The 54,940-nt window shown below is 64.8% G+C and carries 55 protein-coding genes, 1 pseudogene and 1 riboswitch (1 of these 57 only partly in view); of the genes and pseudogenes, 34 read left to right on the top strand and 22 right to left on the bottom strand.

Features of this window, described 5'->3' with window-relative positions:
• The 4 genes from ychF to P6U24_RS09955 all read right to left on the bottom strand — a co-directional run.
• On the bottom strand, positions 1–23 hold the beginning of the coding sequence (gene ychF, locus P6U24_RS09970; RefSeq protein ID WP_407158954.1) for a redox-regulated ATPase YchF. 1,075 nt of this gene lie to the left of the window's left edge; the window shows 23 of its 1,098 coding nt (coding positions 1–23); the start codon lies at positions 21–23; its stop codon lies beyond the left edge, outside the window.
• 33 nt (positions 24–56) lie between these two features.
• The gene (gene pth / locus P6U24_RS09965; RefSeq protein ID WP_407158953.1) at positions 57–668 is read right to left on the bottom strand and encodes an aminoacyl-tRNA hydrolase; all 612 of its coding nucleotides are present in this window, start codon (positions 666–668) and stop codon (positions 57–59) included.
• 84 nt (positions 669–752) lie between these two features.
• Positions 753–1,439, bottom strand: coding sequence for a 50S ribosomal protein L25/general stress protein Ctc (locus P6U24_RS09960; RefSeq protein ID WP_407158952.1), 687 nt, complete (start codon positions 1,437–1,439; stop codon positions 753–755).
• A gap of 191 nt (positions 1,440–1,630) precedes the next feature.
• A complete protein-coding gene (locus P6U24_RS09955) occupies positions 1,631–1,915 on the bottom strand; it encodes an accessory factor UbiK family protein (RefSeq protein ID WP_407158951.1) in 285 nt (94 codons plus the stop codon).
• 154 nt (positions 1,916–2,069) lie between these two features.
• On the opposite strand from P6U24_RS09955, the gene P6U24_RS09950 reads away from it, so the two are divergent.
• The 10 genes from P6U24_RS09950 (at position 2,070) to P6U24_RS09905 (ending at position 11,229) form a co-directional block, all read left to right on the top strand.
• Positions 2,070–2,801 (top strand): dienelactone hydrolase family protein, encoded by a 732-nt coding sequence (locus P6U24_RS09950; RefSeq protein ID WP_407158950.1) that lies wholly within the window; start codon positions 2,070–2,072, stop codon positions 2,799–2,801.
• A 12-nt stretch (positions 2,802–2,813) separates the two neighbouring features.
• The gene (gene lgt, locus P6U24_RS09945) at positions 2,814–3,671 is read left to right on the top strand and encodes a prolipoprotein diacylglyceryl transferase (protein ID WP_407158949.1); all 858 of its coding nucleotides are present in this window, start codon (positions 2,814–2,816) and stop codon (positions 3,669–3,671) included.
• The gene (locus P6U24_RS09940; RefSeq protein ID WP_407158948.1) at positions 3,668–4,777 is read left to right on the top strand and encodes a class I SAM-dependent methyltransferase; all 1,110 of its coding nucleotides are present in this window, start codon (positions 3,668–3,670) and stop codon (positions 4,775–4,777) included. Before lgt ends, P6U24_RS09940 begins: the two co-directional genes overlap by 4 nt.
• 13 nt (positions 4,778–4,790) lie before the next feature.
• Positions 4,791–5,558: a peptidoglycan editing factor PgeF gene (pgeF, locus tag P6U24_RS09935; protein WP_407158947.1), complete on the top strand. Its 768-nt coding sequence runs from the start codon at positions 4,791–4,793 to the stop codon at positions 5,556–5,558.
• A gap of 126 nt (positions 5,559–5,684) precedes the next feature.
• On the top strand, positions 5,685–6,329 hold the full coding sequence (locus P6U24_RS09930) for a hypothetical protein (RefSeq protein WP_407158946.1): 645 nt from the start codon (positions 5,685–5,687) through the stop codon (positions 6,327–6,329).
• 164 nt (positions 6,330–6,493) lie between these two features.
• Complete coding sequence (locus P6U24_RS09925; protein WP_407158945.1) at positions 6,494–7,447, top strand: ribose-phosphate pyrophosphokinase; 954 nt, start codon at positions 6,494–6,496, stop codon at positions 7,445–7,447.
• Positions 7,448–7,541: 94 nt separating this feature from the next.
• On the top strand, positions 7,542–8,057 hold the full coding sequence (locus P6U24_RS09920; RefSeq protein WP_407158944.1) for a hypothetical protein: 516 nt from the start codon (positions 7,542–7,544) through the stop codon (positions 8,055–8,057).
• 102 nt (positions 8,058–8,159) lie between these two features.
• Positions 8,160–9,479, top strand: a complete 1,320-nt coding sequence (locus tag P6U24_RS09915; RefSeq protein WP_407158943.1) for an ABC transporter substrate-binding protein — start codon at positions 8,160–8,162, stop codon at positions 9,477–9,479.
• A complete protein-coding gene (locus P6U24_RS09910) occupies positions 9,476–10,408 on the top strand; it encodes a carbohydrate ABC transporter permease (RefSeq protein ID WP_407158942.1) in 933 nt (310 codons plus the stop codon). The genes P6U24_RS09915 and P6U24_RS09910 overlap by 4 nt, the downstream gene beginning before the upstream one ends.
• Positions 10,405–11,229 carry a carbohydrate ABC transporter permease gene (locus P6U24_RS09905; RefSeq protein ID WP_407158941.1) on the top strand — a complete coding sequence of 275 codons (825 nt, stop codon included), beginning with the start codon at positions 10,405–10,407 and terminating at the stop codon, positions 11,227–11,229. Before P6U24_RS09910 ends, P6U24_RS09905 begins: the two co-directional genes overlap by 4 nt.
• A 19-nt stretch (positions 11,230–11,248) precedes the next feature.
• Here P6U24_RS09905 and P6U24_RS09900 read toward each other — a convergent pair whose 3' ends face one another.
• Positions 11,249–12,607 (bottom strand): MFS transporter, encoded by a 1,359-nt coding sequence (locus P6U24_RS09900; protein ID WP_407158940.1) that lies wholly within the window; start codon positions 12,605–12,607, stop codon positions 11,249–11,251.
• Between the two features lie 199 nt (positions 12,608–12,806).
• Between P6U24_RS09900 and P6U24_RS09895 the strand changes: the two genes are divergently transcribed.
• Positions 12,807–14,402 (top strand): FAD-dependent monooxygenase, encoded by a 1,596-nt coding sequence (locus P6U24_RS09895; RefSeq protein ID WP_407158939.1) that lies wholly within the window; start codon positions 12,807–12,809, stop codon positions 14,400–14,402.
• A 241-nt stretch (positions 14,403–14,643) separates the two neighbouring features.
• Here the strand turns inward: P6U24_RS09895 and P6U24_RS09890 are convergent.
• The 4 genes and pseudogenes from P6U24_RS09890 to P6U24_RS09875 all read right to left on the bottom strand — a co-directional run.
• Positions 14,644–14,760, bottom strand: a pseudogene (locus P6U24_RS09890) (cytochrome c); the annotation flags it as partial.
• Between the two features lie 226 nt (positions 14,761–14,986).
• On the bottom strand, positions 14,987–16,597 hold the full coding sequence (locus P6U24_RS09885) for an FAD-dependent oxidoreductase (protein ID WP_407158938.1): 1,611 nt from the start codon (positions 16,595–16,597) through the stop codon (positions 14,987–14,989).
• Positions 16,598–16,831: 234 nt separating this feature from the next.
• Positions 16,832–17,926, bottom strand: a complete 1,095-nt coding sequence (locus P6U24_RS09880) for a serine hydrolase domain-containing protein (protein ID WP_407158937.1) — start codon at positions 17,924–17,926, stop codon at positions 16,832–16,834.
• 378 nt (positions 17,927–18,304) lie between these two features.
• Entirely contained in the window at positions 18,305–18,904 is a 600-nt protein-coding gene (locus P6U24_RS09875) for a 6,7-dimethyl-8-ribityllumazine synthase (RefSeq protein ID WP_407158936.1), read from the bottom strand.
• Positions 18,905–18,979: 75 nt separating this feature from the next.
• A riboswitch (FMN riboswitch) is annotated at positions 18,980–19,141 on the bottom strand.
• Between the two features lie 456 nt (positions 19,142–19,597).
• Here P6U24_RS09875 and P6U24_RS09870 point away from each other — a divergent pair.
• Together P6U24_RS09870 and proC are read left to right on the top strand one after the other, a co-directional pair.
• Positions 19,598–20,098, top strand: coding sequence for a YbjN domain-containing protein (locus P6U24_RS09870; RefSeq protein WP_407158935.1), 501 nt, complete (start codon positions 19,598–19,600; stop codon positions 20,096–20,098).
• Between the two features lie 124 nt (positions 20,099–20,222).
• Positions 20,223–21,089, top strand: a complete 867-nt coding sequence (proC, locus tag P6U24_RS09865) for a pyrroline-5-carboxylate reductase (RefSeq protein ID WP_407160411.1) — start codon at positions 20,223–20,225, stop codon at positions 21,087–21,089.
• 96 nt (positions 21,090–21,185) lie between these two features.
• On the opposite strand, the gene P6U24_RS09860 is transcribed toward proC, so the two are convergent.
• From P6U24_RS09860 to P6U24_RS09845, 4 genes are all read right to left on the bottom strand, one after another.
• Complete coding sequence (locus tag P6U24_RS09860; protein WP_407158934.1) at positions 21,186–21,581, bottom strand: thioesterase family protein; 396 nt, start codon at positions 21,579–21,581, stop codon at positions 21,186–21,188.
• Positions 21,582–21,740: 159 nt separating this feature from the next.
• The gene (locus P6U24_RS09855) at positions 21,741–21,944 is read right to left on the bottom strand and encodes a 4-oxalocrotonate tautomerase family protein (protein ID WP_407158933.1); all 204 of its coding nucleotides are present in this window, start codon (positions 21,942–21,944) and stop codon (positions 21,741–21,743) included.
• 156 nt (positions 21,945–22,100) lie between these two features.
• Positions 22,101–23,693 (bottom strand): histidine--tRNA ligase, encoded by a 1,593-nt coding sequence (hisS, locus tag P6U24_RS09850; protein WP_407158932.1) that lies wholly within the window; start codon positions 23,691–23,693, stop codon positions 22,101–22,103.
• Between the two features lie 243 nt (positions 23,694–23,936).
• The gene (locus P6U24_RS09845) at positions 23,937–25,019 is read right to left on the bottom strand and encodes a branched-chain amino acid aminotransferase (protein WP_407158931.1); all 1,083 of its coding nucleotides are present in this window, start codon (positions 25,017–25,019) and stop codon (positions 23,937–23,939) included.
• A gap of 386 nt (positions 25,020–25,405) precedes the next feature.
• On the opposite strand from P6U24_RS09845, the gene P6U24_RS09840 reads away from it, so the two are divergent.
• The 3 genes from P6U24_RS09840 (at position 25,406) to P6U24_RS09830 (ending at position 28,293) form a co-directional block, all read left to right on the top strand.
• Positions 25,406–25,966: a MarR family winged helix-turn-helix transcriptional regulator gene (locus P6U24_RS09840; protein ID WP_407158930.1), complete on the top strand. Its 561-nt coding sequence runs from the start codon at positions 25,406–25,408 to the stop codon at positions 25,964–25,966.
• Positions 25,963–26,694 carry a response regulator gene (locus tag P6U24_RS09835; RefSeq protein WP_407158929.1) on the top strand — a complete coding sequence of 244 codons (732 nt, stop codon included), beginning with the start codon at positions 25,963–25,965 and terminating at the stop codon, positions 26,692–26,694. Before P6U24_RS09840 ends, P6U24_RS09835 begins: the two co-directional genes overlap by 4 nt.
• 210 nt (positions 26,695–26,904) lie before the next feature.
• Positions 26,905–28,293: an ATP-binding protein gene (locus P6U24_RS09830; RefSeq protein ID WP_407158928.1), complete on the top strand. Its 1,389-nt coding sequence runs from the start codon at positions 26,905–26,907 to the stop codon at positions 28,291–28,293.
• A 312-nt stretch (positions 28,294–28,605) separates the two neighbouring features.
• On the opposite strand, the gene P6U24_RS09825 is transcribed toward P6U24_RS09830, so the two are convergent.
• Together P6U24_RS09825 and P6U24_RS09820 are read right to left on the bottom strand one after the other, a co-directional pair.
• Positions 28,606–29,148, bottom strand: coding sequence for a DUF3617 domain-containing protein (locus P6U24_RS09825; RefSeq protein ID WP_407158927.1), 543 nt, complete (start codon positions 29,146–29,148; stop codon positions 28,606–28,608).
• Positions 29,149–29,190: 42 nt separating this feature from the next.
• Positions 29,191–29,487: a hypothetical protein gene (locus P6U24_RS09820; protein ID WP_407158926.1), complete on the bottom strand. Its 297-nt coding sequence runs from the start codon at positions 29,485–29,487 to the stop codon at positions 29,191–29,193.
• Positions 29,488–29,653: 166 nt separating this feature from the next.
• Here P6U24_RS09820 and P6U24_RS09815 point away from each other — a divergent pair, with 166 nt between their 5' ends.
• From P6U24_RS09815 to P6U24_RS09800, 4 genes are all read left to right on the top strand, one after another.
• Positions 29,654–30,118, top strand: a complete 465-nt coding sequence (locus tag P6U24_RS09815) for a hypothetical protein (protein ID WP_407158925.1) — start codon at positions 29,654–29,656, stop codon at positions 30,116–30,118.
• A 156-nt stretch (positions 30,119–30,274) separates the two neighbouring features.
• Entirely contained in the window at positions 30,275–30,985 is a 711-nt protein-coding gene (locus tag P6U24_RS09810; RefSeq protein WP_407158924.1) for a ribonuclease T2 family protein, read from the top strand.
• A 255-nt stretch (positions 30,986–31,240) separates the two neighbouring features.
• A complete protein-coding gene (locus P6U24_RS09805; protein ID WP_407160410.1) occupies positions 31,241–32,101 on the top strand; it encodes a 23S rRNA (adenine(2030)-N(6))-methyltransferase RlmJ in 861 nt (286 codons plus the stop codon).
• 253 nt (positions 32,102–32,354) lie between these two features.
• A complete protein-coding gene (locus P6U24_RS09800; protein WP_006612991.1) occupies positions 32,355–32,570 on the top strand; it encodes a cold-shock protein in 216 nt (71 codons plus the stop codon).
• 262 nt (positions 32,571–32,832) lie between these two features.
• Here the strand turns inward: P6U24_RS09800 and P6U24_RS09795 are convergent, their stop codons facing one another.
• Entirely contained in the window at positions 32,833–33,462 is a 630-nt protein-coding gene (locus P6U24_RS09795; protein ID WP_407158923.1) for an outer membrane protein, read from the bottom strand.
• 296 nt (positions 33,463–33,758) lie between these two features.
• Here P6U24_RS09795 and uvrC point away from each other — a divergent pair, with 296 nt between their 5' ends.
• Positions 33,759–35,837, top strand: coding sequence for an excinuclease ABC subunit UvrC (gene uvrC / locus P6U24_RS09790; protein ID WP_407158922.1), 2,079 nt, complete (start codon positions 33,759–33,761; stop codon positions 35,835–35,837).
• A gap of 22 nt (positions 35,838–35,859) precedes the next feature.
• Here uvrC and P6U24_RS09785 read toward each other — a convergent pair whose 3' ends face one another.
• The 4 genes from P6U24_RS09785 to P6U24_RS09770 all read right to left on the bottom strand — a co-directional run bounded on the left by P6U24_RS09785 (position 35,860) and on the right by P6U24_RS09770 (position 37,579).
• Complete coding sequence (locus tag P6U24_RS09785) at positions 35,860–36,270, bottom strand: CopD family protein (protein WP_407158921.1); 411 nt, start codon at positions 36,268–36,270, stop codon at positions 35,860–35,862.
• Between the two features lie 126 nt (positions 36,271–36,396).
• A complete protein-coding gene (locus P6U24_RS09780; protein ID WP_407158920.1) occupies positions 36,397–36,660 on the bottom strand; it encodes a hypothetical protein in 264 nt (87 codons plus the stop codon).
• Complete coding sequence (locus P6U24_RS09775; RefSeq protein WP_407158919.1) at positions 36,653–36,997, bottom strand: ArsR/SmtB family transcription factor; 345 nt, start codon at positions 36,995–36,997, stop codon at positions 36,653–36,655. Before P6U24_RS09775 ends, P6U24_RS09780 begins: the two co-directional genes overlap by 8 nt.
• A 93-nt stretch (positions 36,998–37,090) precedes the next feature.
• Complete coding sequence (locus P6U24_RS09770; protein ID WP_407158918.1) at positions 37,091–37,579, bottom strand: MarR family winged helix-turn-helix transcriptional regulator; 489 nt, start codon at positions 37,577–37,579, stop codon at positions 37,091–37,093.
• Positions 37,580–37,630: 51 nt separating this feature from the next.
• Between P6U24_RS09770 and P6U24_RS09765 the strand changes: the two genes are divergently transcribed.
• The 7 genes from P6U24_RS09765 (at position 37,631) to P6U24_RS09735 (ending at position 43,386) form a co-directional block, all read left to right on the top strand.
• Entirely contained in the window at positions 37,631–38,584 is a 954-nt protein-coding gene (locus tag P6U24_RS09765) for a zinc-binding alcohol dehydrogenase family protein (RefSeq protein ID WP_407158917.1), read from the top strand.
• Positions 38,585–38,647: 63 nt separating this feature from the next.
• Positions 38,648–38,983 carry a GIY-YIG nuclease family protein gene (locus P6U24_RS09760; protein WP_407158916.1) on the top strand — a complete coding sequence of 112 codons (336 nt, stop codon included), beginning with the start codon at positions 38,648–38,650 and terminating at the stop codon, positions 38,981–38,983.
• Between the two features lie 205 nt (positions 38,984–39,188).
• On the top strand, positions 39,189–39,806 hold the full coding sequence (gene pgsA / locus P6U24_RS09755) for a CDP-diacylglycerol--glycerol-3-phosphate 3-phosphatidyltransferase (protein ID WP_407158915.1): 618 nt from the start codon (positions 39,189–39,191) through the stop codon (positions 39,804–39,806).
• Positions 39,803–40,054, top strand: coding sequence for a molybdopterin converting factor subunit 1 (gene moaD / locus P6U24_RS09750; protein ID WP_407158914.1), 252 nt, complete (start codon positions 39,803–39,805; stop codon positions 40,052–40,054). The genes pgsA and moaD overlap by 4 nt, the downstream gene beginning before the upstream one ends.
• Positions 40,055–40,338: 284 nt before the next feature.
• On the top strand, positions 40,339–40,797 hold the full coding sequence (locus P6U24_RS09745; RefSeq protein ID WP_407158913.1) for a molybdenum cofactor biosynthesis protein MoaE: 459 nt from the start codon (positions 40,339–40,341) through the stop codon (positions 40,795–40,797).
• On the top strand, positions 40,797–41,762 hold the full coding sequence (gene prmB, locus P6U24_RS09740) for a 50S ribosomal protein L3 N(5)-glutamine methyltransferase (RefSeq protein ID WP_407158912.1): 966 nt from the start codon (positions 40,797–40,799) through the stop codon (positions 41,760–41,762). Before P6U24_RS09745 ends, prmB begins: the two co-directional genes overlap by 1 nt.
• Before the next feature lie 280 nt (positions 41,763–42,042).
• A complete protein-coding gene (locus tag P6U24_RS09735; RefSeq protein WP_407158911.1) occupies positions 42,043–43,386 on the top strand; it encodes an aspartate aminotransferase family protein in 1,344 nt (447 codons plus the stop codon).
• Between the two features lie 162 nt (positions 43,387–43,548).
• On the opposite strand, the gene P6U24_RS09730 is transcribed toward P6U24_RS09735, so the two are convergent.
• Positions 43,549–45,126 (bottom strand): winged helix-turn-helix domain-containing tetratricopeptide repeat protein, encoded by a 1,578-nt coding sequence (locus P6U24_RS09730; RefSeq protein WP_407158910.1) that lies wholly within the window; start codon positions 45,124–45,126, stop codon positions 43,549–43,551.
• Between the two features lie 390 nt (positions 45,127–45,516).
• Here P6U24_RS09730 and P6U24_RS09725 point away from each other — a divergent pair, with 390 nt between their 5' ends.
• From P6U24_RS09725 to P6U24_RS09710, 4 genes are all read left to right on the top strand, one after another.
• Complete coding sequence (locus tag P6U24_RS09725) at positions 45,517–46,272, top strand: SDR family oxidoreductase (protein ID WP_407158909.1); 756 nt, start codon at positions 45,517–45,519, stop codon at positions 46,270–46,272.
• A 110-nt stretch (positions 46,273–46,382) separates the two neighbouring features.
• The gene (locus P6U24_RS09720) at positions 46,383–46,976 is read left to right on the top strand and encodes a phage holin family protein (RefSeq protein ID WP_407158908.1); all 594 of its coding nucleotides are present in this window, start codon (positions 46,383–46,385) and stop codon (positions 46,974–46,976) included.
• Positions 46,977–47,290: 314 nt separating this feature from the next.
• Entirely contained in the window at positions 47,291–48,877 is a 1,587-nt protein-coding gene (locus P6U24_RS09715; RefSeq protein WP_407158907.1) for an EAL domain-containing protein, read from the top strand.
• A 42-nt stretch (positions 48,878–48,919) separates the two neighbouring features.
• Complete coding sequence (locus P6U24_RS09710; RefSeq protein ID WP_407158906.1) at positions 48,920–49,774, top strand: TIGR01459 family HAD-type hydrolase; 855 nt, start codon at positions 48,920–48,922, stop codon at positions 49,772–49,774.
• A 69-nt stretch (positions 49,775–49,843) separates the two neighbouring features.
• Here P6U24_RS09710 and P6U24_RS09705 read toward each other — a convergent pair whose 3' ends face one another.
• Positions 49,844–50,239 carry a response regulator gene (locus tag P6U24_RS09705; RefSeq protein ID WP_407158905.1) on the bottom strand — a complete coding sequence of 132 codons (396 nt, stop codon included), beginning with the start codon at positions 50,237–50,239 and terminating at the stop codon, positions 49,844–49,846.
• A 275-nt stretch (positions 50,240–50,514) separates the two neighbouring features.
• Here P6U24_RS09705 and P6U24_RS09700 point away from each other — a divergent pair, with 275 nt between their 5' ends.
• Together P6U24_RS09700 and ileS are read left to right on the top strand one after the other, a co-directional pair.
• Positions 50,515–51,495, top strand: coding sequence for a bifunctional riboflavin kinase/FAD synthetase (locus P6U24_RS09700; protein ID WP_407158904.1), 981 nt, complete (start codon positions 50,515–50,517; stop codon positions 51,493–51,495).
• 206 nt (positions 51,496–51,701) lie between these two features.
• The gene (gene ileS / locus P6U24_RS09695) at positions 51,702–54,701 is read left to right on the top strand and encodes an isoleucine--tRNA ligase (protein ID WP_407158903.1); all 3,000 of its coding nucleotides are present in this window, start codon (positions 51,702–51,704) and stop codon (positions 54,699–54,701) included.
• The last annotated feature ends 239 nt before the right edge of the window (positions 54,702–54,940 follow it).

Here is a 54,940-nt window from a genome sequence, read left to right as displayed (position 1 = left end):
ACGATCCCGCATTTGAATCCCATGATCCGTCCTGACTATTGGTTTGCGCCGCTCAGCTAGCTCGAAGTTGCGCCGGCATCGCCCTTGTCGAGAAAACCCTTGGCGGCAAGCACCAGGTGCACCTTATTGGCGAAGGTGGAGTCGCGCTTGCCGGTCAACAGCCCTGCATTGTCGGCCACCGCCTCGCACAGCGCCTCGACCCAGGACATGTCCGCCTTGGCGAAATCCGACAGCACATGGCCGTGCACCAGTTCCTTGACGCCGGGATGACCGATGCCGAGCCGCACGCGACGATAGTCGTTGCCGATATGCGCCGAGATCGAGCGCAGCCCGTTATGCCCCGCGATGCCGCCACCGACCTTGACCCGCAGCTTGGCTGGCGGCAGCTCCAGCTCATCCTGGAATACCGTGATATCGCCGGCGCCGATCTTGAAGAAGTTCGCCGCTTCCTGCACCGCGCGGCCGGACTCGTTCATGTAGGTCATGGGCTTGAGCAGGATCACACGCTCGGAATCGAGCGTGCCCTCTGAGGTCTCACCCTGAAACCGACGGCGCCAGGGCGAGAAGCCATGACGCCGCGCGATCTCATCGACGGCCATGAAGCCGATATTGTGCCGGTTGCGCGCATATTTCGCGCCGGGATTGCCGAGGCCGACAAAAAGCAGCATGACGCGGCATCCGCGCTCGTTCGATGCGCCGCATCAGCGGGACAGGCCTATAGGCCTGCCCGCCGAGGACGGCCGGATACCGGCTTACTTCTTCTTGTCGCCGCCCGCAGCCGGCGCCTTGGCAGCAGCAGCGGCCGGAGCGGCAGCGGCCGGTGCAGCAGCGCCAGCAGCCGGCGCGGCGGCAGCGGCCTTCTGCTCTTCGGCGTAGCCCGACGGCGGCACGATGGTGACCAGCGTCGCGTCGTCACGCGACAGCGTCTTCACGCCGGCCGGCAGCTTGACGTCGGAAATGTGCAGCGAATAGTTGATCTCGAGCGCACCGACATCGACCTCGATGTACTGCGGGATGTTTTCCGCAAGGCACTCGAGCTCCAGCGTGTGGGTGACGATGTTGACCGTGCCGCCACGCTTCACGCCCGGCGAGGTTTCGGCGTTGACCACGTGCAGCGGCACGCTGACGCGGATGGTCGCGCCTTCGCCGAGCCTCATGAAATCGACATGGATCGGGAAGTCACGCACCGGATCGAGGTGGAAGTCGCGCGGGATCACGCGGTGCTTCTTGCCGTCGAGGCTGATGTCGACAATCGTGGTCAGGAACCGGCCGGCCAGGATGCGCTGGCGCAGTTCGCGGTCCTCGACCGAGATCGGCAGGGGGGCCTGGTTGTTACCATAGATCACTCCGGGCACTCTCCCGGCGCGACGCTCTGCCCGTGCGGCCCCCTTGCCGACTGACGGACGGGCGGTCGCCTTCAATTCCTTGACGGTCGCCATAGTCATAAGTCCTTGTTTCTAAAAAGCTAAAGGCCGCAGCGCGGCCCCGGATTGACGTCCACGGCAAGCCTCCAGGGGTGCGGGGGCCGCGGACGTGGCGGCGTTCTAGCCGCAAAGTCCCAAAATGACAAGGAAATGAAGGGAAATTTGTCTCCCGGCGTTTTCCGAGAGACCCGTTTCCCTGTCGGGCGTCAGGCTGCGGGCGTCCCCTCCGGTCCGGCCGGGGTGCTGCCGAGCTTGCCCTCGAGCACCGCGATGCGGGCCCTCAGGACCTCGTTCTCCTCGCGCGCCAGCCGCGCCATCTCCTTGACCGCCTCGAACTCCTCGCGCTTGACGATCTCGAGGTCGTTCAGAATCTTCTCGGCCTGCGCGCGGATCACCGCATCGACCTCGCGCTTCATGCCCTGCGCCGCACCCGCGGCATCGTTCATCAGGCGACCAATTTCGTCGAAAAAGCGATTGGTGGTCTGGGTCATGCTAGTACTCCGCGTGGCGATGCTGTCGATCACAGAATGGCGATCAGGCGGTGCGCATTCAAGTCCGGCCTTGCCTTGTCACGCTGCAGTTTCCTTGTCATCGTATTCCTCATGCAACGGATTCCATGACCACCGGCAAGCCGCTGAGACCAGCATGATCGACCAGCAAATCGACATCCCGACCAAGGACGGCGCCACAACGACCTTCATCACACACCCGGAGCGCGGCGGGCCCTTCCCGGTCATCCTGTTCTACATGGATGCACCTGCCATCCGCGAGGAGCTGCGCGACATGGCGCGCCGGCTCGCGACATCGGGCTACTATGTGATGCTGCCGAACCTCTATTACCGCTCCGGCGTGATGGAGCTCGGCCCTCTGCCGGCCGATCCGGAATCGCCCGAGCGCAAGCGGATGTTCGAGCTGATGGCCTCGATCAACATTCCGATGGTGATGGAGGATACGAAAGCCCTCCTCGCCTACGCCGAAGGCCAGCCCGCCGCCAACACCAGGCTCGTCGGTACTGTCGGCTATTGTATGAGCGGCCGCTATGCGATCAACGCCGCGACGCATTTCCCGGATCAGGTCAAGGCCGCCGCCTCGATCTACGGCACGCATCTGGCCACCGACCAGCCGGACAGCCCGCATCTGGCAGCCTCGAAGACCAAGGCCGAGCTCTATTTCGCCTGCGCCGAGACCGACATCTACGCACCGCAGGAGGTCATCGACAAGGTTGCGCAAGCCATGCGCGGCGCCAATGCCGAGGTCGAGATCTATCCCCGGACGCATCATGGCTTTGCCTTCCCCAAGCGCCCGGTCTATGACCGCGACGCCGCCGAGCGGCATTGGGAGCGCCTGCTGGCGCTCTACCGCCGCAATCTCGCTTAGATCGCGACTTGGATGCCCTTTCTCCTGATCGACTTTCCCGTCTTCGACCCGGTTGCCATCTGGCTCGGGCCATTCGCAATCCGCTGGTATGCGCTCGCCTACATCACCGGCATCGTGCTCGGCTGGCTCTATGGGCGCGCGCTATTGAAGAACGAGCGGCTGTGGGGCGGCCCTGCGCCGATCTCGCTGCCTCAGCTCGACGACTTCATCCTCTGGGTCACGATCGGCATCATCCTGGGCGGGCGCACCGGCTACGTGCTGTTCTACAACCTGCCGCACTTCATTCAGTATCCGATCGAGATCTTCGAATTGTGGAACGGCGGCATGTCATTCCATGGCGGCTTCATCGGCTGCGTCGTCGCCGTGATCTGGTTTGCCCGCGTCAACGACCTGCCGATCCTGTCGCTCGGCGATATCACCACTGCGGTCGGCCCGTCCGGGCTGTTCCTGGGGCGCGTTGCCAATTTCATCAATGGCGAGCTGTGGGGCCGCGCCGCGGAGGCGAGCCTGCCCTGGGCGATGATCTTCCCGAGAGATCCCTTGCATCTGCCGCGCCATCCAAGTCAGCTCTATGAGGCCGGCCTCGAAGGCATCCTGTTGCTGGTCGTGCTCGCGGTGATGATCCGGTTCGGCGCGTTGAAACGGCCGGGTCTCATCCTCGGCAGCTTCATCACGCTCTACGGACTGGCCCGCATCATCAGCGAACATTTCCGCGAGCCCGATCCGCAGCTCGGCTTCCTGTGGGGCGGCCTCACCATGGGCATGCTGCTGTCGCTGCCGATGCTGATCGTGGGCGTCATCCTCATCGTGCGGGCCTGGCGCAAACCTCATGTCCACGAGGCCGTTCCAACCGCACAGGCGCAATCGTGATCGACCTGTCGCCGCTGCACACCGAGATCAAGCGGCTGATCAGGGCCTCAGGCCCGATGCCGGTCCGGCGCTACATGGAGCTGTGCCTGTGGCATCCGCAGCACGGCTACTACATCTCGCGAGATCCGCTAGGCCGGGAGGGCGACTTCACCACCGCCCCTGAAGTCAGCCAGATGTTCGGCGAGCTGCTTGGGCTCTGGGCTGCCTCGGTGTGGAAGGCGATCGGCTCGCCGCAATCGTTCCACCTGATCGAGCTCGGCCCCGGCCGCGGCACCATGATGTCGGACGCGCTGCGCGCCCTGCGGGTGCTGCCGCCGCTCTACCAGACACTGTCCGTGCACATGGTCGAGATCAATCCGGTGCTGCGGGAGAAGCAGAAGGCGACCCTGACCGGCCTGCGCAACATCACCTGGCACGAGCGTTTCGACGAGGTGCCCGATGGTCCATGCGTGATCCTCGCCAATGAGTATTTCGACGTGCTGCCGATCCATCAGATGGTGCGGCAGGAGACCGGCTGGCACGAGCGCGTGATCACGCTCGATGATGAGGAGAACTTCATCTACGACGCCGCCGCCGATCCGACTCCCGGTTTCGAGGCCCTGCTGCCTCCGCTGATCAAGGCCGCGCCGGTCGGCGCCATCTTCGAATGGCGGCCCGACACCGAGATCATGACGCTAGCCCGGCGCGTGCGCGATCAGCGCGGCGCCGCCCTGATCGTCGATTACGGCCATGTCCGCAGCGATGTCGGCGACACGTTCCAGGCCATCGCCCGGCACAGCTTCGCTGATCCTTTGAAGACGCCTGGCCTTGCCGATATCACCGCGCATGTCGATTTCGACGCGCTGTCGCGCGCTGCGGAGGCCGTCGGCGCCCGCGCCCATGGCCCGGTGACGCAGGGCGAATTCCTGCAGCGGCTCGGCATCGAGACACGCGCGCTGACTTTGATGCAGAAGGCCTCGCATGAGGTGTCCGAGGACATTGCGAGCGGGCTGAAGCGGTTGATCGGCGGCGGTCGCGGCGGCATGGGTGAGCTGTTCAAGGTGCTCGGCATCTCCGATCCCGGCATTCCCATGCTGGCCGGGCTCTCCGACGACAAGACTGAATAGAGGGACCACCGTGATGCTGCTGTCATCGGATCTGCTGTCCGGCATTCCGGGCCTGCGCCACGCCTTCTTCACCCGCGAGGGCGGCGTCTCCGACGGCATCTATGCCGGCCTCAATGGCGGGCTCGGCTCTAGCGACGTGCCGGCCAACGTCCAGGAAAACCGCCGCCGCATGGCCGAACAGATGGGCGTCACGGCGGACCGTTTGCTCAGTCTGCACCAGATCCATTCGCCCGACGTGGTGATCGCGACCGGCCCTTGGGACGGCCCAGTGCGACCGAAGGCCGATGCCATCGTGACGCGCACCGCGCAGCTAGCGATCGGCGTCACCACGGCCGATTGCGGACCGGTGCTGTTCGTCGATCCCGCGCGGCGCGTGATCGGGGCGGCGCACGCCGGCTGGAAGGGGGCGCTGACTGGCGTGCTGGAATCGACGCTTGCCGCGATGGAAGAGCTCGGCTCCGACCGCTCGGAAGTCATCGCCGCGATCGGCCCGATGATCCGGCAGCCGAGCTACGAGGTCGGCGCTGAATTCGTTCAGCGCTTCCTCGATGCCGATGCGGAGCACGCGATGTTCTTCCTGCCCTCGCAGCGCCAAGGCCGCGCGATGTTCGATCTCGCCGGCTTTATCCGCATGCGGCTGGAGAAGGCCGGCGTGCTCATGATCGACGACATCGGTGCCGATACCTATGCCGATGAGCGCTTCTTCAGTTACCGCCGCTCCGTTCACCGGAAGGAGCCGGATTATGGCCGCCATGTGCATGCGATCGTACTGGAAGGCTGAAGCTGGACCGAACTGCGGCGCGATCTTGATTGCTTAACGTTTTCTCTACAACTAACTGCATTCTGTCCCGTTCTGTGTCAGCGGCGATCTAGACGTTAATCGATTTTAACGATATCGCTGCCGACGATGAATGGCGCGTCGGTACTACTTGAACGAATCTGCCGGACACAGCTGCACGCTTGCGTTGCCGCGGCGCTGATGCTGTCCGCTGCGACGCTCGGCGGCTGCGCTGCTAACAGCGCAGGCCCGAGCAACGCCATGGCGATGGCGCCTGCATCCGATGGTGCGACGGTCGCCTTCGACCAGATCGATGGTCCGCCGCCGCAGGTGTTCGATCGCATGGTGAATGTGCTCGACAGCGAGTCGAAGCTGCGCAGTCTTGCCGTCGTGTCGCGCGAGGGACCGGCGGCTTATCGCGTGCGCAGCTACCTCTCGGCACAGGTCGTCGCCGGCAAGACCGTGATCGCATGGGTCTGGGACGTCTACGATCGTAACCAGGAACGCGCACTGAGGCTGTCCGGCACCGAGCAGATCGCCGGCAAAGCGTCCCGCGACCCATGGTCTGCCGCTGATGATCTCGTGCTCCGCAAGATCGCGCAGTCGGGCTTCAGCGGCCTCTCGGCCATGCTCAATGGAACTGCACCTGCCGACGGCGCGCCGCAGCCGGGCCCGGCGCCGTCGGCCACCGGGCCTGCCGTTGCGAGCGCCACGCGCGCACCGACGGACTCCGGGAACAACAGCGTCGTCGCGCTGGGCTATACCGACCGTTAGCCACGCCGTTGCTATTCGCGCCCATTTTTGCCAGGGAAAACACCGCTAGCGGGTTGCCAGCCATACATTCTCCCTGATATCTGCACGCCCGTGTAACATTGCCGGTCCCACGGGTACCCGATATGCTGAATATAGTCTCCAGCAAGGCGCGGGGAGAGATCTCGATGTCGGCCAAGAACGGCTCCATCAAACTCGTCGCCGGCAACTCCAATCCAGCGCTGGCGACCGCGATCGCAGCAGAGCTCGGATTGGCATTGACGAAGACGGTGGTCCGGCGTTTCGCCGACATGGAAATCTTCGTCGAGATCCAGGAGAACGTACGCGGCTCCGACGTCTTCATCCTGCAGTCGACGTCGTATCCGGCCAACGACCACCTGATGGAACTATTGATCATCACCGATGCGCTGCGCCGCGCCTCTGCGCGCCGCATCACCGCGGTGGTCCCCTACTTCGGCTATGCAAGGCAGGACCGCAAATCCGGTTCGCGTACGCCGATCTCGGCCAAGCTGGTCGCCAACCTGATCACCCATGCCGGCGTCGACCGCGTGATGACGCTCGACCTGCATGCCGGCCAGATCCAGGGCTTTTTCGATATCCCGACCGACAATCTCTATGCCGCACCGCTGATGGTCCGCGACATCAAGGACCGGTTCGACCTCAGCAAGATGATGGTGGTGTCGCCCGACGTCGGCGGCGTGGCGCGTGCCCGCGCTCTCGCCAAGCGGATCAATACCCCGCTGTCGATCATCGACAAGCGCCGCGAGCGTCCGGGCGAGTCCGAGGTCATGAACGTGATCGGCGATGTCTCCGGCCACACCTGCATCCTGATCGACGATATCGTCGATTCCGGCGGCACCCTGGTCAATGCGGCTGACGCGCTGCTCGCCCACGGTGCCAAGGAGGTCTACGCCTACATCACGCATGGCGTGCTGTCCGGCGGAGCTGCCGCCCGCATCACCTCGTCTCGGCTCAAGGAGCTCGTTATCACCGACTCGATCCTGGCGACGGACGCCGTGCGCAATGCGCCGAACATCCGCTCACTGCCGATCGCCCCCCTGATCGCGGAAGCGATTGGCCGCACCGCAGCGGAAGAGTCGGTGTCGAGCCTGTTCGACTGAGGCAGCGGCAGTCTCGTCCGCCGTTTGCACTGGCTTCTCCTCGCGTCCGCCTGTTTAATCGCAGCGACTGAACCCCGCCCGCGATGCGATCAAGATGAGAAGTAGACAGATCAACTTCTTCCTGACCGCCGAGGATCAGGCGACGCTGCTCGCGCGCCTTATGGATCGCCTGGGACCGTTTTTGTTCATCTCGCGCAGGTCCGAGAACGACGCACCGCAACAATTGGACACTGCTGCGGTTAAGAAGATGGGCTCCGAGCCGCTCACAATCTATCTTCTCCGTCAGAAAGACCTCGGGCAGGTCAGGTTTGAGCCGTTTACTGAGCAACAATGTTATGTCGTTGACAGCCTGCTGTCGCCGGTCATTGAATTCTCACGTTGCTACCATTCCGATGGCCTGCTCAGGCGCGGACGAATGTATGTGGTTTCGTCGTACTATGATCGGGACGGCGTACCGGTCAGCAAAGATCGCGATTTTCTGGACTGGGCAGCCGCGATGATCGCTGCGGCACGCAAGATCGTTCAAAGGCGGGTGCCACCATCCATGTTCTATTGCGGCCAGAACGCCTTCGAGCTGAGCCAGCAGGGCGAACGATTCGTGACCGACTAGCCATCTCCGCCGGCGCTTCGCCGCTCTGCACTCATCGTCCTGTTGCGGTGGCCGCGGATCAGGCTAGACTTCCTCCCAATAAAAAACATTCGGGAGGACCCCATGTCAGCAATCACCCGCCGCACTCTGCTCGCAGGCTCCGCGGCCGCCGGTGCCTATGCGCTCGCGGGCAGCCCGGCGCGCGCCGAGCCGCAGTGGAAGAAGTACGCCGGTACCAAGCTCGAGGTGATCCTCGCCAAGGGGCCGCGTGGCGACAATCTGCAGAAGTATATCAAGGAATTCACCGCGCTGACCGGCATCGAGGTCGAGTCCGAGCAGATCCCCGAGCAGCAGCAGCGCCAGAAGGTGGTGATCGAGTTCTCCTCCGGCAAGCCGAGCTTCGATGTCGTGCACCTCAGCTACCACGTGCAGAAGCGGCAGTTCGAGAAGGCCGGCTGGCTCGCCGACATCACCGATTACATGAAGGACCCGAACCTCACCGCGCCGGACCTCACGGAAGCCGATTTCTCCGCCGCCGGGCTCACTTACGCCAAGAATGACAAAGGGCGGATGCTGTCGCTGCCGTGGTCGGTCGACTACTTCATCCTCTACTATAACAAGGAGATGTTCGAGAAGAAGGGCATTGCGGTCCCCAAGACGTTGGAGGAGATGGCCGACGCCGCGGAGAAGCTGACCGATTCCAAGTCCGGCACCTACGGCTTCGTCGGTCGTGGCCTGCGCAACGCCAATGTCGCGTTGTGGACCAACTTCTATCTCAACTATGGCGGCGAATTCCTCGACGGCAAGGGCAATATCCTGAGCGACGGGCCGGAAGCCATCGAAGCGACCAAGCTGTACCAGCGCCTGCTGACCAAATGCGCGCCGCCCGGCGTCGCCGGCTTCAATTGGATGGAGTCGATGGCCTCCTTCACGCAAGGCCGCTCGGCGATGTGGATCGACGGCGTCGGCTGGGCGCCGCCGCTCGAGGACCCCAGCGCCTCTCGGATCGTCGGCAAGGTCGGCTATACCGTGGTGCCCGCGGGGCCCAAAGGACAGTTTTCATCGACCTATGGCGACGGCATCGGCATTGCCGCCGCAAGCCCGAACAAGGAAGCCGCCTACCTGCTGTGCCAATGGGTGGTCTCGAGGAATCAAGGTGCACGCCTGCTGCAGGCGGGCGGCGGCGTCCCGTTCCGCAACTCCATCCTCGGCGACGCCGAGATCCAGAAAGGTGTCAAGCTGCCCAAGGAGTGGCTGCAGTCAGCCATCGACTCCGCCAAGATCTCCAAGCTCGGCCTGCCGGTGGTGGTCCCGGTTGCCGAATATCGCGACATCATCGGCTCCGCGCTGACCGCGACGCTGTCCGGCGGCGATCCGGCGACCGAGCTGAAACGGGCGCATGAGCAGTATCGCCCGATCCTGGAGCGCAGCGAGAAAGCGTGAGCACCATCACCCAACAGGCTGCCAGCGCGGCGCAAGACTCGACCGTGCCGGCGCAGCCATGGCGACCGCCGTCCTACTGGCCGTTCGTGCTGCCGGCGCTGATCGTGGTGCTCGGCGTGATCATCTTCCCCTGGCTGTTCACGATCTGGATGAGCTTTCAGGAATGGAAGGTCGGCTCGCCCACAACCTTCGTCGGCTTTGCCAACTATCTGCGATTGCCCGCCGATCCGCGTTTCGTCGAGGCGGTCGGGCACACGCTGTCCTACACCGCGCTGTCGGTGGTGCTGCCGCTGGTGCTCGGCACCTTCGCGGCCGTGATCTTCCACATCAAGTTTCCCGGGCGTGGCATCCTGCGGGCGCTGTTCATCATGCCGATGATGGCGACGCCTGTGGCCATCGCGCTGGTCTGGACCATGATGTTCCACCCGCAACTCGGCGTGCTGAACTACTTGTTGTCGCTGGTCGGCCTACCGCCGCAGCTCTGGGTCTTCCATCCCGGTACCGTGATCCCGTCGCTGGTGCTGGTCGAGACCTGGCAATGGACCCCGCTCGTCATGCTGATCGTGCTCGGCGGTATCGCCGCGCTGCCGACCGAGCCCTATGAGAGCGCGCAGATCGATGGCGCCACCACCTGGCAGATGTTCCGCTACATCACCCTGCCCCTGATCATGCCGTTCCTGTTCATCGCGGCGATGATCCGAGCCATCGATGCCGTGAAGAGCTTTGACATCATCTTCGCGATCACCCAAGGCGGGCCCGGCACGGCCTCGGAGACCATCAACCTTTATCTCTACAGCGTCGCCTTCGTTTATTACGACCTTGGCTATGCCTCGGCGATAGCGCTGGTTTTCTTCGCGCTGATCGTAGCGCTCACCGCGGCGCTGCTGATCCTGCGCAGGCGCGCGCAATGGACGGGGATCGACGCATGAGCGCCCGCGATATCCTTGGCCGGCTCGGCCTCGCCTTCGGCGTCTTCCTCATCGTCTCGCCGGCAATCCTGTTCTTCCTCTGGATGATCTCGCTATCCGTGAAGTACGAGATCGACAACGCCGCCTATCCGCCTGTGTTCATTCCGGAAAATTTTGCCTGGAAGAACTACGCCGACGTGCTCGCCTCCAACCGCTTCTTCACTTACTTCAAGAACAGCGTCGTCGTGACCGGCGGCGCCACCTTGCTGGCGATGCTGGTCGGCGTGCCCGCCGGCTACGGCATCGCACGCATGGCGGCGCACAAATCGGCAATCGTGATCCTGATCGCGCGCATCACGCCGGGCCTGTCCTACCTGATCCCGCTGTTCCTGCTGTTCCAATGGCTCGGCCTGCTCGGCACGCTATGGCCGCAGATCATCATCCATCTCGTCGTTACAGTGCCGATCGTGATCTGGATCATGATCGGCTATTTCGAGACCACGCCGATCGAGCTGGAGGAAGCTGCGACTATCGACGGTGCGACGCGCTGGCAGGTGTTTCGCCATGTCGCGCTGCCGGTGGCCAAGCCGGGGCTTGCGGTCGCCTTCATCCTGGCCGTGATCTTCTCCTGGAACAACTTCGTGTTCGGCATCGTGCTGGCGGGACGCGAGACCCGGACCCTTCCGGTGGCGGTCTACAACATGATCTCGTTCGATCAGCTGAGCTGGGGTCCGCTCGCGGCTGCAGCTCTGATTGTCACGGCACCAGTGCTGGTGCTGACGATGTTTGCACAGCGTCAGATCGTGGCCGGGCTGACCGCCGGCGCCGTGAAGGGTGGATGAGAGCTCGGCCGCAAGCCGTTCAGCTGCCGACTGATTTGCCAGCTGGTCGCGCGGCCCGCACCAGCGACAAGGCGGCGGCGGCAGCGATTAAGGCCGGGATTGCCGCGACCATGAACAGCGTGTCGACGCCCGCCCTGGCGGCGAGCATGGCGCCGCCGATCAGCGGCCCGACGATCGAGCCGACCCGGCCGACACCGAGCGCCCAGCCCATGCCGGTCGAGCGGATCGCGGTCGGATAATAGGTCGCGGTCAGCGCGTTGGCGGCGATCTGGCCGCCGACGATGCAGAAGCCGGCCGCGAAGATCGCCGATGTGACCAGCGCGACCGAATGACTGGTGATACCAATCGCAGCGATCGCTACAGCGGCGCAGAGATAGGTGAGCGCCAGCGCGCGAAACGAGAAGCGGTCGATGAAGTGGCCGAGTGCGAAGGTGCCGACCACGCCGCCGACCTGCAGCATCGCGCCGATCACTGCCGCCACTGAGACCGAGGTGCCGAGATCGTTGAGCACGGTCGGCAGCCAGTTCGCCAACAGATAGAGATCGAGCAGGCTCATGAAGAACACGCTCCAGAGCAGCAGCGTGACGCGGCTGCGCCGCTCGGCGAACAGATGCGCGACCGGCAGGCCCGGCAGCCTCTGCTCGCGCACCACGAAATGAGCATCAGGTGGAATAGCCTCATCCGGCGCGACCCGCCGCAGCAGGCCGGCGACGTCGCGGTCGCGGCCGCCGACCAGCGCGAGATAGCGGATCGATTCCGGCAGCACCATTCCGAGCAGCGGCGCGAGCAGCAGCGGCACCAGCCCGCCGACCAGGAACACCGAGCGCCAGCCGAACGCCGGGATCAGCGCCCCCGCGAGCAGCCCGCCGAGCGCCGCCCCGATCGAGAAGCCGGCGAACATCATCATCACCATGGTGGCGCGGCGCCTGATCGGGCTGAGCTCGGAGGTCAGCGCCACCGTGTTCGGCATCGCGCCGCCGAGGCCGAGCCCGGTGAGAAAGCGCAGCACCATCAGCCAGGTCGCGTCCTGCGCCAGCATCGTCAACAGGCTGCCGATGCCGAACGCGATCGTGCTCGTGACGATGATGCGCTTGCGCCCGATCCGATCGGCGATGGTGCCGAACAGGATCGCGCCGATCATCAGGCCGAACAGGCCGGCGCTGAATACCGGTCCCAGCGCGCCGCGCGCGAGCTTCCATTCCTGCGCGACGGCGGGCGCGACATAGCCGATCGCTTGGGTGTCGAAGCCATCGACGAACAGCACCGCCGCGCAAATCAGGAGCACACGAATCTGGAAGCTGCCGACCGGCAGGCGATCGATGGTCTCGGAAATGTCGATGACGGCCGCCGCCGCGCTCGCCCTGCCATCGAGGCCCATTCGCGTTTCCGTTCCCGTGGGGCAGACGAGAGCCCCGTTCATTGTTGTTCAAAAGCTCTTATTATGGGATCGTCCCGGGTTCAAGGGGACGTCTGAAAAGCGATTAGCGAAGCGCCACGTTTTGTCGTTTCGTTGCGACGGGTGCGACGCCGTTGAAGACGTCTATTAGTACCAGTGCGGCGGTGGGAGGCGCGGGCGGATGATGGCGGACACAACGGCGCCCGTGGTGATCGTCGGCGGCGGCCCCGTCGGAATCGGGCTTGCGATCGATCTCGGCCTGCGCGGCATCAGCGTCATCGTGGTCGAACGCCATCTCGCGCCGCAGCCGATTCCGAAGGGCCAGAACCTGACCCAGCGCACCATGGAGCATTTCCATTTCTGGGGTGCTGAAGACGCGCTCCGCGCCGCGCGCACCATCCCGCGCGACTACGGCATGGGCGGCATGACCGCCTATGGCACGCTGCTCGGCGACTATCATCACGATTGGCTGCAGCGCGAGCTGGTGCGCCCGTTCTATTTCACCGACAACGAACGGCTGCCGCAATACGCCACCGAAGCGGTGCTGCGGCAACGCGCGGCCGAAATCGACAAGATCGAGCTCAAGTTCGGCTGGACCTGCACGGCGCTGCGCCAGGATGACGATGGCGCTGAGGTCGACATCATCGACCGCGCCGGGAATAGTCGAACATTGCGCGCCGAATTCGTCATCGGGTGTGATGGCAGCCGCTCGCTGGTGCGCGAGCAGGCCGGCATCACCCAGACGAGGTCCGATCACGACCAGCTGATGGTGCTCCTGGTGTTCCGCTCCACCGGCCTGCACGAGCTGCTCTCGCGCTACCCGGGCAAGTGCTTCTACAACGTGCTGCATCCGGAGCTCGACGGCTATTGGAAATTCTTCGGCCGCGTCGATCTCGACTCGACCTGGTTCTTTCATGCGCCGGTGCCATCCGAGACCAGCCGCGACAATTTCGATTTCAAGCGCCTCCTGCATGAGGCGGCGGGCGCCGAGTTCGACGTCGAGCTCGAGCATGTCGGCTTCTGGGATCTGCGCTTTGCCGTCGCCGACGACTATCGCAAAGGCCGCGTCTTCATCGCCGGCGATGCCGCGCACAGCCATCCGCCTTACGGCGGTTATGGCATCAACAGCGGGCTGGAGGACGCCGTCAATCTGTCGTGGAAGCTCGCTGCCCATCTGCAAGGATGGGGCGGCGCGGCACTGCTAAACAGCTATAGCGCCGAACGGCAGCCGGTGTTCGCCTCGACCGCGCGCGACTTCATCGAACAGTCGATATTCACCGACCGCGAGTTCCTGCGCCGCCATGATCCCGCGCGCGACCGGGCCGGTTTCGAAGCCGCCTGGCACGAGCGGCAATCCGGCGCACGCGCCGAGGTCAATGCGTTCGAGCCGAACTATGAGGGATCTCCGATCGTGTGGGGACCGCCCGGCGCTGCGAGCAGCGCGATCGGCAACCACGCCTACGCGGCCCGCCCTGGCCATCATCTGACGCCCGCAATGCTGTCATCGGGCCGCAACGTGTTCGAGGCGCTTGGCCGCGGATTGACGCTGATCGCGCTCGATGCCGGTAATGCGGCGGAGCGGTTCGCGCAGGCGGCTGCCGCGCTGCGCATCCCGCTCGAGATTATCAGCGACACCGCTGGCGACGGCCGCGAGAGGTACGCAGCGCGGCTGATCCTGGTGCGACCGGACCAGTTCGTCGCGTGGGTAGGTGATGATGTGTCCGATGATGCCGACCCGATGCGCTTGCTGCAGCGGGCGGTCGGCAGGACGGGATAAACATACCGTGACTTTGTTTCGTCATTGCGAGCGAACCGAAGCAATCCAGAATCATAGTGGACGGCGCTTTCTGGATTGGTTCGTCGCTTACGCTCCTCGCAATGACGGCACCTACAGGCTCAATGTCGCGCGGCCTTGGATCCGCGGCGGTCACGGCGTCCTGGTAGTCGTTGCCGAAATGCGTGCGGACGTAGTTGACGACAGCCGCGACCTGCTCGTCGCTCATGAACATGCCGAGCGGCGGCATGCCGTGCAGGCCGTTGGTGACGACGTAGAGTGGATAGCCTGCAGCTTCCAGCCGCTTGTCATTGGCTAGCGACGGAAACACGCCGGCGCCGCTCGCGCCCTTGCCATCCATCATGTGGCAGGCGCTGCAGACATTGCGATACAGGCTTTCGCCATCCGGCTCGACGAACCGGAAACCCGGGCTGAACACGGTGACCGGCGCACTCGGATTGGATTGCGCATAAGAGGCCGCAGCAAGCAGTGATGCAACGCAAGCTACCAACATGACGATGGCATGAAGCGTGAGCCGCCCGGCGTCTATCCGTCGCCCCAAATTCGTCGACTGCCGGATCATGCCTCTAACTCTTGATCACGCGTTGATGCAGCCGGGTGGCGGCGTCGAGCGCCGAGAGCACCGCGCCCTCCTGCCAGGCTGGCAGATAGGACACATGCTCGCCGGCGAGCACGATCCGTCCGTCGATCTGGCACAGGTTCTCGTAATGCTGCGCGCGCGCCGCCTCGCTCCAGTAGCCGGCGCAGCCGAGCGTGAACGGCATCCGATTCCAGGCGACCGCGACGCCAGTCTCGAACTCCTCGCGGTATTGCGGATGGAGCTGCGCGCCGAACTCCACGGCGCGCGCCACGCGCTCCGCCGGCGTGAGAGCCGTGAGCTCATAGGCGTTGGGCGAGCCGAACACATAGGCGCCGAGCAGCACGCCGCGGCCGCGCCGGTTGAAATCCGTGTTGGGATAGGCGATCTGGCCGATCGGCAAATCGGTGTAGCTGATGCCGCCATAGATCGCCTCGTCCTCCTCCCAGAAGCGTCGCTTGAATTGCAGGCCGATCTTGACCGAGGCGATGTAAGGCACCGCGTCGATCGCAGCCTTCATGGGCGCGCCGACATCAATCTCGAGCTGGCTGAGGATGGAGAGCGGAATGGTGCAGATGCACCAGTCCGCCTTCTCCTGGTGGGTCGCAGCCGCCGCATCGACGTCGGTGTAGGTCACGGTGACTTCCGCTCCGTCCTGCTGGATCCGCGTCACCTTGGCATTGCAATGGATGAGATCGCCGAGCTCGCGGGCGAAGGCCTTGCCGATCGCATCCATGCCGCCGACCGGCTGAAACAGCGTGGTCTGGTAGTCGAACGCCGCGAAACTCTGCAAGTAGCGCCACAGGCGCGACTGCAGGATCTCCGACAGATCGATCGGCTTGCCGGGCACCGGCGCTGCACCCTGGCCACCGCCCGGCGGCGTTGCATAGCCGCGAAACGCCGCGCCGGTCAGGCTGCTCTTATAGGCATAGTTCGAATCGAGCGCGCCCCAGCTCTTCAGCGCGGCGAGCAGGATCTCCTTGTCCTCTTTCGTTACAGCGGCATCGAGCGCGCCCTGCTGCGTGACCTTGGCGAGCAGCTCCGAGACACGGCCCTGGAAATCGGCCTTGATCTCGCGGATGCGCTGCGGTCTGCCGCCGAAACCATTCGACGCATGCAGCAGCGCATTGTGGTTGAGCTGGATGAACGGCTCGAGCGCGACGTTGAGGCGCTTGCAATAGTCGAGCACGGCGCGGTGGTGATAGGGAATTCGCCACGGGCCGGGATTGATGTAGAGGCCTGGTTCGAACTCACAAGTCTGGCTGTGGCCGCCGAGCTCGGTGAAGCTGTCGCCGCCGCGCAGGGTCCAGTTGCGACCGCCCGGCCGGTTGTTGAACTCGAGCACCTTGACCTTGTAGCCGGCATTGCGCAGCTCCAGCGCCGCGGTCATGCCGGCAAGCCCCGCGCCGAGCACCAGAACGGACGCGCCCTTGGGATCGCCGTCCAGCCGGATCGGCCCCTTGTAGGTGGACTCTGCCGCGAAGCCGAGGCTCTCCATCGCCTGATACATCGCCGCGCTGCCGGCCACCGTGCCGATCAGCGCCAGGAGATCGCGCCGACGTATCGCTGTCTTGGGCTGACTCTTTGGCTCATCGTCCATGTCGATGCCTCAGCTCAGCGCCGAGTCCGGCAGCGAGACAAGCGGCGGCCTTGAATAGAACATGAAGCATCATCCCGGTCTGCGATGCCTGATGACCGTCACTTTATCGCATCGATGGATGCGGGTGGTCCGCGATGCCGATTGCAGATGCAACGCGCCGCGTCACTTATTCTTGAACACGGCGCGCCTCGCGCAGGTCAATCGCACGATTTTGCGCGCATGGACATCGACCGATCAGACGAAGCTCGGCATCACGACATCGGTAATGACCGCCCTGTTGACGGCAATCTGCTGCTCGATCGGCTTGCCGTAATTGCCGCAATGGATGACGACGACCAGATCATCCTGCGGGATCACCGTCAGGTTCTGGCCACCCCAGCCGATGCCGCCGACCCAGCGGCGCGCCTGCGGCGAGCCGGCTGCGCCATTGCCGATATACCAATGATAGCCGTAGCTGCGGGACTCGCTGATGGCGACGACCGGCGTCGTGATCCGCTTCACCCAATCTGGCGACACGATCTGCTGGCCGTTCCAGACGCCGCCTGCCTGCACGAGCTGGCCGATCTTGATGAGATCGCGCGGCAGCAGTCGCAGGCCCGAAGCGGTGTGCGGCTCGCCGTCCTTCCCCTTGGTCCATTCCGCAGGACCGAACTGCAGCCGATCGAACAGCACGCGGCGGCAGTAATCGAGCAGCGGCTGACCGGTGCCCCTGGCAATCAGCCGGCCGAGCAGCGCGGTAGCGCCGCCGCAGTAGGTCCAGTGGGTGCCGGGCTCGCGCACAATGGGGCGATCGAGAACGAAGCGGAAGCGATCCGGCGCGTTCTCCATCCCGTTCTCGCTGTTGCGCGGGTCGCCGTAAGGATACGTGAATTCATCCCATTCCAAGCCGAGCGTCATGCTGAGCACGTGATGCATCGTCAGACGCTCGCGACCGGGCTGGCCGGCAAGATCGAGATATTGCGGAAACTGCTCATACAGCTTTGCTTCCGGCGGCGGCACCTTGCCGTCCGCGAGCGCAATGCCATAGACGAGGCCGACCACGCTCTTCGATACCGAGCGCAGGTCGTGCAGCACATCAGGGCCGAACACGACGTTGCCGAGCGGCTGGCTCCAGGCGATGTCGTGCCCCTCCCCGTAATGCTCGAACACCAGGCTGCCGTGCTGGCTCACCAGCAGGACATGCAGGCCGTCGACCTTGCCATCACGCTCCGCTGCGGCAAGACGCTCACCGATCTCGCGCGATACATCCTGGGCGAACGCACGCGACGATGGCGCTATCAGGCCGGCGCCAAGAGCAATCAGCAGATGACGGCGGTCGAGCGCAAGCATGGCACGTTACCCCCCTCCCGGCCGATGTTGCCGCACGGGCATTCGCTATGCCCAATGCCGGGCGCTCTTAGGATACCAGCTATCGCCGGCTGTTCCAGCTGTTAACGGTCCACCTTGCCGCTTTTTAATCAGGCGGCGGAGATGACAAATGGACCGGGCGTTTGATGTGGCTCGGGACCGATCACAAGTTCGGTGTCGTCCCCGACCAAGCGAGCGCGGCCCGGGATCCACAGCCACAGACAGTCATGAGGGGGCACGCTGGAGCAACAGTTCGCCACAACACGAAGGCCGGTGGCTATGGGCCCCGGCTCAAGGCCGGGGCGACACCTCATTTGCGGTGATGGCCATAGACCGTCTACCGCCGTCGGCTCGGCTGGACTACACGATGCCGGCCGCGACCTGGCTGCGCAGCCGCTCCAGGCTGAGCAGCGTGTTCGCGCAGGCTTCCGCGACCTCGATGCCCTTCACCGCAAAATGCTTGCGGAAAAATTCGATGTGCGGCTGCGTTTCGTGGAATTGCTGCGGCGTCAGCACGGCGGAGAACACCGGCACCTCGGTGCGGAGTTGCACGTCCATCAGCGCCTTGATGACGGTGTCGGCGACGAACTCATGGCGGTAGATGCCGCCATCGACCACGAGCCCGGCCGCGACGATCGCGGTGTAACGGCGGGTCTTGGCGAGCAATTGCGCATGCAGCGGAATCTCGAACGAGCCCGGCACCTCGAAAATGTCCACCCGATCGCGGGCGATATGGCGCGCCTCGATCGCGTCCAGAAAGGCGATCCGGCATTCAGCGACGACCTCGCGATGCCAGGAGGATTGCACGAAGGCGACCCGCTGCGGCTTGGCGAAACGCGGATGCGAGGGAACCGGCTCAGTCGCGCCGGTCTCCGGTTGGGGCGCGCTGCCCGGCGGGTGGGTCTGGACGGTGTCGGCTTGGGTGATATCGGCTTGGGGGTCTTGCAACATCTGATTCATGGTTGTCCTCGTTCGAAACCAGAATCAGGGCATACGGAACGACGACGCCCCGCGCCAAAGCAGCGCAGGTGCCGTGACCGTTCTCTTTCATCCGGACTGTAACCGTCGGCTTCGGAGTTGCACCGAATCTGCTGACCCCTGTCCGGCCGCAAGGTCAGACAAGGCGCTCGCGGGCTTGGGCCTTGGATCAAGGCCCTTACCGCCGGTGGGGACTTTCACCCCGCCCTGAGAACATCGGCCGCCCGGCTGGACGGCCTATCCCAACTATGCCGGGCGGCCCCGGCCCCTACAAGGCCCTTTCAGCGGCAGGAATCAGGAACCCGCCATGCGCCGCGGGCGCGGCTAGCAGCCCCTCCCTGTGGGCGCTCCCTGACGTGGGGCTCTTTGGGGCGGACCGGACTCGCATTGCGTGCACGAATCAAGCGGCAGATTCCTGTGGCGTGGCGCACAGGAATCCGATTCCGGTTTGTTCTCATCGCGCAACCACAGAACGTGATCAGCTGTGGACGAATTTGGGTTTGTCTGTGGACGGACTCGGGGTGCGGTTGCGCGGATTCTGCAAATCACATCAGTTTGTGCGCGCACGCCCGGTTCTTCCGGGACTGCAGCCGGTAGCGAGGCGCCGAAGCGGGCGCGGGCCGGGTCGCCGCGTGAAGTACCAACAGATATCAAGAAGACAGAGGTCGAGACGGCATGTCCCTGCTCGAAGGCATTATTGATTCCGGAAATCATCCGCTGACTGTTGTGGAGTCCATCGCCGCCGATAACAACTGGCCGTTCGAGCGCTCCGGCGAGGATGAAATCACCATCGTCTCGAAAGGACAATGGACCGACTATCAGATCTCCTTTACCTGGATGCATGAGATCGAGGCGTTGCATCTGGCCTGCGCCTTCGACATGAAGATTCCGGAGAATCGCCGCGGCGAGGTGCAGCGGCTGGTGGCCGCGATCAACGAACAACTCTGGCTCGGCCATTTCGACATCTGGACCCACACCGGCATGATCATGCATCGCCAGGCGCTGGTGCTCCCGGGCGGTCTCACCGCCTCGGCACGGCAATGCGAGAGCATGCTCGCCGGTACCGTCCACGCCTGCGAGCGCTACTACCCAGCCTTCCAGTTCGTGGTGTGGGCCGGCAAGTCGACGCAGGAGGCGATGGCGGCGGCGATGTTCGATACGGAGGGCGAGGCTTAGTTTCTCGCTCTCTCCGCCACCTCGATGTCGTCCCGGCGAACGCCGGGACCCATACCGGGTGATGTCTGATTTTTGGCAAACTGCTTGTAGCGCTGCCTTCGCTTCAATAGAAACTGCTGTGGTTATGGGTCCCCGCTTTCGCGGGGACGACAGCTCCTTTGCGGTGACCACAGTGGACAACAACACCCTTCGACACATCACCGGCACTATCGTACTGGCCGGCGCCGGCAAGATGGGCGGCGCGATGCTGACCGGCTGGCTCGCGCGGGGGCTCGATCCCAAGCACGTCGTCGTGATCGATCCTGCGCCCGCGCCCGAGATCAGCGCGCTCGGCGCGCAGGGCATCCGCCTCAATCCCGGCGAAGCCGCGCCTGCCGACACCCTCGTGGTCGCGGTCAAGCCGCAAATGTTCCGCGCGGCCGGCGCTGCATTGAAGCGCTGGGTCGGCCCCTCGACGCTGGTGGTCTCGATCATGGCCGGGACCACGATCGCGGCGCTGCAGGAGGTCTACGCGGGCGCCGTGGTGCGGGCGATGCCGAACACGCCGGCCGCGATCGGCCGCGGCATCACCGTGGCGGTTCCTGATACTCACGTCAGCGCCATGCAGCGCGCCACGGCAGATGCGCTGCTGCGCGCCACCGGCGCGGTCGAATGGGTCGACGACGAGGCGCTGATGGACGCGGTCACGGCCGTGTCGGGCTCGGGCCCGGCCTATGTGTTCCTGCTCGCGGAGGAGTTGGCGCGGGCCGGAATCGCCGCCGGCCTGCCCGATGCACTTGCGACCAAGCTCGCGCGCGACACTGTCTCCGGCGCCGGCGAATTGCTCCATCGCTCGGAGCTTACGGCCGCGACCTTGCGCCAGAACGTCACCTCGCCTGGCGGCACCACGGCCGCTGCGCTGTCGGTGCTGATGGGCGATGACGGCTTTGCCCCGCTACTGACACGCGCGGTGGCGGCCGCGACCGCGCGGTCGAAGGAACTGGCGAAGTAGCTCTCCTCGTCACTGCGAGGAGAGTCAGCGACGAAGAGTGATCCAGACTCGCGGCAATGACGCTGGATTGCTTCGCTTCGCTCGCAATGAGGGGGCCTACACCAACCCAAACCTTTTCTTGAACTGCGCGACATTGACGAGGCCGCGGCCGTGGCGGCCCTCGCCGATCTTCACTGCGCCGTGGAAGGCGGCGACCGCAAAGCGGATCACGCGGCGCTCGACCTCGATCACCTCGGCCGTGGTGCGGATGGTGGCGCCGACGGGCGCCGCGGCAAGATGCCGGATGTCGACCTCGATGCCGACCGTGACCCAGCCAGGCTGAAGCACCGGATTGATGGCATCTCCCGAGGTGAGCTCCATCTCCAGGATCATCATCGGCGTCGCGAACACCATCGGCATATGCGGCACGAAATGCCCGACCGTCTGCTCGGGCGGCACCACCAGGATGCGCTCGGCGCGCATGCCGATCTTGATCGCCTCGCGTGCGTCCATGGCTCGCTCCATACCACCGATGTCGTCCCGGCCAAGCGAAGCGCGAGCCGGGACCCATAACCACCGGCTTCGCGATTAAACCATGCTGGAGGACGATCCATCGTCCCAATGAGCGGCTGTGATTATGGGTCCCTGCGTTCGCAGGGACGACAGCTGGGCTTACTTCTTCTGCTCAGCCGCGCGCTCGACGAAGGTCTTGCCGCCCTTCATCTTGTGCGACAGCGGCGCCTCGTTGATCTGGATAACCACGGCCTCGGCATCGACGCCGAGATTCTTGACCAGCGCCTGGGTGATGTCGCGCATCATGCCAGCCTTCTGCTCGTCGGTACGACCGGCGGCCATGTTCACGGTGATCTCAGGCATTCGTTGCTCCCTGCTACTTCGTCATGGCCGGGTTTGTCCCGCCTGCGCGGCCGAAGCCGCTTCGGCGTGGCGAAGGCCCGGCCCATCCACGTTCATCCCATGAAACAAGACGTGGATGCCCGGCACAAGGCCGGGCATGACGGCAGAGTGGAATGGCTACCCCCACGTCACATCATGGCGGGCGAGCACTTCGCGCACGCGTGCGACGAGCTCGTCCTCCTTGCAGGAGAATTGCGCCGGACGGCTCTCGCGCCATTCCTGGTTGGAGGCGATCGCGGCCGCGGCCTTGGCGCCTTCGATCAGATCCTTGATCTGCACCTCGCCGCGCGCCTTCTCGTCGCTGCCCTGGATGATGACGCAGGGCGCATTGCGCCGGTCGGCATATTTGAGCTGGTTGCCCATGTTCTTCGGATTGCCGAGATAGAGCTCGGCGCGGATGCCGTGATTGCGCAGCTTGGCGACCATGGCCTGGTAGTCGGCGACGCGATCGCGATCGAACACGGTGACGACCACCGGCCCAAAGGCAGGCCGCGTGTCGAGCTTGCCGAGCAGGGTCAGCGCGGCCTGCAGGCGGGAAACGCCGATAGAGAATCCGGTCGCCGGCACCGGCTCGCCGCGAAAGCGCGAGACCAGGCCGTCATAACGCCCACCGCCGCCGACCGAGCCGAACACCACCGGCCGGCCCTTCTCATTGGGAATCTCGGCGAGCAGCTGCGCCTCGAACACCGGGCCGGTGTAATATTCGAGACCGCGCACGACAGACGGATCGACCGCGATCTGATCGTGATAACCGGCGGCATGGACGAGGCGCGCGATCTCGACAAGCTCGTCAAGGCCTTCGATCGCGAGTTTCGAGTCGGCAAAGGTTTCACGCAGCATGTCCGCGATGCGGCGCGCGACCTCGTATTCATTGGCCTTGGCGTCGGGATCACCGGCAAGACGCTGTTGCACGTCCTTGTCGCCGGCATAGGCGAGCAGCGGCGGCGCGACCAGCGCGCGCGCATTGACGAACGTCTCGATCTTCTTGATCTGGGCTTCGTCGAGACCAGCGCCCTTGGTGAAGTCCCCGCTCTCGTCCTTGCGGCCGGACCCAAGCAGCTCGCGGACGCCACGCTCGCCGAGACGATCGAGCTTGTCGATCGCGCGCAGCACCGTGAGCCGACGGCTGAAATTCTCATCGCCCCCGAGGCCGATGCTTTCCATCACGCCGTCGAGCACCTTGCGATTGTTGACCTTGACGGCATAGGCTCCGCGCGGAATCCCCAGCGCCTCCATCGTGTCGGCCGCCATCATGCACATCTCGGCGTCGGCCGCCGGCGAGCCCGAACCGACCGTGTCGGCGTCGAACTGCATGAACTGGCGGAAGCGGCCGGGGCCCGGCTTCTCGTTGCGGAACACGTAGCCGGCGCGATACGACCGATAAGGCTTCGGCAAAGAGTCGAAATTCTCGGCGACGTAGCGCGCGAGCGGCGCGGTGAGATCGTAGCGCAAGCTGATCCACTGCTCGTCATCGTCCTGGAACGAGAACACGCCTTCGTTCGGACGATCCTGGTCAGGCAGGAATTTGCCGAGCGCGTCGGTATATTCGAACGCCGGCGTCTCGACCGGCTCGAAACCGTAGCGCTCGTAGACGGTCCGGATCTTCTCGACCATCTCGCGGGTGGCCGCGATCGCGGCCGGACCGCGATCCTCCAGCCCGCGCGGCAGCCGCGCCTTCAGCTTCTGGGGTTTCTTGGGTTTGTCGGACATGGCTGGCTTGGTAGCAGCCAAGGCGCAATGCGGCAACCCGACGGCGCATCACCCAATCGCGCCAAGAATTCGCTGCAGCATGACCGTTGAGAAGGAAAGCCCTCGCCGCGCGTGCAGCGAGCTCTCTCCGCCCTTTGCGGGGGAGGGTTGGGGTGGGGGTCCACACGGGCAGTCTTTACGGAAACCCCACCCCCTCCCCGCAAGGGGGAGGGGAGTCGATCGTGCTCGCGGCGATAGCTCGGCTCAAAACACCTTTCGGATCCAGTTGTGCGGATCGGGGGCGCGGCCGTACTGGATGTCGACCAGCTGCTTGCGCAGGCCCATGGCGACGGGGCCGGCCTCACCGCCGTTGATGAGGACATCGCCGCTCGCCGAACACACCTTGCCGATCGGCGAGATCACCGCGGCGGTGCCGCAGGCGAAAGCTTCCCGGAGCTTGCCGCTCTTGGCATCGGCGCGCCATTGGTCGATCGAATACGGCTCTTCGCGCACAATTGTGCCGGCATCCCTGGCCAGCGCGATGATCGAGTCACGCGTGATGCCGGGCAGGATGGTGCCGAGCGGCGGCGTCGAAAGCGAGCCGTCCTCGAACACGAAGAACACGTTCATGCCGCCGAGCTCTTCGACATATTTGCGCTCGAGCGCATCGAGGAACACCACCTGATCGCAGCCGTGCTCGATTGCCTCGGCTTGCGCGCGCAGGCTCGCGGCATAATTGCCGCCGCATTTGACGGCGCCGGTGCCGCCGATCGCGGCGCGCGTGTAGTTCTCCGAAACCCAGATCGAGACCGGCGCCGGGCCGCCCTTGAAATAGGAGCCGACGGGCGAGGCGATGACGGCAAAGATGTATTCGGCCGACGGCTTCACGCCAAGGAACACCTCGCTCGCGATCATGAACGGCCGCAGATAGAGGCTGCCCTCCCCGCCCGGAATCCAGGCGCGATCGATGCGCACGAGCTGCTCGACCGCCTCGATGAAAACCGCTTCGGGCAGCGGCGCCATCGCCATGCGGTCGGCCGAATTGTGGAAGCGCCGCGCATTGGCATCGGGGCGGAACAGGTTCACGCCGCCATCCGCGCGCTTGTAGGCCTTGAGGCCCTCGAAAATTTCCTGTGCGTAATGCAGCACGGCCAGCGCCGGATCGAGCGGGAAATTGGCCCGCGCCTCGACGCGCGCGTCGTGCCAGCCCTTGGCCTGGTTGTAGCGGACGATCGACATGTGGTCGGTAAAGACCCGGCCGAAGCCCGGATCCTTCAGCTTGGCGGTGCGCTCCGCCTCGGGGGTCGGGCTGGCCGATGGCCTGATGTCGAAGGCCAGGCCCGCCACGGTCGAAACCGGCTCCGACCTGACGTCTGCGGGGCTGCTCGCCCGATTTCGGGCTGTGTTATCCAACGAAACCGCCATGGTCTCCTCCCGGATCAGCGCGCCAGGCGCGCATCTCTGGCGCGGCTGGCGGGTTTAAGTGATCTGGACCGGCCTTACCACGCCGGCAGGTCCTAATGGGACATGCTTTTGCGAAGGGCGGAAGTCCAGTATGTTTGTCGAAATGCCGCTCGACAATGACACGGTCAATCAATGCGCGGTCCTTGCCCGCCCCAGGGGGCGTGCTCGGGCCTGTTGAGGCACGTCTTGTGAACGTCACCCGCGACCGAACGATCTAAAATTTCGCCGCGGGCGATTGTTTTGTAACATTGAACCCAAGAAACGTCAATATGGCTGACATAAATTTCTCAGGCCCGGCGCCGTCTGCCGATTCACGGGCCGCCGACTCGCAAGGGGGAGGGCCGGCCGCGGATCAGCGCCAGTTGCGCTGGGACATCATCGAGCTCTTGTTCTTCGCCTATCGGGATTTCGTCGGCGATGCCGACCATGAGCTGGAGGCGTTCGGCTTCGGCCGCGCGCATCACCGCGTGATGCATTTCGTCACGCGCTATCCCGGGTTGAAGGTCGCCGACCTCCTGGAGGTGCTGCGCATCACCAAGCAATCGCTCGGCCGCGTGCTCAAGCAGTTGCTCGACGAAGGCTACATCGTGCAGAAGACCGGCAATGCCGACCGCCGGCAGCGCCTTCTTTTCGCCACCGCCAAGGGCGAGGCGCTGGTGAACAAGCTCGCCGGCCTGCAGACCCGACGCATCGAACGCGCGCTTGCCGAGATCGGCCCGGCGGGCGCCGAGCCGGTCCAGCACTTCCTGCGCGCGATGATCGATCGCGACGATCCGGACAAGGTGCTGGAAACGATCTTCAAGACGCCCGTGACCACCGCAAAGGAGTGATCGTGACGCTCGCCGCCATCGCCCCCCATCCGCCGCAGACCCCCGCCGACGACGCGCCGCATCTTCTGCTCGTCGACGACGATCGCCGCATCCGCGACCTGCTCTCGCGCTTCCTGCGCGGCGAGGGCTATCGCGTCACCACCGCGATGAGCGCGAGCGACGCCCGCGCCAAGCTCGCCGGGCTGCATTTCGATCTGCTGATCCTCGACGTGATGATGCCGGGCGAGACCGGCTTCGATCTCGCCCGCTCGATCCGCACCTCGTCCTCGGTGCCGATCGTGATGCTCACCGCCCGCTCCGAACCGGAGAGCCGGATCGAGGGCCTGCAGCTCGGCGCGGATGACTATGTCGCCAAGCCTTTCGAACCAAGAGAACTCGCACTGCGCATCGGCAATATCTTGAAGCGCGCCGCGCCGCCGCCGGCCGAGGAAGCGCTCGAGCAGGTCAGCTTCGGCCCTTACGTCTATCATTTGAGCCGCGGCGAATTGCGCCAGGGCGAGGAGACCATCCACCTGACCGATCGCGAGCGCGAGATGCTGAAGATCCTCGCCACCTCGCGCGGCGAGACCGTGCCGCGCGGCGCGCTGACCGGCAATGGCACCGTCAACGAGCGGGCGGTCGACGTGCAGATCAACCGGCTGCGCCGCAAGATCGAGACCGATCCGGCCAATCCGCTGTTCCTGCAGGCCGTGCGCGGCATCGGCTACCGGCTGATGGTGTCGGCTTGAGATTGTCATGGTGGGACCAAGTCGAGTTGCAAGCACAGTGCGCTCCCTCTCCCATGGGGAGAGGGTTGGGGTGAGGGATTACGGTCTCTCGATAGACCGCTCCCCCTCACCCGGATTGCATCTTCGATGCAATCCGACCTCTCCCCGCTGGGGAGAGGTGCACCGAACTCGTGGCCCTGTTCTCAATGCGGCAACTGCGTCCCGATTCACATGACCACGCTCGACACCGGCCTCACCTTCATCCGCACCGCCTCGCGACGAGTCTCTGTCGTCAATGGCTGGATGGGCAACGCGTTCAAGAGCTGGATGCCGACCGGCCTCTATGCCCGCGCGCTCTTGATCATGATCGTGCCGATGGTGATCCTGCAGACGGTGGTGGCCGGCGTGTTCATGGAGCGGCACTGGAACACGGTGACGCGGCGTCTGTCGGCCGCTGTCGTGCAGGACATCGCGGCCCTGATCGACATCTACAAGGCCACTCCGCAGGACAAGGATCACGCGATGCTCCGCCGCATCGCCCAGCAGCGGCTCAATCTCGTGGTCGACTTCCTGCCCGCCGGCGACATCCCGCCGCCGGGGCCAAAGCCGTTCTTCAACCTGCTCGACCAGTCGCTGTCAGGACAGATCGGCCGTCAGATCAGCCGCGCCTACTGGATCGACACCGTCGGCCGCTCCAATCTTGTCGAGATCCGCATCGCGCTCGATGACTCCGTGATGCGCGTGTTCGCGCAGCGCAGTGCGGCCTACGCCTCCAACACCGACATCTTCCTGTTCTGGATGGTCGGCACCTCCTCGATCCTGCTGATCGTCTCGGTGCTGTTCCTACGCAACCAGATCAAGCCGATCCTGCGGCTTGCGGACGCGGCCGAGAGCTTCGGCAAGGGTCGCGAGGCGCCGAACTTCCGTCCGCGCGGCGCGCGCGAGGTGCGGCGCGCGGCACATGCCTTCCTGGAGATGAAGGCGCGCATCGAGCGCGCGATGGAGCAGCGCACCGCGATGCTCGCCGGCGTCAGCCACGATCTGCGCACCATTCTCACCCGCTTCAAGCTGGAGCTGGCGCTGCTCGGCGACAGCCCGGAGATCGACGCGATGCGCAAGGACATCGACGAGATGTCCGGCATGCTCGAGGACTATCTCGCCTTTGCCCGCGGCGATGGCGGCGAGGTCGCGCATCCCACCGACATATCGGCCGCGCTCGAGGAGCTGCGCAGCGATGCCGAGCGCAACGGTCACGCGGCGTCCGTGTCCTTCCACGGCCTGCCGGTGGTCATCGTCAAGCCGGCCGCGCTGAAACGCTGCCTCGGCAATCTCGTCTCCAATGCGGCGCGTTACGCCGACAAGATCGCCATCACCGGTCACCGCGATCACCGTTATCTGACGGTCACAGTCGATGATGACGGCCCCGGCATCCCCGCCGCTATGCGCGAGGAGGTGTTCAAGCCGTTCCTGCGACTCGATGATGCCCGCAACCAGGACGAAGGGGGCACGGGCTTAGGCCTCGCCATCGCCCGCGACATCGCCCGCTCCCATGGCGGCGACATCATGCTCGGCGAGAGCCCGATGGGCGGCCTCCGCGCCACGGTGCGGATCCCGGTTTAGGTGCTGCGTTCCTGAACAGCTGTCGTCCCGGCCAGGCGAGCTACGGGCAGTGCGACCCCGCTATTGTGGAGACAGGCGTGCCCTCATCCTCACCCGTCGTCCCGGGCAAGCGAGCAACGCGAGCGCGACCCGGGATCCATACGCCGCAGCAGATGTTTGGCGAAGGAGGACGTCACAGACATCGTGCCCACATGCCTCCCTGTGGTTATGGGTCCCGGCTCAAGGCCGGGACGACACCGGATTTGTTGAGGCGCCGGATGTAGTTACCGTAGCGTCATCCGGAGCGACAAGAATCCGACCGAGATTTGCGTCTCACTGCTTCGCGCCGGGCAGCAGCGCCTTCAGCTTTTCCATATCCTTGACATTCATCTTCATGCCACCGGGCATGACGATGTCACCGGGCTTCTGGTCCGGCTTGCAGGCGCCGAGCCACTTCGCCTCGATCGTCATCGTCGTGTCGCGCGCCGGAGCGCCGGCCTTGCCGCCCTCGAAATGCGAGGTGGTCTTCACGACATAGGCGGAGTTGAAGTCGCCGACGATCTCGGTATGCCCGGTCGAGTTGATGCCGCCGATGGTGCAGACGAAGTCGGCGACATAGCCGTTCGCCGTCTGCTGCAAATCCTGCTTCGAGCACATCTGCTTGGCCATCGGAGCGACATTGCTGTTCATCTCCTTGTCGATCGTCGCGTCGGTGCAGTGCTGCATGGTCATGTCAGGCATCTGCGACCCCGTGCGAGCCATCTTCATCTCCCACAGGCCCGGCTTGCGGGTCGGCAGTTCGACGGCGAACGCGCCATGCGCAGACAGCGCCAGCAACACGCCACAAGCTATTCCCGACGCGGCAGGCCGACGCATATCCGATACTCCGGCTTCAATTCAGGATCTTATTGGGCCGGCTCAATAACGTGTGCGCAGCGGCCGCTCTGCCGAACCATAGGGCACCCAGCGGCAGGCGAACGACAGATAGCCGCCATATTGCCTGTCGACCGCGAGGAATTTCGCCACCTTGCCGTAGGAGGCGCAGTGCTCGACAGCCATCTGCCGCGCATCCGCCGTCTGCGCCAGCGAAAAGGCGATGATGCCGCCGGTGTCGTTGCCCTTGAACGCCGGCACCGGCAACAAATCGGCCTTGGCCGGCACCGCCGCCAGCATGCCAAGGCCCGCAATCAGGCCCATCGCCTTCATCATTCGCATCAGAGTCTCCATTCGCTGCCGGCAATCTAGGATGCCTCTGCGCGCAAGAAAAGGACGGCGGGGTTGCGGCGACGATACAGTCGTGGAGTGTTGCCGCGTTGCACTTGACCTCTGTTGACCGGCGCGGCACGGTCCGTCTTTCCTGGACCAGCCCCGCGGACACCCCATGCGCAACGGCAGCAATTTCCTCAAGACCCTCGGCGCCACCTGTGGTGCTGTGCTCGGCCTTCTCGCCATCGGCGCGCCGGCACATGCCGCCAACCCGCTGGAGATGAATTTCTGGCTGTCGGGCCCGAAATATGACGGGCGTGTCGCACCTTGCGAAGCTGCGCTGCCGACGATCAGCCACGACTTCCAGGAGAAGGAAAGCACCTTCTGGAATTCGGCACTGACCATCACCGGCTATGCCAACATCCACGAGATCGCCTTCCGCCCCTGGCAGTCCGACAACATTCCGCGCCGCTACTGCACCGGCAGCGTCATGGTCAGCGACGGCAAGGTGCGCACGGTGAACTTCTCGATCATCGAAGATGGCGGGTTTGCCGGCTACGGCCAGGGTGTCGAATTCTGCGTCGTCGGCCTCGACCGCAACTGGGCCTACAACCCGGCCTGCCGCGCCGCCAAGCCCTGATCGAACTGGTTCTGATCGAAGAAGCCCTGATCAGCCAAGCACCGCTCAGGCGAGCCTGAGCAGGTTCAGCCGCGTCACTCTCGAACATGCGGCGAATTTGTTCTTGAAATGTTCCGGTGGCCTGTTACAGTTCCCATGATGTTCAGGGAGCTCGTTATGGTCAATCGCCTGCTCGGATCTGCTGCCCTTTTTGCCAAGCCGCTTCGTCTGCTCGCCCCTCTGCTGCTGCTCGGCCTGATGGCGAGCCTTGTGCCCGCCCGTGCCCAGGATCGCCGCCAGAACGCGCCTGGCGCGTTCGATTTCTACGTGCTGTCGCTGTCCTGGTCGCCCTCCTACTGCGCCGAAGCCGAGGAGCGCGGCAGCGGCGGACGCTCGCAGCAGTGCAGCGGCCGGCCCTTCTCCTTCGTCGTGCACGGCCTATGGCCGCAATATGAGAGCGGCTATCCCGAATATTGCGCGCAGCCCTCGCCCCGCCTGCCCCGCAACATCATGGTTTCGATGCTCGATCTGATGCCGGCGCCGGGGTTGATCTACAACGAATGGGATAAGCACGGCACCTGCTCCGGCCTGCCCGCCAAGGCCTATTTCGAGACCATTCGCAAGGCGCGCGCCGCGATCAAGATCCCCGAGGAATTCCTGTCCTTGTCCGACACCCGCACGGTGGCACCGGCAGCGGTCGAGGACGCCTTCGTCAAGGCCAATCCGGGCCTGACCAATGCCGGTGTCGCGGTCACATGCAACCGCACCCGGCTCAGCGAAGTCCGGATCTGCCTGTCCAAGGAGCTGCAGTTTCGCGCTTGCGACGAGGTGGATCACCAGGCCTGCCGCCGCGACGAGGTGACGATGCCGCCGGTCAGGGGCGGCTAGGTCCTTCCATCCCCTGCGGAGCCTGTCATCGGGTCCGCGCGCAGCGCGGCCCGATGACAGGCTCCGCACCGTCGCTGGACGATGCTTCGCATCGCCAGGAGAACCATGATGCCACGGTTCCTCGTTCCCGCCTCATCCTTCGAGACGGCCACCTGCGGCCCCTCAGGATGAAGCGATGCACTCAGTCTTGCTGCATGGAGTTGACGTTTGCCGGCGTAACAGTTGCTTTCATCCGCCGATGTCGTAACTCAGGCCATGAACTACCGTCACGCCTTCCACGCTGGCAGCTTTGCCGACGTCATCAAGCACATCGTGCTGGTGCGTATCCTGACCTATCTGCAGGAGAAGCCGGCCGCCTTCCGCGTCATCGACACCCATGCCGGGGCCGGCCTTTACGACCTCTCTGGCGAGGAGGCGAGCCGCAGCGGCGAATGGCTGACAGGCATTGCCCGCGTCATGCAGGCGCGTTTCACCGAGCGGGCGATGCCTTTGATTGCGCCCTATCTCGATATTGTCAGGTCGTTCAATACCCCTCCCGCGCTTACTGCCTATCCGGGCTCGCCGCTCATTGCCCGCGCGCTGCTGCGGCCGCAGGACCGCATGACGGTCTGCGAGCTTGCTCCCATCCCACGCAAGCATCTGATCGATGCGCTCCGGCGCGACACTCAGGCCCGCGTCGTCGATCTCGACGGCTGGACCGCCCTGCCCGCCTTCGTGCCGCCGAACGAGCGCCGCGGCCTGGTGCTGATCGATCCCCCGTTCGAGGCCAAGGACGAATTCGAGCGGATGGGCGAGCGCTTTGCCGCCGCCTACGCCAAATGGCCGACCGGGATCTACGTGCTGTGGTATCCGGCGAAGAGCCGGCGCGCCACCGACGAGCTGGCTGACCGCGCGCTAGCTGCTACCGCGCAATCGAAACCGCCCGGCAAGCTCCTGCGGGTCGAGTTCAGCACCGGGCCGCAGATCGAGGGCGAGGCGCTGGCGTCGACCGGACTGCTCGTGGTCAATCCACCCTGGACGCTGCATGACGAGCTCAAGCTGCTGCTTACCGAATTGCAGAAGCCGCTCGGCCAAGGGGGTTCTGCGCGTTACCGGCTGGAGTTCCCAAAACCTTGAAGCGGCGAGCCGCGGAAAATTCGTAGTCAATCGCCGAGGAACCGTATTATGCTGACAGTTGTAAGACTGGCTTTACGTTCCGCTTCCGCGAATGGTTGCGGCGGGGTGATCAAGGCCTAACAAGAATCCGGCTGGTTCGGGCTCGCGAGGCCCGGGCTCGTCAAGGTGGCCACGCTTTCCGACAAGTGATGTCCGGTCGGACGCTGCGCGTGCGGGCGCGGTGGAGGAAGCAATGCGGGGGAGGAGTTTCCCGATGGCCATGACTGGGACGGTCAAGTTCTTCAATGGTGAGCGCGGCTACGGCTTCATCAAGCCGGACGATGGCGGACGCGATGTGTTCGTGCACATCACGGCGGTGGAGCGTGCCGGCCTGAAGGATCTGACTGAAGGACAGCGTATCAGCTTCGAGGTCGAGCCGGACAAGAAGGGCAAGGGCCCCAAGGCGGTCAACCTGGTGCTGTCATCGTAAGGCCGGCTGGCGACATCAGCCGGTCCGGCTTCCGCCGGGCGTGCGGCGAATGTCCGGGCCGGGGTGCGAACGTCCTTTTAGTTTATCGCTTGATCGCGTGAGCCGCCGGCGACAGGGCCGGATGACGTGCGGGGCAGATTTGTCTGCCGAAGGCCGCCGCAGAGGCATGCGCGGACGAACGCAACTCAGACAAGTGCAGGCAAAAAAATTCCGGCCGCGAGCGGCCGGAAGGTCATGCTGTTGTTGCCGTTTCTTCTTCCTATCAGAAATGGAAGTTGATGCCTGCGCGAACCAATCCAAACCGATAGTCGTTCTTCGCCCCCGTAACCACGAAATTGCTGTTGTCGAGATCGACATAGAGATATTCGATCTTGGCGCTCCAGTTCTGCGCCAGGCCGAACTCGGCGCCGGCGCCGAGCGTCCAGCCCGCGGTGGTGTGCGATTCCGAGACGCCGCCGAAAGTCATGCCCTTCAGTTCGCCGAACGCCAGACCGCCAGTGCCGTAGAACAGGATGTTGTTGAAGGCGTAGCCGGCGCGGCCGCGCACCGTGCCGAACCACGGGTTGGAGAACTTCCATGGCGCGAAGGTATCGTCGGCGCCGGTCAGGTTGATGTCGCCCTCGACGCCGAACACCCACGGGCTGCCGTTCTGCCAGTTGTAGCCGGCCCCGACGCCGCCGGTGATGCCGGATGGCTTGGTCGGATTATTGCCGACGCTGCCCCATTCGTAGCCAAGCGTGCCACCGAGATAGGGCCCGGCCCAGCTATAGGCGTTGAGTGGCTGGTACACCGTGTAGGGCGCGCGCGGCGCGTAGCCGAGATCGGCGCCCTGCGCCATGCCTGCGCATCCAATGGCCGCCAGCGCCATCGCCCCCACAACGAACCTGTTCATGCCCTTCTCCACGCGAACCGCCGCTACCGAACCGCCACTGCCATGGCTTCGCGAGGCGCCCGCACGGGCCAATCCGAAGCGTTCGTGGTTACGGAACTGCAGCTTTTTTCGAGAAGGTTTATCGAGAGTCTTAAGTTAAAGCGTCATTAAGCCGGGTTACCGCGCACTTAACGTCCTTAATGAAGCGTTACGCTGCAACGTGTTGTAAAGACACGCCTGCTGCAGCCTGTGCATGGATCGCCCCATGACCGGTCCGACTGCTGGCGGCGACGGCCACAAACGCCTAAATTCGGATCATGACCACCCACAGTTCCGATCCGTCCAAAGCGCCCGAGGCATCGCCTGCGCCGGAGAGCAAGCGCGGCTCCGCGCCCGACCTACCGCCCGAGAACCTGGATACCCCCGACATCGATCCGGCCGACGCCCGCGCCGGCGAGGAGGAGGACGAAGGGCGGCTGCCGGATCTGTCCGAAGAGAGCCTCGAGGCCGTCGCGGAGGGCCCACTCGCGATCGGCCACGCCGCGATCGAGAAGGCGGTACGGCTCGCCCCCACCTCGCCCGGCGTCTATCGCATGCTCAATGCGAACAATGACGTGCTCTATGTCGGCAAGGCCAAGAACGTCAAAAAGCGCCTGTCGTCCTACGCCCGCGTGAACGCGCCGCTGCCGGCGCGCATCCTGCGCATGATCGCGGCCACCGTGAATGTGGAGATCGTCTCGACCGGCACAGAAACCGAGGCACTGCTGCTCGAGGCCAACCTGATCAAGCAGCTGAAGCCCCGCTTCAACGTGCAGCTGCGCGACGACAAGTCGTTTCCCTACATCCTGCTCACGGGCGACCATTGGGCGCCGCAGATCCTCAAACATCGCGGCGCGCAGTCGCGGCCCGGCCGCTATTTCGGTCCGTTCGCTTCGGCCGGCGCGGTCAACCGCACCATCACGGCGCTGCAACGCGCCTTCCTGATCCGCTCCTGCACCGACTCCTTCTTCGAGAGCCGCACCCGCCCGTGCCTGCTCTACCAGATCCGTCGCTGCGCCGGCCCCTGCACCGGCGAGATCGACTTTCCCGGCTATACCGAGCTGGTGCGCGAGGCGACCGACTTCCTCTCGGGCCGCAGCCATGCGGTGAAGCAACTGCTCGCTGCCGAGATGGAGAAGGCATCCGGCGAGCTCGAATTCGAGACCGCGGCCGTCTATCGCGACCGCCTCGCGGCGCTGTCGGCGATCCAGTCGCAGCAGGGCATCAACCCGCGCACGGTGGAAGAAGCCGACGTGTTCGCCGTCCACCAGGAGGGCGGCTATTCCTGCGTCGAGGTGTTCTTCTTTCGCACCGGGCAGAACTGGGGCAACCGCGCCTATTTCCCGCGCGCGGAGAAATCGTTCACGCCGGAAGAAGTGCTCGGCGCTTTCGTCGCGCAGTTCTACGACGACAAGCCGCCGCCCAAACTCATCCTGCTCTCGCATGAGATCGAGGAAAGCGAGCTGCTTGCGGAAGCGCTCTGCGTCAGGGCCGGCCACAAGGTCGAGGTCTCCTGCCCGAAGCGCGGCGAGAAGAAGGAGCTGGTTGCGCACGCGCTGACCAATGCGCGCGAGGCGCTCGGGCGCAAGCTCGCCGACACGGCAACGCAAGGCCGGCTCTTGGAGGCGATGGCCGCGACGCTTGCCTTGCCACAGGTGCCGAAGCGGATCGAGGTCTACGACAACAGCCACATCCAGGGCACCAACGCGGTCGGCGCCATGATCGTCGCCGGTCCCGACGGCTTCATCAAGAACCAGTACCGCAAGTTCAACATCAAGTCCGAAGGGCTGACGCCGGGCGACGATTACGCGATGATGAAAGAGGTGCTGCAGCGCCGCTTCAAACGGCTGATTACGCCGTCGGAGAAGGATACCGCGCGCGCCAAGGAGGACGACGTGCAGCAATGGCCCGACCTCGTCATCATCGATGGCGGCCGCGGCCAGCTCAATGCCGTCCGCGAGATCTTCACCGAGCTCGGCGTCGACAAGGTCGCGCTGATGTCGGTCGCCAAGGGGCCGGACCGCGACGCCGGGCGCGAAACCCTGTTCATCCCCGAGCGCGAGGCAATCAAGCTCGAGCCGCGCGATCCCGTGCTGTACTTCATCCAGCGCCTGCGCGACGAGGCGCATCGCTTCGTGATCGGCTCGCACCGCAAGCTGCGCAAGAAGGACATCCGCGAGGCCGGCCTGCAGGAGATCCCCGGCATCGGTCCGTCACGCAAGCGCGCCCTGCTGCATCACTTCGGCACGCTGAAGGAAATCGAGCGCGCCTCGATCGCCGACCTCGGGAAGGTGCCGGGCGTCTCGGCCGAGAGCGCGCGAAAGATCTTCGAGTATTTTCACAGTACGCCGAACTGACCGCCGGTGATGTCGTCGCCGCTCAGAACGGCTTGACGACGACGAGAATGGCGATCGCACTCAGGCTTGCCATGATCGCCACCGGCACGTGCCGGAGCCATCCAGGAGACGTCGTATCGCGCAGGCTGAGTCCGCGCAGCTTCGCCGCAAGCACGCCATGCAGGGCCGATAACAGGACGACGATTGCGAGCTTGATGATCAGCCAGGGCGAAGGAAACCATTGCCCGAGCATCGCGAGCGCAAGGCCGGCTGCCCAGACGACGAACATCGCGGGCGACGTTACGCCTGTATCGAAGCGCTGGATTGCCTCGATCAGAGGCCTGTCTGTAACTGACTTCGGTATCCCCGCGCTTGCTAACGCCGCAACCAGCAGCCCGCCGGTCCAGACCAGGACCGCAGCGACGTGCAGCGCTTTCAGCCAGAGATAGATCATGAGGCTGCAAGCACGGCCTGCCGCCGGGCGAGTGCGCGTTCGTTGATGAAAGCACCGAATGGGATCAGCGCACCGCACGCATCCGGCGCAGTTGGGACAGCGCCTCGGCGCGTTGCTGCGGGCTCATCACTCGACCTCCTTCAGCACTTTCTCGATATTGGCAAGTCGCATCTCGATCCGCGCGAGCGCGCTGTTGATGGTGCCAAGCAGCTCAGCGTTCGTCTCCTGGGCGCGCGTCGCCTTGTCCGCCAGCGCCCGATAGCCGTCGTCGCTCGCGATCCGCTGGCTCGCCTGGCGGATCGCCGCGAAACATTTCATCGCAAAGACGAGAATGATCGTGACCAGCGCGAGGATGGTCACGAGCAGAAATACCGAGGCCTTGTCAGCCATGCTTGTCTCCTTGAGATGCCAGGTTTGCCGCGGTGGCGCTCAGCGTCCGCACCGCCGCCGCGATCTCTTCCGGCGTCAGGGCGATGTCGAATGGAGCGACCTCGAAGAAGTTCAGCGCCTTGCCGTCCGGCGACAGCTCCATCCGGCTTGTCACCAGGCCGGCGTCCTCGAGCTTGCGCAGGTGCAGATGCAAGAGCGGCCGGCTGATGCCGAGCTCCCGTGCGAGCTGGCTGACATAGCTGCGCCCTTTGACGCGCAGCGCCGCCACGATCCGCAGCCGATGCGGATTGGCGAGCGCCGACAGCGCTGCGAGCAAAAGGTCTCCATCCGTGGGCACACAGGCCTCCTGACCACCTGTCAGAATATTCTTACAGGTGAGGAGATGCCGTCAATCAAAAATGTCACCCGAAATAGATTTATTACATATCCCTTATGACCTGGCGATCGGCGGCTCATTGAGCGCATCGGCGAACTTGCGCATCAGCCGCACCAGTTCGTCGACCTCGCGGGCGTCCCAGCTTTCGAAGATGACGCGGCCGATCCTCTCCCGCGCGGAATCCACCATGTCGGTCATCGCCTTGCCCTTCGGCGTGATCACCGCCTCGCGCACGCGCTTGTCCGCTGCACTGCCCTGCCGGGCGACAAGGCCAAGAGCCTCCAACTTGGCGACCTGCCGGCTCACGGTGGTGTAGTCGCGCCCCACCCGGTCGGCCATCTCCACCACGCCGATCGGCCCGAACCGCTCGATGCCGACCAGCAGCGGAAACAGCGCGCGGTCGAGTGCAATCCCGGCTTCCTTGATCAGCACCTCGTCGCGCTGCGGCCGGTTCATCGCCGCGGCGATATCGAGGAGCGCGCCATGCAGCTCGCGCAGCCGCTCACTAATATGTGTATTTTGCACGTTTCTGCTTGCCGGCATCGATCCGCTCCGATATGCGTGCATTATACACACATATGGATGGAGCGCATCATGAAAGCCGCCATTGTTCGGCAACCCGGCGAGACGCCGATCTTCGGCGAGTTTGAAACTCCGGCTGCAGCCGCCGGCGAGCACCTGATCAGAGTGACCGCCGCTGCGATCAGCCAGATCACCCGCGGCCGCGCCTCGGGGAGACATTACAGCTCGAGCGGGGCGTTCCCGTTCGTGCCTGGAATCGATGGCGTCGGTCGCCGTGAGGATGGCAGCCGTGTCTATTTCGTGCTGCCGCGCTCGCCCTACGGCGCCATGGCCGAGCAGACCGTGGTGCCCACCTCACACTGCCTGCCGCTGCCGGACGATCTTGATGACGTCACCGCGGCCGCAATCGCCAATCCCGGCATGTCGTCATGGGCCGCGCTACGCGAGCGCGCCAGACTCCGCGCGGGCGAAACCGTGCTGATCAACGGCGCGACCGGGATCTCGGGGCGACTCGCGGTGCAGATCGCAAAACACCTCGGCACCGCCAAGGTGATCGCAACGGGACGAAACGCCGAGGCGTTGCAGCAACTGGCGGCGCTCGGCGCCGATGCCACGATTCCCCTCATCGAGGATGGCGATGCGCTGGAGAACAGCTTCAAGCCGCATTTCGCTGAGGGCGTCGATATCGTGCTCGACTATCTCTGGGGACGCAGCGCGGAACGCCTGTTGATATCCGCAGCCAAAGCGGGCGCGGAGGCGAAGCCGATCCGCTTCGTACAGATCGGATCGATGAGCGGCGGCGACATCACGCTGCCGAGCGCCGTGCTGCGCGCCTCCGCGATCGAACTGATGGGCAGCGGCATCGGCAGCATTCCGCTCGAGCGCCTGGTCGCGATGACTGGCGAGCTGCTGCAGGCGACCGTCCCCGCCGGGCTCAGGATTGCGGTCGATCCGGTCCCCCTCGCCGGTATCGCAAAGGCCTGGTCGCGCAACAGCTCCGCGCATCGGACCGTCGTGCTGCCGTAGATAAAATTTTACCCGGATGAAATATATGCTATTATCACCCGGGCAATATCACGTGAGGCGGTCATGACTCCCAATCAGCGCAAGGCGGCGATCACCGCCTACAAGGAACGCAAGACCGCAGGCGGCATCTACGCCGTGCTCTGTCGGCCATTGAACCGGCGCTGGATCGGCCGCACGGCGGACCTCGACAAGATCCAGAACCGGCTCTGGTTCACGCTGCGGCAGGGCACGAGCCCACACGCCAGCCTGCAGGCCGCATGGAACATGCACGGTCCCGGCGCCTTCGCCCTCGAAGTGGTGGAAAAGATCGATGACGAGGCGCTGGACTTCGTCCGGGAGCGGATGTTTGCCGAGCGCCTCGTCCATTGGTGCGAGGTACACGGCGCCGACGCGATCTAGTCCTAGTCCGTCCGCCGCCCGTTTACCCTGACTGACGCACTCGAACAGGCCTGCTTAAGGAATCGTTGCGGCGTGTTGCCGTCCGCGCCGCAGTTCCTATGTTCGCAAGGCCTTCTTTGCGATTCGCGTAATATCTTCGTCATCTCCGAGGGGCCAAAAGTGCTCTACGGTTGACGTCCGCACGACAGAAGTATTGGTACACCGGATGAACATTGCGACCACCCGCGGCACCGCCCGGACCTCGATGTCCCTGCCGAACATCCTGACCTATGCGCGGATCGCCGCCATCCCGGTCGTGGTGGGCTGCATCTATGCCCAGTCGATCCTGGATTATCCGCTGTGGCTGCGCTGGGTCGCGGTTGCCGTGTTCATCGCCGCCGGCGTGACCGACTATCTCGACGGCTATTACGCCCGGATCTGGAACCAGCAATCGGCATTCGGCCGCATGCTCGATCCGATCGCCGACAAGCTCCTGGTCGCCTCCTGCCTGTTGATGCTGGCGGCCGACGGCATCATCCATGGCTGGACGCTGTGGGCGGCGATCGTGATCCTGTGCCGCGAGATCCTGGTGTCGGGCCTGCGCGAATATCTCGCTGGCCTGCGCGTTTCCGTGCCGGTGACCAAGGTCGCGAAGTGGAAAACCACGATGCAGCTGGTCGCGATCGGCTTCCTGCTCGCGGGCGAGGCCGGCGACATGGTGGTGCCGGTGGTGACCCAGATCGGGCTGCTGTTGCTGTGGGCGTCGGCGATCTTCACCATCTATACCGGCTATGACTATTTCCGCGCCGGCATCCGCCACCTCGTCGAGGAAGACGCGCGATGAAGGTGAAATATTTCGCCTGGGTGCGCGAGCGGATCGGCAAGGCCGAGGAGACGCTCGAGCCGCCGGCCGATGTGCGCACCGTCAGCGAATTGATCGTCTGGCTGTCCAATCAGGGCGAAGGCTATGCCTATGCTTTCGAGAAGCCGAAGGTGATCCGCGCCGCCATCGACCACACCCATGTGCAGGCGGATGCAGCCATCGCAGGCGCGCGCGAGATCGCATTCTTCCCGCCGATGACCGGCGGCTAGATGACCGTTCCAAGGTCTCAGTCCTATTGATACAGCCAATGATGGCCCCCATTGTCATCGTCCGCCACCCGGTCCGGCCTTCGGCCGGCCGGATGACAGGCTCCGGCGGACGATCCAGTACGCCGTGACATCTCGGCTCGATCTCTTCTGCCGCGGAGTACTGTATGCTCCGCCGGCGCGGAGCATACAGCGGTGAAGATGGCTAGAGCTCACCCCCATCCCAGGACCGACGCCGCCTCTGCGGCGCGTGACAAGAACGCGCCGGACGAGTAGTCAGTGACCGCATGACCGCTATCGCCACCATCCGCATCCAGGAGCAGGATTTCGACACCGCGCGCGAGATCGCGGCGCTCAGTCGTGGCCGCACCGACATCGGCGCCATCGTCTCTTTCTCCGGCCTGTGCCGCGCCGATGATGGCCTCACTGCGCTGACGCTCGAACATTATCCAGGGATGGCCGAGGCCGAGATCCAGCGTCACGCCGACGAGGCGCTGGCGCGCTGGCCTCTGCAGGGCCTCACCATCATCCACCGCTACGGCCGGATCACGCCGGGCGAGAACATCGTGCTGGTGGTCACCGCCTCCAGCCATCGTCAGGCGGCGTTCGAGGCCGCGGAGTTCTTGATGGATTACCTGAAGACGAACGCACCGTTCTGGAAGCGCGAGGAGAAGCCGCAAGGCGGCGGCGACTGGGTCGAGGCCAAGAGCCACGACGACGAAGCCTCCGCGCGCTGGAAGTCTTGATGGCGAAATCCGTCAAGACGACCGCGACGCGCAAACCCGCCGCGCCGAAGCTGCCGAAGGTCGGCGCCGGCGAGTTGCAGACCGTGCTCGACCATGTCCGCTATGCGGTGAGCCGCTTCCAGGAAGCGAACATCGTGCTCGCGCACGGCACCACCGACCCGATCGCGGAGGCCGCCTTCCTGGTCGGCGAAGCGCTGCATCTGCGCCCTGAGCAGTTCGAGAGCTTTGCAAGCGCGCGCATTACCGCGGCCGAGAGCAAGACCGTGCTCGATCTGGTCGCCGCGCGCGTCACCACCCGCAAGCCGGCCGCTTATCTCGTCAACAAGGTCTATATGCGCGGCCTGCCATTCTACGTGGACGAGCGCGTCATCGTGCCGCGATCCTTCATCGGCGAGCTTCTGGAATCCCATTTCGGCGGCGCCGATTCCGAAGGCGCCTCGCTGATCGACGATCCCCTGGCGGTCGAGAGCGTGCTCGATCTCTGCACCGGTTCAGGCTGTCTGGCAATCCTTGCCAGCCGCCATTTCCCGAACGCGGTGATCGAAGCTGTCGACATTTCCAAGGACGCGCTCGCCGTCGCGGCGCGCAACGTTGCCGATTACGGGCTGGAGGGGCAGATCACGCTGCATCGCGGCGATCTTTTCTCTCCTCTCAGCGCGCGCCGCTACGACCTGATCATCAGCAACCCGCCTTATGTCGATGCCGAGGGCATGGCGTCGCTGCCGCCCGAATGCCGCGCCGAGCCCGCGCTCGCCTTCGACGGCGGCGCCGATGGCCTCACCATCATCCACCGCATCCTCGAACAGGCCCGCGATCATCTGACGGCCGAGGGCGGACTGCTCTGCGAGGTCGGCCGCGACCGGCCGCAGATCGAGGCGGCCTATCCGGACCTGCCGCTGCTGTGGCTGGATACCGAGGAGTCCGAAGGCGAGGTGTTCTGGATCGCGGCCGCGGATCTCAGCTGATTGGTGCGCCCTCTGCACTGACTGGTGCTATGTCCAACGCTCATTCGTTCCAGCGCGCAACCGCTGTGCACAATCCGCCCAGCAGGGTGGCAGGAACGCCGGTCCTTTAGCGTTTCCGTCCGTGCTCGAAGCTGATAGTTTGTCGTCAGCCTGGGCACGCGGCCCGCGTCAGCGCCGTTTGCTCCAGACTGATTCAAGCACGATCCTTTCGGGCAACTGCTTGCCCCTTTTCGGATCATGCTGTCGCCGTCGCATCACCTGAATGTCCGAAGAGGTCACCATGCTGGACAAGAGCCCCCGCCCCACTGTTGCCGTTCCGAACGATCTTGCCGCGCATTGGATGCCATTCACCGCGAATCGGGCGTTCAAGAAGAACCCGCGCCTGCTCGCCGGCGCCAAGGGCATGCATTACATCACCGTCGACGGCCGCCACATCATCGACGCCGCCGCCGGCATGTGGTGCTCCAACGCCGGCCACGGCCGCGCCGAGATCGCGACCGCGATCGCCAAGCAGGCCGAGGCGCTGGATTATGCGCCGCCGTTCCAGTTCGGCATTCCGCAGGCCTTCGAGCTCGCCAGCCGCATCGTCGACCTGGCACCGGAAGGCCTGGATCACGTGTTCTTCTGCAATTCCGGCTCGGAAGCGGCCGACACCGCGCTGAAGATGGCGCTCGCCTATCACCAGCTCAACGGCCAGGGCAGCCGCACCCGCCTGATCGGCCGCGTCCGCGGCTATCACGGCGTCGGCTTCGGCGGCACCTCGGTCGGTGGCATCGTCAACAACCGCAAGCTGTTCGGCAATCTGTTGACCGGCACCGACCACATTCCCGCGACCTATGATCGCGAGAAGCAGGCCTTCACCAAGGGCGAGCCGGAGTATGGCGCGCATTTCGCCGACGAGCTGGAGAACCTCGTCAACCTGCACGGTGCCAACACCATCGCCGCCGTGATGGTCGAGCCGATGGCCGGCTCGACGGGCGTGATTCCGGCGCCGAAGGGGTACCTGAAGCGCCTGCGCGAGATCACCCAGAAGCACGGCATCCTGCTGATCTTCGACGAGGTCATCACCGGCTACGGCCGGCTCGGCCACGCCTTCGCCGCCGAGCGTTACGGCGTCACGCCTGACCTGCTGACATTTGCCAAGGGCGTCACCAATGGCGCCGCGCCGATGGGCGGCGTGATCGTGCGCGACATCATCCACGACGCTTTCATGAGCGGCCCGGAGCATATGGTGGAGTTCACCCATGGCTACACCTACTCGGCGCATCCGATCGCCTGCGCTGCCGGCCTCGCCACGCTCGACATCTACCGCGACGAGAAGCTCTTCGAGCATGCCAAGGCGCTCGAGCCGAAATTCGCCGACGCCGTGATGTCGCTGAAGGGTCTGCCGAACGTGCTCGACATCCGCACGGTTGGTCTGACCGCCGGCATCGACCTCGCGGCGCTTCCCGATGCGGTCGGCAAGCGCGGCTATCAGGCGATGGAGACCGCCTTCCACAACAACGACCTGATGCTGCGCATCGCCGGCGACACGCTGGCGCTGACCCCGCCTTTGATCGTGACCGAGGACCAGGTCGGCGAGATCGTCGACAAGGTCGGCAAGGTGATCAAGGCGGTCGCGTAGTCGCCATCGCGTCATTGCGAGCGAAGCGAAGCAATCCAGAATCAAAAAGAAAGTCTGGATTGCTTCGTCCGCTTCGCTCCTCGCAATGACGGGATCTTTCGGTTGCTATGGCAATCTCTACAATGGCGGCCCTTGCGGCCGCCATTTTCATTTACCCCCCGCTCACTCCGGCAGACCCGCCTTGCGCAGGCCGTCCATGAAGATCGCCTGATGCTCGGGCGATCGGATGACGAGATAGTCCGACAAATTCGAGATCCGCATGTTCGGATCGAGCTCGCGCACACGGGCCACCGCCTGCCGCGCCCGGATCTGTCGGCCGGCCAGCGCGTGCGAGGCGGCAATCACGGCGAGCACCAGCAGGAAGCTCGGCATGTGCAGGAACGATTCCTCCGCCCAAGACGAGGCGAGGTCGTAGCGGCCGGCGAACATATGGGCCGCGGCGATGCCGGCTTTCATGCGGTACATCTCGGGATCGAGCGGCGACAGTCGCATCGCCTGCGCGAAGCGTGTCAGCGCCCCGTCGATGTCGCCGTCCCACATCCGCGCATAAGCACTGAGCGCCCAACTAAACGCCAGGTTCGGATTCAGCACCAGTGCACGGTCGATGAGCGCGATGCCGGCATCGATCTCGCCCGCGAGATGCAAGAGCGCGTGCCCGCTGCGTGCCAGCGCCACCGCATCATCGCGGCCATACTCGGCGCCGCGCCGCGCCAGACGGATGCCCTCGGCGCTTTCCTGCTCGCGATCCTCCATCCAGCCGGACACCTTGCGCCAGAAATAGCACCACGCCGCCATCGCATGAGCGGCACCGAACCGCTCATCGCGTTCGATGGCTGCGCGGAACAGCGTGATCGCCTCCGAGATCGCGGGCCGGCTGCCCTGATGCAGATGCGCGACCCCGCGCAAGTAGCAATCATAGGCGCTCAGGCTCGTGGTCGGCTTGCCCTTGGCCCGCTCGATCTCCGCCAATTCGAGCTGCGGAGCGACCGCGCCTGCGATGCTGGCGGCGACTTGCCCCTGCAGCTCGAAGATGTCGTCGAGCGCGCTCTCGAAGCGCTCGGCCCACAGATGCGCGCCCGTCGTCGCATCGATCAGCTGCGCCGTGACCAGCACCCGATTCAAAGCCCGGCGCACGCTGCCCTCGACGACGTAACGCACGCCGAGCGCACGCCCGATCTCGCGAATGTCGATGGCGCGGCCACGGAACACGAAGCTCGAATTGCGCGCGATCACGAACAGCCATCGCACCCGGGACAAGGCGGTGATAATGTCCTCCACGACGCCGTCGGCGAAATAATCCTGCTCGCCATCACGGCTCAAATTGTCGAACGGCAGCACCGCGATCGACGGCTTGTCCGGCAGGCCCGGCGCGTCCACCGGTTGCGGGTGGGCAGAGGCCGCTTCGAGACGCGCAGTCTCCTCGAGCGAGGCGACCTCGGTGACATCGGCGACGAAGCGAAAGCCCTTGCGCGTGACGGTGCGGATCAGCCGCTGATCCTGCCCGCTGTCGCCAATCGCCTTGCGCGCCGCATTGATGTGGCTGGTGAGTGTGGATTCAGAGACGATACGGCCCCGCCAGACATGATCGAACAGGTCATCCTTGCTGACCACGCGCCCACGATGTTCGATCAGGTAAGCGAGCAGGTCGAACACGAGCGGGCCGACCGCAATCGCTTGGGAATCGCGCCTGAGTTCGCGGCGGTCGAGATCAAGCGCGTGATCGGCGAACAGGAACTGCATACCGAATTCCTCTGTCACATCCCTGGCATGCGCATCGTGGGAGATGTGGCGCATGCTATCGCGGAGATGGCGGTGCGCTCCCTCTCCCCGTTCCTACGAGGGTTGGGGTGAGGGGCAGACGCTGGCTCAGCGTGCGCCGTTGGAGCTGTACCCCCTCACCCGGATGGCATCTTCGATGCCATCCGACCTCTCCCCGCAAGCGGGGCGAGGTCAACCGAGCGCGCTGCGAGATGTGCGCACATCCTTGGCTTCGTCGACCGCAATTGGACGTCCCGCCAAGGTAAAATCAAGACAAATCCAGGATCGCGGCAAAGCGCACCGTGCAATTTCAGAACATCTTGTGCACGTGATCGCGATGAGGCGCGATCGATTGTCGCAAGGAGAACCATCATGAAGATTGTCATCATCGGAGGTTCCGGCCTGATCGGCAGCAAGCTCGCGAGCTGCTTGCGCGAGCGCGGCCATGACGTGCTCGCGGCATCTCCCAGCACCGGCGTCAACAGCATCACGCGCGAGGGGCTCGCGGAGGCGATGCTTGGCGCCGGCACAGTCGTCGATGTCTCCAACTCGCCGTCCTTCGAGGACAAGCCGGTCATGGAGTTCTTCGACCGCTCCAGCCGCAATCTGCTCGCGGCGAGCAAGGCCGCCGGTGTCTCGCATTATGTCGCGCTATCGATCGTCGGCCTGGAGCGGCTGCCGGACAGCGGCTACCTGCGCGCCAAGCTGGCGCAGGAGACCCTGATCAAGCAGTCCGGCATCCCCTATAGCCTGCTGCGCGCCACCCAGTTCTTCGAGTTCCTCCCCGCCATTGTCGCAGGCGGCACCGAGGGCGACACCATCCGCCTGTCCTCGGCGCAATTCCAGCCGATCGCGTCAGACGACGTCGTCGCGGCGCTGACGGACATCGTGCTGAGCGCGCCGCTGAACGGCACGACCGAGGTCGGAGGCCCTGAGCGCGATGGCATGGACGCGTTCGCGCGGCGCTTCCTTGCCGCGAAGGGCGACCGCCGCGTCGTGATCGGCGATCCTGCAGCGCGCTATTTCGGCGCGATCCTGACCGACGAGTCGCTGACGACAGGACCGGAGGCACGCATCGGCACGATCACCTTGGAGGACTGGCTGAAGCGCACTGCGCAGGCCGCCTGACGGCTCGGAACATTCCAAATCCCTCCACGTTCATCCCGGCAAGGCGCGCCTTCGACACCATCTCGATCTCGCGGCGCGCCTCAAACGGCTTATCGTCGGAGGAGACGGGCATGCTCGCGCCACCAGGTGATCTGTTGCGGGCCGGCTTCGAGATGAAGCTCAACCGGGTGAAGCGCGCCACCCGCTCCTACATGCGTGACCGCACCCGCCAGGCGACGGGGACAGTGACGTCCTACGCCGTTGCGGCCGGCCTGTTTGCGGTGGCGGGCATCTTCCTGATCGCTGCCTGCCTGGTCGGCCTGGATGCGCTATTCCGCTGGGTCGAGCTCAAGTACGGACCGTTTCCAGCCTTCGGCGTGATCGGCGGCATCCTGGTGCTGCTGGCCGCGGCTTGCGCCGGCTTCGCCATGTTCAAGCTGCGGCGGCCGGCACCGAAATTTCCATCCCTCGGCAGCCGGCTACGGGTGGCGATCGCCTCGCCGCTCGTTCGGGAGCCGGCGGCGGACGAGGTTGATCCCGACACCGTTCCGCTGGCGCCATCGTCGTCGCACCGAATCGCTGCGCGCAACCGCAGCGGGGTCAGCGTGCCGGTGGCGTTGAGTGTCGCGGCGCTGCTGCTGGGCTGGGCCGCCGCGCGCCGGCGGCAGCATCGCGGTCACGACAGAGCAATGGCGGATGCAAGGCGCGCCCGGGACGACGGATAGTCTGCCCCCCCGATCGCCGCGGGTGCCGTTCCGATGTATGCAACCGCTCGCGCGGCGCCGGAGATCGAACTGCAAGCGCAACCAGAATGCTGATCTTGAGTCGTCAGCAACATTGAGACATCAAGCCGCGATCTTGCGTCGCAGCCTCAGCACAACCCGTCGGAATTGCGCGCCTCATGTCACCTCATGGAACGTGCGCAAATGACACGAATCACTGGAAATCGTTGAACCATTCCGGCTTTTGAAAGGCGCCTCCTATCCTCGCGAATCACCAACGGTGATAGGATTCGCCACGGTTGGGAGCGTCGCGCAGCATGATTCGTATCTCTACGATTTTCGTCGCCATCTGCATGGTATTGGTCGCAGCATCGCTGGGCCTGATCCTGTATTCGGTCGCAGGGATTTCCGGCTCGGAATCCGCGATCGTGGCGCTCACCGCGCTGACCTTCCTGATCCTCTACAACGCCATATCGATGCGGCTGCGCGACCGTACCGACATCGGCAGCCAGATCGCCGACCTGTCCCGCGGCACCGCAGACCTCGCCCGCCAGGTCGCCGAATTCGGCCGGCGTCTGTCCGCGGTTGAAGGCCGCCTGGTTTCGTCGAATTCGGCCAGCGCCGAGCGGCTGCAGGGCGTCATCGGCGAGATCAATGAGCTCGGCGGGCTGGTGAGGCAGCTCGCTACCTCGGTCGCGCAGCACGAGGACCTTCTCGTGGCGGCGGCGCCCGCGACGAATGCGACGCCGGATCAGGACGCGATCGAGGCCGAGGTCTCGCCGGTGACGAATCTGCGCAACCAGCAGGCCGCGGCGCCGAGCCTCCAGCCGGAGGTGGCTCCGCCTCTGCCCCCGCGGCAGGCCCCCCTGGTGCGGCCGCCGGAGCCGCGGGACCAGATCGCGCCGCGGGCGGCGTCTGCCGCCCCCGCGGCAGCACCGATTCCAGCACCCGCCGCCGCTGCGGTGCCGGCCGTGAGCGAGCCGATCGGCTCGCGCACCCAAGCGCAGGTGCTGGCAGCCGTACGCAGTGCGATCGAGCAGAACCGCATCGACATCTATCTGCAGCCGCTCGTCACCCTGCCTCAGCGCAAGGTGCGCTTCTACGAGGCGGTGACGCGGCTGCGCGACGAGCGCGACCAGATCCTGACCGCGGAGGACTTCATCGGCATCGCCGAGGCCGGCGGCCTGGTGGGGCGGATCGACGGCATGGTGATGCAGCGCTGCGTGCAGGTGTTGCGCCGGCTGATGGTCCGCAACAAAGAGGTCGGCATCTTCTGCAATCTGTCGTCGGCCACGCTCAGCAATCCCGCTGTCTTCGCGCAATGCCTGGATTTCCTGGAGGCGAACCGCGCGCTCGCTTCGTCCTTCGTGATCGAGTTCAAGCAGAGCACCTTGCGCGGCCTCGGGCCGACCGAAACCGAGCACCTCGCAGCGCTGGCGCAGCGCGGCTACCGCTTCTCGATCGATCACGTCACCGATCTGCGCTTCGAGCCGCGCGACCTCGCCGACCGCGGCGTACGCTACATCAAGGTGCCGGCGGCGCTGCTGCTCGATCCCAAGCAGAGCTCGGCGTCGGACATCCACCCGTCGGATCTTTCGGACCTGCTCGGACGCTTCGGCATCGACCTGATCGCCGAGCGGATCGAGGGCGAGCGTTCGGTGGTCGACCTGCTCGATTACGACGTGCGCTTCGGCCAGGGCTTCCTGTTTGCGCCGCCCCGGCCATTGCGGCCGGAGGGTGCATCTGCTACCGGCGGGGCCGCTGCGGGCACAAGCAACGCACAGGACATCAAGCTTCAGGACTCCAATGCCGGCAACCCAGCACCTCAGGTCTCCAGCGCCCCCACGCCGCCGCGCGCGGTCGGCAACGCTGCGCTGGCGCGCCGCATCAGCGGCACGGCCTGAACTGCGATCCGGCGCTGAACCTCGCCCGGCAGGCCACAACCGATGACCGCGCTGCATTTCGTCGAGCGGCTCCGCGATCTCGTTGGCGGCAAGCAGGTCGTGCTCTCCGACATCTGGGGCGTGGTCCATAATGGGCTGGAAGCGTTTCCCGATGCCTGCGAGGCGCTGCATCGCTATCGCAGCGAGGGCGGCACCGTCATCCTGATCACCAACGCGCCGCGGCCGGCCGATTCCGTGCAGCGGCAGCTGCGCAAGCTCGGCGTCGCCGACGACGTCTATAACGCCATCGTCTCCTCCGGCGACCTCACGCGGCACTACGTCGCCGCGCATCCCGGCGGCAAGGTGTTCTGGCTCGGGCCCGAGCGCGACAACTCGATCTATCGCGGCCTGGCGCTGACCATCTCGCCGCTCGAAGAGGCCGACTACATCATCTGCACCGGCCTGTTCGACGACGAGACCGAGACGCCGGATGATTACCGGCCGATGATGCTGCGCGCCCGCGAACGCAAGCTGCCGCTGATCTGCGCCAATCCGGACATCGTGGTCGAGCGTGGCGACCGGCTGATCTACTGCGCCGGTGCCATCGCCGAGCTCTATCGCGAGCTCGGCGGCGAGGTGATCTTCTACGGCAAGCCGCACCAGCCGATCTACGAGCGCGCAATGGAGCTCGCGGCCGCCCATGTCAGCCACCCGATCACGCGCGACAAGGTGCTGGCAATCGGTGATTCCGTCCGCACCGACCTCGCCGGCGCGCACGGCTTCGGCATCGACCTCTTGTTCGTCACCCGCGGCATCCATTCCGAGGAATTCGAAGGCGTCGAGCAGCTCGACCCGGCTTCGGTGAAGGAGCTGTTCGGCCACCCGCCCCGCGCCCTGATGCGCGAGCTGAAGTGGTGATCAAATTGAAAATGCCCGGCCTTTCAGCCGGGCATTTTCAATTTCGCTGCGGCCTAGACGCGTTAAGGCTTAGGCGTCCTGCAGGTCCGGGAACACCGCGTCGATCTTGGTCTTCAAGGTGGCGGCGTTGAACGGCTTGACGATGTAGTTGTTCACGCCGGCCTTCTTGGCGGCGATCACGTTCTCAGTCTTCGACTCCGCCGTGATCATGATGAACGGCGTGGTGGCGAGATTCGGATCGGCGCGGACCTCGCGCAGGAGGTCATAGCCGGTCATCGGCTCCATGTTCCAGTCCGAGATCACCAGGCCGTACTTCTTGGCGCGCATCTTGTTCAGCGCCATCGAGCCGTCGCTGGCGTCGTCGATATTCTCAAAACCGATCTGCTTCAGAAGATTCCGGATGATACGGATCATGGTGCTGTAATCGTCCACGACCAGCACGGACATCGATAGATCAACCGCCATCTTACTCCCCTACACGCGAACACGAACGCGTCGACTGATGACTTCATAATTTTCCACGCAGACGGGCCGTGAGCCCTCCGCCATCCACTGCCAGCACTAGCATCAGCCCTTAAACAGCCCGTTAATCTAACAACGAGCGAATACGGCCAGGACGACAACCAGGAATGAGGAAAGCCGCGCAACTTGACTTCCCCATACCGTCCGCGCCACGGTCCAAACGATGCTGGGCGTCCACCGGGCTCCCAGGCTCCCATCCCCTTGGACTCCCTTTAAAAATGCCTGCCTTCACTGTCATCCGCGACTCGACGCCGCAAGAATCCATCCCCCGGGGCGCCGTCGTTGCGATGGGCAATTTCGATGGCGTTCATCTGGGCCACCGGGCCGTCATCAACGCCGCGCTGGAGATGGGCCGCGCCCATGGCCGCCCCGCGCTGGCGCTGACCTTCGAGCCGCACCCGCGGCGCTTCTTCAGCCCGCACAGTCCCCAGTTCCGGCTGACCGACGAGACGGCCAAGCTGCGGCTGCTGGCCGGAACTGGGCTCGCCGGGGCCATCGTGATGACCTTCGACAAGGCCCGGGCGCAGACCACGGCGCAGGATTTCATTCACCATGATCTGATCGGACGGCTCGGTGTCTCCGGTATCGCGGTCGGCTACGACTTTCACTTTGGCAAGGGCCGGGTCGGCTCGCCGGGCCTTTTGGTCAACGAGGCCCCCCGGCTCGGCATCGAGGTCGACGTGCAGGCTCACGTCGACATCGAGGAGCGGCCGGTCTCCTCGACCGCAATCCGCGAGGCCCTGGCCGAAGGCCAGCTGGATGATGCCACCACCATGCTGGGCGGCCCCTGGTTCGTCACCGGCGCGGTGATCCATGGCGACAAGCGCGGCCGCGATCTCGGCTATCCCACCGCCAATATCCGGCTCGACCGGGATTGCGGGCTCAAGCACGGCATCTACGCGGTTCGGGTGGCGAGGGGCCGCGGCGCGGACCGGGTGCTGGTCGATGGTGTCGCGAGCTTCGGCCGCCGGCCGACATTCGACAACGGTGCCCCGCTGCTGGAGGTGTTCCTGTTCGATTTCAAGGGCGACCTCTATGGCGAGACGCTGGACGTCGCCTTCATCGGCTATATTCGCGAGGAGCTGAAATTCACCGAGATCGACGCCCTGGTGCGTCAGATGAACGACGACAGCCGCCAGGCCCGCGCCCAGTTGGCCGCCAATCCGGACGCATTCCCGAAACTCGGCGAGATCGACTAAATCGGTCTCCGGGCTTTGCGAAATCAGCCCGCGGCTGCTATGGAGAGAACCCCATGTTGACGCGGCGCACCATCGGCATTAGCGGCCCGGCTTCCGCCTGAGCGTTTCTCGCTCGGCGCAAGACCGGGATGTTCTCGTTCGCCAGTCCGCGATCCCTACGCGTTTCGCGCCCCCTTTAGCCAAGCCAGCTAACCAGCCAGATCACGATGTCCGAGAAGCCGCAAAAGTCCGACGCTACAGACTATTCCAAAACCCTGTTCCTGCCGCAGACGGAGTTCCCGATGCGCGCCGGCCTGCCGCAGCGCGAGCCGGAGCTGCTCAAATACTGGAACGAGATCGACCTCTACGGCAAGCTGCGCGAGAACGCCAAAGGCCGGGCGAAATTCGTCCTGCATGACGGCCCGCCCTACGCCAATGGCAACATCCATATCGGGACGGCGCTCAACAAGATCCTCAAGGATCTCGTCACCAAGAGCCAGCAGATGCTCGGGCACGATTCGAACTACGTCCCCGGCTGGGACTGCCATGGCCTGCCGATCGAATGGAAGGTCGAGGAGGAGAATTACCGCAAGAAGGGCAAGAGCAAGCCTGACTTCCGCGACTCCGCCGCGATGGTCGCCTTCCGGAAAGAATGCCGCGCCTACGCCAACCGCTGGCTGGACGTGCAGCGCGAGGAGTTCAAGCGGCTGGGCGTGATCGGCGACTGGGATCACCCCTACGCCACCATGACCTATCCGGCCGAAGCGCAGATCGCCCGCGAGCTGATGAAGTTCGCCGCCAACGGCACGCTCTATCGCGGCTCCAAGCCTGTGATGTGGAGCGTGGTCGAGAAGACCGCGCTCGCCGAAGCCGAGGTCGAATATGAGGACTACACCTCGGATACCGTGTGGGTGAAGTTTCCGGTCACCTCGCCGGCGCATGGCGCGCTTGCGGGTGCATCGGTCGTGATCTGGACCACCACGCCCTGGACCCTGCCCGGCAACCGCGCCATCTCGTTCTCGCCGAAGATCGCCTATGGCCTCTACAAGGTCACCGATGCACCCGCCGACAATTGGGCCAAGGTCGGCGATCTCCTGATCCTGGCGGACGCACTAGCCGAGAGCGTGTTCAAGCAGGCGCGCGTCACGGCCTATGAGAAGGTGCGTGACATCCCCGGCGATACGCTGGACGCGGTCGAATGCGCGCATCCGCTGAGGGGCTTTGCCGGCGGCTATGAGTTCACCGTGCCGCTGCTGCCGGGCGAGCACGTCACCGACGACGCCGGCACCGGCTTCGTGCACACTGCGCCCGGCCACGGCCGCGAGGACTTCGACGTCTGGATGGCGCATGCCCGCGAGCTGGAGAGCCGCGGCATCAACATCACGATCCCCTACACGGTCGACGAGAACGGCGCCTTCACGGACCACGCGCCGGGCTTTGTCGGCAAGCGCGTGCTCAACGACAAGGGCGAGAAGGGCGATGCCAATGAGGCTGTGATCAAGGCGCTGGTCGAGAAAGGCATGCTGCTCGCGCGCGGCCGGCTCAAGCATCAATATCCGCATTCCTGGCGCTCCAAGAAGCCGGTGATCTTCCGCAACACGCCGCAGTGGTTCATCGCGATGGATAAGGACATTGCTGATGGCGGCAAAGCCAAGTCCGGCGATACGCTGCGCGCCCGCGCGCTCCAGGCCATCGCGGTGACGCAATGGGTGCCGGCATCAGGCGAGAATCGCATCACCGGCATGATCGAGGCCCGGCCGGACTGGGTAATCTCGCGCCAGCGCGCCTGGGGCGTGCCGATCGCCGTGTTCGTGCGCGAGACAGGCGACGGCTCCGCCGAGATCCTGCAGGACGAGGCCGTCAACAAGCGCATTGCCGACGCCTTCGAGCAGGAAGGCGCCGACGCCTGGTATGCCGAAGGCGCACGCGAGCGTTTCCTAGGCTCCCTCGCCAATGAGAGCTGGAAGAAGGTCGACGACATCCTCGACGTCTGGTTCGATTCCGGCTCGACGCACGCGTTCGTGCTGGACGATCCCGTGCACTTCCCCGGTCTCGCTGGCATCAAGCGCAAGGTCGATGGCGGCCGGGACACCGTGATGTATCTGGAAGGCTCGGACCAGCATCGCGGCTGGTTTCACTCCTCGCTGCTGGAGAGCTGCGGCACGCGCGGCCGCGCGCCGTATGACGTCGTGCTGACGCACGGCTTCACCCAGGACGAGCACGGCCGCAAGATGTCGAAATCGCTCGGCAACACCATCGAGCCGCAGGCCGTGATCAAGGAGTCGGGCGCAGACATCCTGCGGCTGTGGGTTGCCGCCTGCGACTACACGGACGACCAGCGCATCGGCCCGGAGATCATCAAGAACACCATCGAGACCTATCGCAAGCTGCGCAACACCGTCCGCTGGATGCTCGGCACGCTGCACCACTTCAAGCGCAGCGAAGCCGTGGCTCACGCCGATATGCCGGAGCTGGAGCGGCTGATGCTGCATCAGCTGAGCCAGCAGGCCGAGATCGTGCGCCGCGCCTATGCCGCGTTCGACTACAAGACGGTGGTCGCTTCGCTCGCTGCCTTCATGAATTCGGAGCTGTCGGCGTTCTATTTCGACATCCGCAAGGACACGCTGTATTGCGATCCGCCGTCCTCGGTGGCGCGCAAGGCGGCGCTGACCACCATCGACCTGATCTGCGATGCGATCCTGAAGTGGCTGGCGCCGGTGCTCTCCTTCACCTGCGACGAGGCGTGGCGGATGTATCGTCCGGACGCCGCGCCGTCGGTGCATCTGACGTTGTTCCCGGACACGATGGAGCAATATCGCGACGCCGCCCTGGCGGCGAAGTGGGAGACGATCCGGGACGTCAGACGTGTCGTCACCGGCGCGCTGGAGCTCGAGCGCGCGGCCAAGAACATCGGCTCCTCGCTCGAGGCCTCGCCGATCATCTATGTCGCCGATCGCGCGCTGCTCGGCACCTTGTTCGATGTCGACCTCGCCGAGGTCTGCATCACCTCGAACTACGAGGTGCGCGAGGACGACGCACCAGCAAGTGCGTTCCGCCTGGACAGCGTGCCGAGTGTCGCCGTCGTGGTCGAGAAGGCGGTCGGCACCAAATGCGCCCGCTCCTGGAAGATCCTCCCGACCGTCGGCGAGGACAAGGACTATCCCGACGTCTCCCCGCGCGATGCCCAGGCGCTGCGCGAATGGAAGGCGCTGGGAGTAAGTGTGTAGTCGTGGCGCGCTCGCTGCTACAAACTCCGCTGTCGTCCCCGCGAAAGCGGGGACCCATAACCACCTGCGGTTCTCGTAGACAAAGGAAGATGACCCGCAGCTTTTCCACCGATTGTTATCACGCGGTATGGGTCCCGGCGTTCGCCGGGACGACAGCTGCGGTTGCCGCGAGCATCTCCGCATGACCGCCAGCTTCGCGCCAGTACGATCGCCCCAAACTCCGCCGTCGTCCCTGCGAA

This window comes from Bradyrhizobium sp. STM 3557 (assembly GCF_045571465.1).
GTDB lineage: Bacteria > Pseudomonadota > Alphaproteobacteria > Rhizobiales > Xanthobacteraceae > Bradyrhizobium.
Note: the sequence above shows the minus strand (reverse complement) of the source record. Positions and strands in the feature narration are given on the sequence as shown.

What these genes read in the sequence shown, in the direction of transcription:
- prmB (WP_407158912.1), top strand. Translation starts at nt 40,797, where the DNA reads ATGGCGAAATCCGTCAAGACGACCGCGACGCGCAAACCCGCCGCGCCG.
- P6U24_RS09905 (WP_407158941.1), top strand. Translation starts at nt 10,405, where the DNA reads ATGAGCGCCCGCGATATCCTTGGCCGGCTCGGCCTCGCCTTCGGCGTC.
- P6U24_RS09785 (WP_407158921.1), bottom strand. Translation starts at nt 36,270, where the DNA reads ATGATCTATCTCTGGCTGAAAGCGCTGCACGTCGCTGCGGTCCTGGTC.
- P6U24_RS09885 (WP_407158938.1), bottom strand. Translation starts at nt 16,597, where the DNA reads ATGGACGATGAGCCAAAGAGTCAGCCCAAGACAGCGATACGTCGGCGC.
- uvrC (WP_407158922.1), top strand. Translation starts at nt 33,759, where the DNA reads ATGACCACCCACAGTTCCGATCCGTCCAAAGCGCCCGAGGCATCGCCT.
- P6U24_RS09950 (WP_407158950.1), top strand. Translation starts at nt 2,070, where the DNA reads ATGATCGACCAGCAAATCGACATCCCGACCAAGGACGGCGCCACAACG.
- P6U24_RS09880 (WP_407158937.1), bottom strand. Translation starts at nt 17,926, where the DNA reads ATGCTTGCGCTCGACCGCCGTCATCTGCTGATTGCTCTTGGCGCCGGC.
- P6U24_RS09715 (WP_407158907.1), top strand. Translation starts at nt 47,291, where the DNA reads ATGATTCGTATCTCTACGATTTTCGTCGCCATCTGCATGGTATTGGTC.
- P6U24_RS09800 (WP_006612991.1), top strand. Translation starts at nt 32,355, where the DNA reads ATGGCCATGACTGGGACGGTCAAGTTCTTCAATGGTGAGCGCGGCTAC.
- P6U24_RS09930 (WP_407158946.1), top strand. Translation starts at nt 5,685, where the DNA reads ATGAATGGCGCGTCGGTACTACTTGAACGAATCTGCCGGACACAGCTG.
- P6U24_RS09955 (WP_407158951.1), bottom strand. Translation starts at nt 1,915, where the DNA reads ATGACCCAGACCACCAATCGCTTTTTCGACGAAATTGGTCGCCTGATG.
- P6U24_RS09765 (WP_407158917.1), top strand. Translation starts at nt 37,631, where the DNA reads ATGAAAGCCGCCATTGTTCGGCAACCCGGCGAGACGCCGATCTTCGGC.
- pgsA (WP_407158915.1), top strand. Translation starts at nt 39,189, where the DNA reads ATGAACATTGCGACCACCCGCGGCACCGCCCGGACCTCGATGTCCCTG.
- P6U24_RS09780 (WP_407158920.1), bottom strand. Translation starts at nt 36,660, where the DNA reads ATGGCTGACAAGGCCTCGGTATTTCTGCTCGTGACCATCCTCGCGCTG.
- P6U24_RS09870 (WP_407158935.1), top strand. Translation starts at nt 19,598, where the DNA reads ATGTCCCTGCTCGAAGGCATTATTGATTCCGGAAATCATCCGCTGACT.
- P6U24_RS09915 (WP_407158943.1), top strand. Translation starts at nt 8,160, where the DNA reads ATGTCAGCAATCACCCGCCGCACTCTGCTCGCAGGCTCCGCGGCCGCC.
- P6U24_RS09805 (WP_407160410.1), top strand. Translation starts at nt 31,241, where the DNA reads ATGAACTACCGTCACGCCTTCCACGCTGGCAGCTTTGCCGACGTCATC.
- P6U24_RS09960 (WP_407158952.1), bottom strand. Translation starts at nt 1,439, where the DNA reads ATGGCGACCGTCAAGGAATTGAAGGCGACCGCCCGTCCGTCAGTCGGC.
- P6U24_RS09705 (WP_407158905.1), bottom strand. Translation starts at nt 50,239, where the DNA reads ATGGCGGTTGATCTATCGATGTCCGTGCTGGTCGTGGACGATTACAGC.
- pth (WP_407158953.1), bottom strand. Translation starts at nt 668, where the DNA reads ATGCTGCTTTTTGTCGGCCTCGGCAATCCCGGCGCGAAATATGCGCGC.
- P6U24_RS09855 (WP_407158933.1), bottom strand. Translation starts at nt 21,944, where the DNA reads ATGCCTGAGATCACCGTGAACATGGCCGCCGGTCGTACCGACGAGCAG.
- P6U24_RS09920 (WP_407158944.1), top strand. Translation starts at nt 7,542, where the DNA reads ATGAGAAGTAGACAGATCAACTTCTTCCTGACCGCCGAGGATCAGGCG.
- P6U24_RS09840 (WP_407158930.1), top strand. Translation starts at nt 25,406, where the DNA reads ATGGCTGACATAAATTTCTCAGGCCCGGCGCCGTCTGCCGATTCACGG.
- P6U24_RS09735 (WP_407158911.1), top strand. Translation starts at nt 42,043, where the DNA reads ATGCTGGACAAGAGCCCCCGCCCCACTGTTGCCGTTCCGAACGATCTT.
- P6U24_RS09745 (WP_407158913.1), top strand. Translation starts at nt 40,339, where the DNA reads ATGACCGCTATCGCCACCATCCGCATCCAGGAGCAGGATTTCGACACC.
- P6U24_RS09895 (WP_407158939.1), top strand. Translation starts at nt 12,807, where the DNA reads ATGATGGCGGACACAACGGCGCCCGTGGTGATCGTCGGCGGCGGCCCC.
- P6U24_RS09795 (WP_407158923.1), bottom strand. Translation starts at nt 33,462, where the DNA reads ATGAACAGGTTCGTTGTGGGGGCGATGGCGCTGGCGGCCATTGGATGC.
- P6U24_RS09830 (WP_407158928.1), top strand. Translation starts at nt 26,905, where the DNA reads ATGACCACGCTCGACACCGGCCTCACCTTCATCCGCACCGCCTCGCGA.
- P6U24_RS09875 (WP_407158936.1), bottom strand. Translation starts at nt 18,904, where the DNA reads ATGAATCAGATGTTGCAAGACCCCCAAGCCGATATCACCCAAGCCGAC.
- moaD (WP_407158914.1), top strand. Translation starts at nt 39,803, where the DNA reads ATGAAGGTGAAATATTTCGCCTGGGTGCGCGAGCGGATCGGCAAGGCC.
- P6U24_RS09710 (WP_407158906.1), top strand. Translation starts at nt 48,920, where the DNA reads ATGACCGCGCTGCATTTCGTCGAGCGGCTCCGCGATCTCGTTGGCGGC.
- P6U24_RS09720 (WP_407158908.1), top strand. Translation starts at nt 46,383, where the DNA reads ATGCTCGCGCCACCAGGTGATCTGTTGCGGGCCGGCTTCGAGATGAAG.
- P6U24_RS09725 (WP_407158909.1), top strand. Translation starts at nt 45,517, where the DNA reads ATGAAGATTGTCATCATCGGAGGTTCCGGCCTGATCGGCAGCAAGCTC.
- P6U24_RS09860 (WP_407158934.1), bottom strand. Translation starts at nt 21,581, where the DNA reads ATGGACGCACGCGAGGCGATCAAGATCGGCATGCGCGCCGAGCGCATC.
- proC (WP_407160411.1), top strand. Translation starts at nt 20,223, where the DNA reads ATGGGTCCCCGCTTTCGCGGGGACGACAGCTCCTTTGCGGTGACCACA.
- P6U24_RS09760 (WP_407158916.1), top strand. Translation starts at nt 38,648, where the DNA reads ATGACTCCCAATCAGCGCAAGGCGGCGATCACCGCCTACAAGGAACGC.
- P6U24_RS09810 (WP_407158924.1), top strand. Translation starts at nt 30,275, where the DNA reads ATGGTCAATCGCCTGCTCGGATCTGCTGCCCTTTTTGCCAAGCCGCTT.
- P6U24_RS09815 (WP_407158925.1), top strand. Translation starts at nt 29,654, where the DNA reads ATGCGCAACGGCAGCAATTTCCTCAAGACCCTCGGCGCCACCTGTGGT.
- P6U24_RS09825 (WP_407158927.1), bottom strand. Translation starts at nt 29,148, where the DNA reads ATGCGTCGGCCTGCCGCGTCGGGAATAGCTTGTGGCGTGTTGCTGGCG.
- P6U24_RS09925 (WP_407158945.1), top strand. Translation starts at nt 6,494, where the DNA reads ATGTCGGCCAAGAACGGCTCCATCAAACTCGTCGCCGGCAACTCCAAT.
- P6U24_RS09700 (WP_407158904.1), top strand. Translation starts at nt 50,515, where the DNA reads ATGCCTGCCTTCACTGTCATCCGCGACTCGACGCCGCAAGAATCCATC.
- lgt (WP_407158949.1), top strand. Translation starts at nt 2,814, where the DNA reads ATGCCCTTTCTCCTGATCGACTTTCCCGTCTTCGACCCGGTTGCCATC.
- P6U24_RS09820 (WP_407158926.1), bottom strand. Translation starts at nt 29,487, where the DNA reads ATGCGAATGATGAAGGCGATGGGCCTGATTGCGGGCCTTGGCATGCTG.
- P6U24_RS09730 (WP_407158910.1), bottom strand. Translation starts at nt 45,126, where the DNA reads ATGCAGTTCCTGTTCGCCGATCACGCGCTTGATCTCGACCGCCGCGAA.
- P6U24_RS09770 (WP_407158918.1), bottom strand. Translation starts at nt 37,579, where the DNA reads ATGCCGGCAAGCAGAAACGTGCAAAATACACATATTAGTGAGCGGCTG.
- pgeF (WP_407158947.1), top strand. Translation starts at nt 4,791, where the DNA reads ATGCTGCTGTCATCGGATCTGCTGTCCGGCATTCCGGGCCTGCGCCAC.
- ileS (WP_407158903.1), top strand. Translation starts at nt 51,702, where the DNA reads ATGTCCGAGAAGCCGCAAAAGTCCGACGCTACAGACTATTCCAAAACC.
- P6U24_RS09900 (WP_407158940.1), bottom strand. Translation starts at nt 12,607, where the DNA reads ATGGGCCTCGATGGCAGGGCGAGCGCGGCGGCGGCCGTCATCGACATT.
- hisS (WP_407158932.1), bottom strand. Translation starts at nt 23,693, where the DNA reads ATGTCCGACAAACCCAAGAAACCCCAGAAGCTGAAGGCGCGGCTGCCG.